The sequence below is a fragment of the Salinibius halmophilus genome, assembly GCF_003577475.1.
Classification (GTDB): Bacteria; Pseudomonadota; Gammaproteobacteria; order Pseudomonadales; family Natronospirillaceae; genus Salinibius; species Salinibius halmophilus.
This window is the reverse complement of record NZ_QPEP01000001.1, coordinates 230,686-286,895: the sequence shown is the minus strand read 5'-3', so window position 1 is coordinate 286,895 and position 56,210 is coordinate 230,686. Positions and strand designations below refer to the sequence as shown.

The 56,210-nt window shown below is 49.2% G+C and carries 58 protein-coding genes (2 of these 58 only partly in view); 34 read left to right on the top strand and 24 right to left on the bottom strand.

The window, feature by feature from the left end; translation table 11 throughout:
• The 14 genes from murJ to DUW71_RS01200 form a co-directional block, all read left to right on the top strand.
• A protein-coding gene (gene murJ, locus DUW71_RS01265; RefSeq protein WP_233545995.1) for a murein biosynthesis integral membrane protein MurJ crosses the window boundary here: on the top strand, positions 1-84 show its 3' portion. Its footprint begins 1,455 nt before the window's first position; 84 of the gene's 1,539 nt are visible here — the last part of the coding sequence; its start codon lies beyond the left edge, outside the window; it ends in the stop codon at positions 82-84.
• 131 nt (positions 85-215) lie between these two features.
• Positions 216-1,151 (top strand): bifunctional riboflavin kinase/FAD synthetase, encoded by a 936-nt coding sequence (gene ribF / locus DUW71_RS01260; RefSeq protein WP_119393419.1) that lies wholly within the window; start codon positions 216-218, stop codon positions 1,149-1,151.
• Positions 1,148-3,943, top strand: a complete 2,796-nt coding sequence (ileS, locus tag DUW71_RS01255; RefSeq protein WP_119393418.1) for an isoleucine--tRNA ligase — start codon at positions 1,148-1,150, stop codon at positions 3,941-3,943. The genes ribF and ileS overlap by 4 nt, the downstream gene beginning before the upstream one ends.
• Positions 3,936-4,454 carry a signal peptidase II gene (gene lspA, locus DUW71_RS01250; RefSeq protein WP_119393417.1) on the top strand — a complete coding sequence of 173 codons (519 nt, stop codon included), beginning with the start codon at positions 3,936-3,938 and terminating at the stop codon, positions 4,452-4,454. The genes ileS and lspA overlap by 8 nt, the downstream gene beginning before the upstream one ends.
• Position 4,455: 1 nt before the next feature.
• On the top strand, positions 4,456-4,875 hold the full coding sequence (gene fkpB / locus DUW71_RS01245) for an FKBP-type peptidyl-prolyl cis-trans isomerase (protein WP_119393416.1): 420 nt from the start codon (positions 4,456-4,458) through the stop codon (positions 4,873-4,875).
• 134 nt (positions 4,876-5,009) lie between these two features.
• On the top strand, positions 5,010-5,570 hold the full coding sequence (locus tag DUW71_RS17755; RefSeq protein WP_119393415.1) for a GspH/FimT family pseudopilin: 561 nt from the start codon (positions 5,010-5,012) through the stop codon (positions 5,568-5,570).
• A 22-nt stretch (positions 5,571-5,592) separates the two neighbouring features.
• Positions 5,593-6,114 (top strand): type IV pilus modification protein PilV, encoded by a 522-nt coding sequence (gene pilV, locus DUW71_RS01235; RefSeq protein WP_119393414.1) that lies wholly within the window; start codon positions 5,593-5,595, stop codon positions 6,112-6,114.
• Complete coding sequence (locus tag DUW71_RS01230; RefSeq protein WP_119393413.1) at positions 6,115-7,167, top strand: prepilin-type N-terminal cleavage/methylation domain-containing protein; 1,053 nt, start codon at positions 6,115-6,117, stop codon at positions 7,165-7,167.
• Positions 7,164-8,876, top strand: a complete 1,713-nt coding sequence (locus DUW71_RS01225) for a pilus assembly PilX family protein (protein ID WP_119393412.1) — start codon at positions 7,164-7,166, stop codon at positions 8,874-8,876. The genes DUW71_RS01230 and DUW71_RS01225 overlap by 4 nt, the downstream gene beginning before the upstream one ends.
• 44 nt (positions 8,877-8,920) lie before the next feature.
• Positions 8,921-9,295 (top strand): type IV pilin protein, encoded by a 375-nt coding sequence (locus tag DUW71_RS01220; RefSeq protein WP_199671121.1) that lies wholly within the window; start codon positions 8,921-8,923, stop codon positions 9,293-9,295.
• 224 nt (positions 9,296-9,519) lie between these two features.
• Entirely contained in the window at positions 9,520-10,080 is a 561-nt protein-coding gene (pilV, locus tag DUW71_RS01215) for a type IV pilus modification protein PilV (protein WP_158583819.1), read from the top strand.
• 2 nt (positions 10,081-10,082) lie between these two features.
• Positions 10,083-11,177 carry a PilW family protein gene (locus tag DUW71_RS01210; RefSeq protein ID WP_119393409.1) on the top strand — a complete coding sequence of 365 codons (1,095 nt, stop codon included), beginning with the start codon at positions 10,083-10,085 and terminating at the stop codon, positions 11,175-11,177.
• Positions 11,178-11,340: 163 nt separating this feature from the next.
• Positions 11,341-12,999 carry a pilus assembly PilX family protein gene (locus DUW71_RS01205; RefSeq protein WP_119393408.1) on the top strand — a complete coding sequence of 553 codons (1,659 nt, stop codon included), beginning with the start codon at positions 11,341-11,343 and terminating at the stop codon, positions 12,997-12,999.
• 72 nt (positions 13,000-13,071) lie between these two features.
• Positions 13,072-13,611 (top strand): GspH/FimT family pseudopilin, encoded by a 540-nt coding sequence (locus tag DUW71_RS01200; RefSeq protein ID WP_119393407.1) that lies wholly within the window; start codon positions 13,072-13,074, stop codon positions 13,609-13,611.
• Here the strand turns inward: DUW71_RS01200 and DUW71_RS01195 are convergent.
• Together DUW71_RS01195 and DUW71_RS01190 are read right to left on the bottom strand one after the other, a co-directional pair.
• Positions 13,597-14,937, bottom strand: coding sequence for a sigma-54-dependent transcriptional regulator (locus tag DUW71_RS01195; RefSeq protein WP_119393406.1), 1,341 nt, complete (start codon positions 14,935-14,937; stop codon positions 13,597-13,599). The two genes, DUW71_RS01200 and DUW71_RS01195, sit on opposite strands and share 15 nt — an antisense overlap.
• A gap of 10 nt (positions 14,938-14,947) precedes the next feature.
• Positions 14,948-16,480 carry an ATP-binding protein gene (locus DUW71_RS01190; protein ID WP_119393405.1) on the bottom strand — a complete coding sequence of 511 codons (1,533 nt, stop codon included), beginning with the start codon at positions 16,478-16,480 and terminating at the stop codon, positions 14,948-14,950.
• A gap of 124 nt (positions 16,481-16,604) precedes the next feature.
• Here DUW71_RS01190 and DUW71_RS01185 point away from each other — a divergent pair, with 124 nt between their 5' ends.
• Entirely contained in the window at positions 16,605-18,197 is a 1,593-nt protein-coding gene (locus tag DUW71_RS01185; RefSeq protein WP_119393404.1) for an NAD+ synthase, read from the top strand.
• A 26-nt stretch (positions 18,198-18,223) separates the two neighbouring features.
• Here the strand turns inward: DUW71_RS01185 and DUW71_RS01180 are convergent, their stop codons facing one another.
• From DUW71_RS01180 to DUW71_RS01170, 3 genes are all read right to left on the bottom strand, one after another.
• Positions 18,224-18,523 carry a ComEA family DNA-binding protein gene (locus DUW71_RS01180; RefSeq protein ID WP_199671116.1) on the bottom strand — a complete coding sequence of 100 codons (300 nt, stop codon included), beginning with the start codon at positions 18,521-18,523 and terminating at the stop codon, positions 18,224-18,226.
• Between the two features lie 290 nt (positions 18,524-18,813).
• Positions 18,814-19,146 carry a hypothetical protein gene (locus DUW71_RS01175; RefSeq protein ID WP_119393402.1) on the bottom strand — a complete coding sequence of 111 codons (333 nt, stop codon included), beginning with the start codon at positions 19,144-19,146 and terminating at the stop codon, positions 18,814-18,816.
• Positions 19,146-19,727 (bottom strand): hypothetical protein, encoded by a 582-nt coding sequence (locus DUW71_RS01170; RefSeq protein ID WP_119393498.1) that lies wholly within the window; start codon positions 19,725-19,727, stop codon positions 19,146-19,148. The genes DUW71_RS01175 and DUW71_RS01170 overlap by 1 nt, the downstream gene beginning before the upstream one ends.
• A gap of 139 nt (positions 19,728-19,866) precedes the next feature.
• On the opposite strand from DUW71_RS01170, the gene DUW71_RS01165 reads away from it, so the two are divergent.
• On the top strand, positions 19,867-20,475 hold the full coding sequence (locus DUW71_RS01165) for a flavin prenyltransferase UbiX (protein ID WP_119393401.1): 609 nt from the start codon (positions 19,867-19,869) through the stop codon (positions 20,473-20,475).
• Here DUW71_RS01165 and DUW71_RS01160 read toward each other — a convergent pair.
• Both DUW71_RS01160 and DUW71_RS01155 read right to left on the bottom strand, forming a co-directional pair.
• The gene (locus DUW71_RS01160) at positions 20,447-21,670 is read right to left on the bottom strand and encodes a multifunctional CCA addition/repair protein (protein WP_119393400.1); all 1,224 of its coding nucleotides are present in this window, start codon (positions 21,668-21,670) and stop codon (positions 20,447-20,449) included. The genes DUW71_RS01165 and DUW71_RS01160 overlap by 29 nt on opposite strands.
• Positions 21,671-21,726: 56 nt before the next feature.
• Entirely contained in the window at positions 21,727-23,625 is a 1,899-nt protein-coding gene (locus DUW71_RS01155; RefSeq protein ID WP_119393399.1) for a hypothetical protein, read from the bottom strand.
• A 177-nt stretch (positions 23,626-23,802) separates the two neighbouring features.
• Between DUW71_RS01155 and DUW71_RS01150 the strand changes: the two genes are divergently transcribed.
• Together DUW71_RS01150 and DUW71_RS01145 are read left to right on the top strand one after the other, a co-directional pair.
• Positions 23,803-24,405 (top strand): LPP20 family lipoprotein, encoded by a 603-nt coding sequence (locus DUW71_RS01150; RefSeq protein ID WP_119393398.1) that lies wholly within the window; start codon positions 23,803-23,805, stop codon positions 24,403-24,405.
• Between the two features lie 29 nt (positions 24,406-24,434).
• Positions 24,435-25,625 (top strand): flagellar assembly protein T N-terminal domain-containing protein, encoded by a 1,191-nt coding sequence (locus DUW71_RS01145; RefSeq protein WP_158583818.1) that lies wholly within the window; start codon positions 24,435-24,437, stop codon positions 25,623-25,625.
• A 14-nt stretch (positions 25,626-25,639) separates the two neighbouring features.
• Here DUW71_RS01145 and DUW71_RS01140 read toward each other — a convergent pair whose 3' ends face one another.
• From DUW71_RS01140 to DUW71_RS01115, 6 genes are read right to left on the bottom strand one after another with little or no spacing between them, the layout of a single operon-like run.
• Entirely contained in the window at positions 25,640-26,446 is an 807-nt protein-coding gene (locus DUW71_RS01140; RefSeq protein ID WP_119393396.1) for a symmetrical bis(5'-nucleosyl)-tetraphosphatase, read from the bottom strand.
• Positions 26,447-26,458: 12 nt separating this feature from the next.
• On the bottom strand, positions 26,459-26,830 hold the full coding sequence (gene apaG / locus DUW71_RS01135) for a Co2+/Mg2+ efflux protein ApaG (protein ID WP_119393395.1): 372 nt from the start codon (positions 26,828-26,830) through the stop codon (positions 26,459-26,461).
• Positions 26,827-27,591 (bottom strand): 16S rRNA (adenine(1518)-N(6)/adenine(1519)-N(6))-dimethyltransferase RsmA, encoded by a 765-nt coding sequence (rsmA, locus tag DUW71_RS01130; RefSeq protein WP_119393394.1) that lies wholly within the window; start codon positions 27,589-27,591, stop codon positions 26,827-26,829. Before rsmA ends, apaG begins: the two co-directional genes overlap by 4 nt.
• Complete coding sequence (gene pdxA, locus DUW71_RS01125) at positions 27,584-28,558, bottom strand: 4-hydroxythreonine-4-phosphate dehydrogenase PdxA (RefSeq protein WP_119393393.1); 975 nt, start codon at positions 28,556-28,558, stop codon at positions 27,584-27,586. Before pdxA ends, rsmA begins: the two co-directional genes overlap by 8 nt.
• Complete coding sequence (locus DUW71_RS01120; protein ID WP_119393392.1) at positions 28,558-29,721, bottom strand: peptidylprolyl isomerase; 1,164 nt, start codon at positions 29,719-29,721, stop codon at positions 28,558-28,560. Before DUW71_RS01120 ends, pdxA begins: the two co-directional genes overlap by 1 nt.
• An 8-nt stretch (positions 29,722-29,729) precedes the next feature.
• Complete coding sequence (locus DUW71_RS01115; protein WP_119393391.1) at positions 29,730-32,120, bottom strand: LPS-assembly protein LptD; 2,391 nt, start codon at positions 32,118-32,120, stop codon at positions 29,730-29,732.
• 81 nt (positions 32,121-32,201) lie between these two features.
• Here DUW71_RS01115 and DUW71_RS01110 point away from each other — a divergent pair, with 81 nt between their 5' ends.
• Positions 32,202-32,918, top strand: a complete 717-nt coding sequence (locus tag DUW71_RS01110; protein WP_119393390.1) for a DnaJ domain-containing protein — start codon at positions 32,202-32,204, stop codon at positions 32,916-32,918.
• Positions 32,919-32,931: 13 nt separating this feature from the next.
• Here DUW71_RS01110 and DUW71_RS01105 read toward each other — a convergent pair whose 3' ends face one another.
• Positions 32,932-33,732 (bottom strand): DUF3530 family protein, encoded by an 801-nt coding sequence (locus DUW71_RS01105; RefSeq protein ID WP_158583817.1) that lies wholly within the window; start codon positions 33,730-33,732, stop codon positions 32,932-32,934.
• Between DUW71_RS01105 and rpe the strand changes: the two genes are divergently transcribed.
• The 9 genes from rpe (at position 33,731) to DUW71_RS01060 (ending at position 41,501) form a co-directional block, all read left to right on the top strand.
• Positions 33,731-34,402: a ribulose-phosphate 3-epimerase gene (gene rpe, locus DUW71_RS01100; RefSeq protein ID WP_119393388.1), complete on the top strand. Its 672-nt coding sequence runs from the start codon at positions 33,731-33,733 to the stop codon at positions 34,400-34,402. The genes DUW71_RS01105 and rpe overlap by 2 nt on opposite strands.
• Positions 34,399-35,064: an HAD family hydrolase gene (locus DUW71_RS01095; RefSeq protein ID WP_119393387.1), complete on the top strand. Its 666-nt coding sequence runs from the start codon at positions 34,399-34,401 to the stop codon at positions 35,062-35,064. The genes rpe and DUW71_RS01095 overlap by 4 nt, the downstream gene beginning before the upstream one ends.
• A 227-nt stretch (positions 35,065-35,291) precedes the next feature.
• Complete coding sequence (locus tag DUW71_RS01090) at positions 35,292-35,930, top strand: NAD(P)H-binding protein (protein WP_119393386.1); 639 nt, start codon at positions 35,292-35,294, stop codon at positions 35,928-35,930.
• Positions 35,931-35,970: 40 nt separating this feature from the next.
• Positions 35,971-37,848: a hybrid sensor histidine kinase/response regulator gene (locus DUW71_RS01085; RefSeq protein ID WP_119393385.1), complete on the top strand. Its 1,878-nt coding sequence runs from the start codon at positions 35,971-35,973 to the stop codon at positions 37,846-37,848.
• On the top strand, positions 37,848-38,807 hold the full coding sequence (locus DUW71_RS01080; protein WP_119393384.1) for an ABC transporter substrate-binding protein: 960 nt from the start codon (positions 37,848-37,850) through the stop codon (positions 38,805-38,807). The genes DUW71_RS01085 and DUW71_RS01080 overlap by 1 nt, the downstream gene beginning before the upstream one ends.
• 65 nt (positions 38,808-38,872) lie before the next feature.
• On the top strand, positions 38,873-39,445 hold the full coding sequence (locus DUW71_RS01075; RefSeq protein WP_119393383.1) for an anthranilate synthase component II: 573 nt from the start codon (positions 38,873-38,875) through the stop codon (positions 39,443-39,445).
• Positions 39,446-39,487: 42 nt separating this feature from the next.
• Positions 39,488-40,525, top strand: a complete 1,038-nt coding sequence (trpD, locus tag DUW71_RS01070; protein WP_119393382.1) for an anthranilate phosphoribosyltransferase — start codon at positions 39,488-39,490, stop codon at positions 40,523-40,525.
• A complete protein-coding gene (trpC, locus tag DUW71_RS01065; RefSeq protein ID WP_119393381.1) occupies positions 40,522-41,316 on the top strand; it encodes an indole-3-glycerol phosphate synthase TrpC in 795 nt (264 codons plus the stop codon). Before trpD ends, trpC begins: the two co-directional genes overlap by 4 nt.
• Positions 41,316-41,501, top strand: a complete 186-nt coding sequence (locus DUW71_RS01060; RefSeq protein ID WP_119393380.1) for a hypothetical protein — start codon at positions 41,316-41,318, stop codon at positions 41,499-41,501. The genes trpC and DUW71_RS01060 overlap by 1 nt, the downstream gene beginning before the upstream one ends.
• A 53-nt stretch (positions 41,502-41,554) precedes the next feature.
• Here the strand turns inward: DUW71_RS01060 and crp are convergent, their stop codons facing one another.
• Positions 41,555-42,235 (bottom strand): cAMP-activated global transcriptional regulator CRP, encoded by a 681-nt coding sequence (crp, locus tag DUW71_RS01055; RefSeq protein ID WP_456114883.1) that lies wholly within the window; start codon positions 42,233-42,235, stop codon positions 41,555-41,557.
• A gap of 136 nt (positions 42,236-42,371) precedes the next feature.
• On the opposite strand from crp, the gene DUW71_RS01050 reads away from it, so the two are divergent.
• Both DUW71_RS01050 and speD read left to right on the top strand, forming a co-directional pair.
• A complete protein-coding gene (locus tag DUW71_RS01050) occupies positions 42,372-42,794 on the top strand; it encodes an OsmC family protein (protein ID WP_119393378.1) in 423 nt (140 codons plus the stop codon).
• Between the two features lie 95 nt (positions 42,795-42,889).
• Positions 42,890-43,693, top strand: coding sequence for an adenosylmethionine decarboxylase (gene speD / locus DUW71_RS01045; RefSeq protein ID WP_119393377.1), 804 nt, complete (start codon positions 42,890-42,892; stop codon positions 43,691-43,693).
• Here speD and gluQRS read toward each other — a convergent pair.
• Genes gluQRS through DUW71_RS01020 form a run of 5 tightly spaced genes read right to left on the bottom strand, consistent with a single transcriptional unit; the run spans position 43,690 to position 47,839 of the window.
• Positions 43,690-44,526, bottom strand: a complete 837-nt coding sequence (gene gluQRS / locus DUW71_RS01040) for a tRNA glutamyl-Q(34) synthetase GluQRS (RefSeq protein WP_119393376.1) — start codon at positions 44,524-44,526, stop codon at positions 43,690-43,692. The two genes, speD and gluQRS, sit on opposite strands and share 4 nt — an antisense overlap.
• A gap of 1 nt (position 44,527) precedes the next feature.
• A complete protein-coding gene (locus tag DUW71_RS01035) occupies positions 44,528-44,833 on the bottom strand; it encodes a Rieske (2Fe-2S) protein (protein ID WP_119393375.1) in 306 nt (101 codons plus the stop codon).
• Positions 44,830-45,606, bottom strand: coding sequence for a heme ABC transporter ATP-binding protein (locus tag DUW71_RS01030; RefSeq protein WP_119393374.1), 777 nt, complete (start codon positions 45,604-45,606; stop codon positions 44,830-44,832). The genes DUW71_RS01035 and DUW71_RS01030 overlap by 4 nt, the downstream gene beginning before the upstream one ends.
• Positions 45,603-46,601, bottom strand: coding sequence for a FecCD family ABC transporter permease (locus DUW71_RS01025; RefSeq protein WP_119393373.1), 999 nt, complete (start codon positions 46,599-46,601; stop codon positions 45,603-45,605). The genes DUW71_RS01030 and DUW71_RS01025 overlap by 4 nt, the downstream gene beginning before the upstream one ends.
• On the bottom strand, positions 46,601-47,839 hold the full coding sequence (locus DUW71_RS01020; RefSeq protein WP_119393372.1) for a hypothetical protein: 1,239 nt from the start codon (positions 47,837-47,839) through the stop codon (positions 46,601-46,603). The genes DUW71_RS01025 and DUW71_RS01020 overlap by 1 nt, the downstream gene beginning before the upstream one ends.
• An 80-nt stretch (positions 47,840-47,919) precedes the next feature.
• Between DUW71_RS01020 and DUW71_RS17635 the strand changes: the two genes are divergently transcribed.
• Both DUW71_RS17635 and serB read left to right on the top strand, forming a co-directional pair.
• Positions 47,920-48,090 (top strand): hypothetical protein, encoded by a 171-nt coding sequence (locus tag DUW71_RS17635; RefSeq protein WP_199671115.1) that lies wholly within the window; start codon positions 47,920-47,922, stop codon positions 48,088-48,090.
• A gap of 5 nt (positions 48,091-48,095) precedes the next feature.
• On the top strand, positions 48,096-49,301 hold the full coding sequence (gene serB, locus DUW71_RS01015; protein WP_119393371.1) for a phosphoserine phosphatase SerB: 1,206 nt from the start codon (positions 48,096-48,098) through the stop codon (positions 49,299-49,301).
• Between the two features lie 68 nt (positions 49,302-49,369).
• Here the strand turns inward: serB and DUW71_RS01010 are convergent, their stop codons facing one another.
• The 3 genes from DUW71_RS01010 to epmB form a co-directional block, all read right to left on the bottom strand.
• Entirely contained in the window at positions 49,370-51,424 is a 2,055-nt protein-coding gene (locus DUW71_RS01010; protein WP_119393370.1) for an EAL domain-containing protein, read from the bottom strand.
• Between the two features lie 140 nt (positions 51,425-51,564).
• Entirely contained in the window at positions 51,565-53,175 is a 1,611-nt protein-coding gene (locus tag DUW71_RS01005) for a hypothetical protein (RefSeq protein WP_119393369.1), read from the bottom strand.
• A gap of 44 nt (positions 53,176-53,219) precedes the next feature.
• Positions 53,220-54,239, bottom strand: coding sequence for an EF-P beta-lysylation protein EpmB (gene epmB, locus DUW71_RS01000; protein ID WP_119393368.1), 1,020 nt, complete (start codon positions 54,237-54,239; stop codon positions 53,220-53,222).
• 39 nt (positions 54,240-54,278) lie between these two features.
• Here epmB and efp point away from each other — a divergent pair, with 39 nt between their 5' ends.
• Together efp and epmA are read left to right on the top strand one after the other, a co-directional pair.
• On the top strand, positions 54,279-54,851 hold the full coding sequence (gene efp / locus DUW71_RS00995) for an elongation factor P (RefSeq protein ID WP_119393367.1): 573 nt from the start codon (positions 54,279-54,281) through the stop codon (positions 54,849-54,851).
• Entirely contained in the window at positions 54,851-55,780 is a 930-nt protein-coding gene (epmA, locus tag DUW71_RS00990; protein WP_119393366.1) for an EF-P lysine aminoacylase EpmA, read from the top strand. The genes efp and epmA overlap by 1 nt, the downstream gene beginning before the upstream one ends.
• Positions 55,781-55,832: 52 nt before the next feature.
• On the opposite strand, the gene DUW71_RS00985 is transcribed toward epmA, so the two are convergent.
• Positions 55,833-56,210 carry the 3' portion of a ProQ/FINO family protein gene (locus tag DUW71_RS00985; RefSeq protein WP_119393365.1) on the bottom strand. Its footprint extends 225 nt past the window's final position, so the window shows 378 of its 603 coding nt (coding positions 226-603); the start codon falls outside the window, past its right edge; the stop codon is at positions 55,833-55,835.

Here is a 56,210-nt window from a genome sequence, read left to right as displayed (position 1 = left end):
ATTATGGTAGTGGGGGGCATGGTGAGCTTTACTATTGTGGCACTAGCACTTGGCATCCGCCCAAGAATGCTAAAAAGCCATTAACCCTGTTGCCCGGCGCAAAAACACGCGCCGTGCAACTTACGGTTGGGTTTTACAAACCATAGCCTGATATCCAATTTGTTGAATTAATCAGCAGTCGCTATAATCGCGTTCCATTTTGCAAAGGCGCAACCATGCAGTTAGTCAGAGGTCTACACAATTTACCCAAATTAAACGGTAGTGTTGTGACTATCGGCAACTTTGATGGCGTGCATTTAGGTCATCGGGTAATCCTAGATCGGGTTGTAGCATCAGCCAAGGCCAGTCAGCTGCCATCTGTGGTGGTATGCTTTGAACCTCAACCGCGTGAATTTTTTAATGTAGATGCCGCGCCGGCGCGCATTTTTGGCCTGCGTGACAAGTGTCGAGTGCTAAAACAAGCTGGAATCGACTATCTAGTCGTTCTTAACTTTACTGAAAAGTTTCGCTCACTGACGGCACAGCAGTTTGTTGAGCAGGTGCTGGTACAAGGGCTTGGCGTGTCGCACTTGTTTATTGGTGACGATTTTCGCTTTGGCTGTGACCGTTCGGGTGATTTGGGTGTGTTAAAGGCACTCGGAGAGCAGTTTGATTACCAAGTGACGGCAAGCTCAACGATCCAGCAAGATGACGTACGAGTGAGCTCTACACGCATCCGCCAAACACTGGCACAGTCTGACTTGGCCACCAGTGAGCAATTATTAGGGCATCAATATGCCCTAAGCGGGCGCGTGGTATATGGCAAGCAGCTAGGGCGTACCATCGGCACGCCAACGATTAACGTAAAATATGGCAAGCATGCATCGCCTTTGGCTGGTGTGTTTGCCGTAGCAGTAAAACTGCCTGATGGCCGGGTGCAGCCGGGGGTTGCCAATATTGGCCACCGGCCTACCGTGCAAGAAGGCAGTGCGCTTGAAGTTCATTTGTTGAATTTTTCACAAGACTTATACGGCGCGCACATCGAATGTGTGTTTCTTCAGCACATCCGTGATATAAAACAATTCCCAAATATTGCTGCCTTGCAAGCGCAAATCGCGCAAGACGTGCAAGCAGCCAAACAATTCTTTCAAATAGGTGAATCAGAGGCATGACCGACTATAAAGCCACACTGAATCTGCCAAATACTGCGTTCCCAATGCGCGGTAATTTGCCATCTCGTGAACCAGAAATGCTAAAAAACTGGCAAGAGAAGAACATTTACCAAAAGATTCGTGAAATTAGCGCTGGTCGTCCTAAGTTCATTCTGCACGACGGCCCTCCCTACGCCAACGGCGAGATTCACCTAGGCCATGCGCTCAACAAAATTTTGAAAGACATCATTGTGAAGTCAAAAACCATGGCTGGCTTTGATGCGCCCTATGTGCCGGGTTGGGACTGCCACGGTTTGCCGATTGAAAACAAGGTAGAAACCAAAATTGGCAAAGCCGGTGTGAAAGTTGACCACGCAACGTTCCGCAAAAAGTGCCGTGAATATGCACAAAAGCAGGTTGAGTTGCAAATGGCAGACTTCAAGCGCCTAGGTGTGTTTGGCGATTGGGATAACCCATACCTCACCATGTCTTATGATGTGGAAGCCAACATCATTCGTTCATTGGGTAAAATTGCCAAAAATGGCCACCTAGTACGTGGTTTTAAACCAGTTTATTGGAGTGTTGTGGGTGGTTCTGCTTTGGCCGAAGCCGAGGTTGAATACCACGATAAAACCTCACAAGCGATCGATGTTAAATATGCTCAGGTCGACGAACTTGTTCCAAACGCTGAAGGTGAAGGTGAGGTTAACCTAGTCATCTGGACCACAACGCCATGGACGCTGCCTGCGTCATTGGCGATCTCTGCTGGTGCAGACATCGACTACGTGCTGCTACAAGGGAACGGCGAGCGTATCTTTGTTGCTGAAGCACTTGCAGAAGCTGTTGCTAAACGCTTTGAATTAGACGAGCCTAAAGTATTGGCGACGGTTAAAGGTTCAACGCTAGAAGGCAAAAAAGTTAAGCACCCATTCTATGATCGTGAATTGCCAATCCTATTGGGTGAGCACGTGACAACGGATGCTGGTACAGGTTTTGTACACACAGCACCCGACCATGGTATGGAAGATTTCCAGGTTTGTCAGAAGTACGGTATCGAAACAATCGACCCGCTAACTGACGGCGGCGTTTACCGTGACCGCGTTGAAAAGTTTGCCGGCACCCACGTTTATAAAGCTGACAAGCCAATCATTGAGCACCTAGAAGCGCTAGGTCGTTTGGGTTCGCACGAAACCATTCGCCACAGCTACGCCCATTGCTGGCGTACTAAAACGCCACTCATCTATCGCGCTACGCCACAGTGGTTCATCAGCATGAACGCTAACGGCCTAAAAGATGCGTCGATGGAAGCCATTAAAGGTGTGCAGTGGATTCCTGCTTGGGGTCAAAACCGCATTGAAGCCATGGTTGGTCAATCGCCAGACTGGTGTGTATCACGTCAGCGTACTTGGGGTGTGCCAATCACCTTGTTCGTGCACCTAGATACTAACGAGCTACACCCTCGCACACCTGAGCTAGTGGAAGAAGTGGCTAAGCGTGTTGAAAAAGACGGTATGGAAGCTTGGTGGGAGCTAGACCCAGCTGAGCTACTCGGCGATGAAGCTGAGCAGTACAAAAAAGTGACTGACACGCTAGACGTTTGGTTCGACTCAGGTGTAACGCACGCCTCGGTTGTACAAGCGCGCGAAGAGCTGGGTCAATACCCAGCTGACCTATACCTAGAAGGTTCAGACCAGCACCGTGGTTGGTTCCAAAGCTCACTAAAAACCGGTATCGCAATCAATGGTGTGGCGCCGTACAAACAAGTGCTAACGCATGGTTTCACCGTTGATGAAAAAGGCTTCAAAATGTCGAAGTCAAAGGGCAACGGTGTTGCACCTCAGGAAGTATTTAACGACCTTGGTGCCGACATCCTGCGTTTGTGGGTTGCTTCGACTGACTACGCCAACGACATGACCTTGTCGAAAGGCATCTTGAAGCAAACTGCTGATGCGTATCGTCGTATCCGTAACACTGCACGCTTCTTGCTGTCGAACCTTGAAGGGTTTGACCCAGCCAAAGACATGCTAGCCAACAACGAACTGATCGCTCTGGATCAGTGGATGGTTGCTCGCACACTGGAGTTGCAAGAAGAAATTAAACAAGCCTACGACGAATACCAGCTACACGTGGTTTACCAAAAGGTTCACCACTTCTGCTCAATCGACTTAGGTGGCTTCTACCTAGACATCATTAAAGATCGTCAGTACACCACTAAAGCCGATTCGGTCGCGCGTCGCTCTTGTCAAACTGCTTTGTTCCATGTTGCCGAAGCGTTAGTGCGTTGGATTGCGCCTATGGCAAGCTTTACCGCCGAAGAAATCTGGCAGCACATGCCAGGCGAGCGTGGCGATTCAGTCTACCTAGAAACTTGGTACGACAAGCTAGCACCGCTAGCCAATGACGCTAAGTTCAACTCTGACTTCTGGCAGCAAGTGCTAAAAGTAAAAGAGCAAGCCAACCGTGTGTTGGAAGGCAAGCGCCGTGACAAAATCATTGGTAGTGGCTTAGAAGCAGAAATCACCCTTTATGCGGATGATTCACTAGCAGCTTTGCTAAATGAGCTTGGCGAAGAGCTACGGTTTATCACACTAACCAGCGGTGCAGTGGTTAAGCCGTTGAGCGAAGCAGATGAAACCGCTGAAGCAACTGAGCTGGAAGGCCTAAAGGTAATGATTGAGAAGTCGTCACATGAAAAGTGCGAGCGCTGCTGGCATCATCGTGAAGACGTCGGTCAGTATGCTGACCATCCAACATTATGCGGCCGCTGTGTGACGAACGTAGCGGGCGAGGGCGAGGAACGCCATTATGCTTAAGCGTTTGCCAGGCTATAGTGCCTGGCTCATTTTGAGCCTGGTCATTATTGGCTTGGACCAGTGGACGAAAGTCATTGCCGACAGCAGTCTTATCTACAACTCACCGGTGGAAGTATTGCCAATATTAAACTGGACGTTGCACTACAACCCTGGTGCTGCGTTTAGCTTTTTGGGCGACGCTGGTGGTTGGCAAGTGTACTTCTTTAAAACCATTGCCTTTGTGGTGTCGGCAGTGATGGCGGTTTGGTTAAGCCGCCTAAAAGACAAGTCAGAGCTCATATTGGCCATTGGTCTAGCATTGATTATCGGTGGTGCACTGGGCAATGCCATCGATCGTATTCTGTACGATCATGTCGTCGACTTTATTAGCTTTCATTGGCAAAACCGTTACTTCCCAACGTTTAACATCGCCGATATCGCCATCACTTGCGGCGCCGGTTTATTTATTGTGGATGCGCTGTTTTTAGAGCCAAAGCGTACTAAGCAAAACAAAACCGATTCAGAGAAGTAATATGATTAATCAAGACAGCACAGTAACCCTGCATTTTGAGCTAACGCTCGAAGATGGCAGTGTGGTGGACTCAAACTTTGACGGCAAACCTGCCACGTTCAAAATGGGCGACGGTAACTTGTTACCTGGTTTTGAAGAGGTGTTAGTGGGCTTGCAAGCTGGCGATGAGCAGTCTTTCTCGATGCCGCCGGAAAAAGCCTTTGGGCAGTCTAACCCTGCGAACATGCAAACTTTTAAGCGTCATGAGTTTGGCCCAGATTTAGTATTGGAGCCAGGCTTGGTCATTGGTTTTCAAGACCCGTCAGGTGAAATTCCAGGCACCATCAGTAAGTTGGAAGGCGACTTCGTCCACGTCGACTTTAACCACCCGCTAGCGGGTAAAACGATTCAGTTTCGCGTCAACATTGTTGATGTCGCGTAGAGGCGCTAAGCGCCTCACAATTCTCACTTTATCCTAACCGTTTATCCGCTTATCATCACCGTTTGTCTGTGCAAACCTTGCGCAGTTCTGTCATATTCTTATCCTCGACCTTAGCCTTGTAAGAGAGTCGCTCCATGAAGCAACGTGGTATTACGTTAATTGAATTGATGATCACTGTGGCCGTACTAGCCATTTTGGCAACCATAGCCGTGCCAAGCTTCAGTGAATATATTCGTAACGATCGCATTACCAAACAATCTAACGAAGTGTATGCCGCCATCATGCTCATGCGTTCAGAAGCCGTGCGCACAGGTAGTAATGTCACTATGTGTGCCGCACAAACTGGGCCAAATGATTCTGCTGGCTCTGCTTGTTATGCCACGGCATCAGCGACTGACTACAGCAACGGAGCCTTGTTTTTTATCGACCGTGGCACGCTAGGTAGCTTCGATACAGGTGATGAGCTAATTAACTACATTCCTGCGTTGTCCAAGATGACGATTAAAGGTACGAAGCGATTCTTTAGCTTGTCGCCACGCGGCACGCTAAACGAAACCACTGCGGTATCACTGGTACTGTGTGACGATGACGCCGATACACGGGGCGGTAAAGAAATAAAAATTAGCCCACTAGGGCGCGGCGAAGTCATCGACTTAAGCAGCAGCACCTTAAACTGCAACGCCGCCACTAACTGAAGATAAGCTTGGGTTGTAAACAATGAAACGAATGAAAGGATTTGGCTTAATCGAAGTAATGGTTGCGCTACTGGTAATCGCCATTGGGGTAATGGGGTTAATGTCATTGCAAACTTACACCCTGAAAGAGGCAAAAGAGGCGGAGTACTTTGCCCGAGCAAACTTTCTAGCTAAGGATATGTTCGAGAGAATTCGTGCCAACACTCAGGGCGCAACAGGCTATACGGTTGCGCTTAACGCCAGTGTAACGACCACTGCCGACTGTAATGGCAATGCTTGCACAGCAGCTGAAATGGCGAGCTGGGACTTATTTAACTGGTGCTTTGAGCTAGCTAAGGGGTTTCAAACAACCACCGACGATCGCGCAAGCTTTACCTGTAACAGCCTACCAGCAAGTATTGACGTAACCTTAGATGCTGCTGCCGCAGCCGCTGCAGTGCCGTTCACTCGATACCAAGCAAATATTACTATTGAGGTGCCCATTTACGATGATATGGCAGGCTCAACAGACAACATGACGTTTAGCTTTGTTTCGGAGATTTAAATGAAGCAGCAGGGATTAACACTCGTTGAACTGATGATTTCCATGGTGCTTGGCTTAATACTCACCGCCGGCGTCATTTCATTATTTATTCAAAGCCAGCGTTCATACAGTGCCACGCGAGACATCGCAATATTAGACCAAAATGCGCAAGTGATCTTTGACATGATCGAACGGGATTTACAGCGTATCGGTTTCACGCCTGGGTGTCGTACTTATGACGGCCCGCTAACCGCCAACTTGCTTGCGGCTGGAACGAAACCGTTGCCATTTGTGGGCGATCGGTTTGGCACCAATCCACAGCTTAAAGGTTACAACACGGCTGCCGGCAGCCCACTTGTTGATGCCTACTTAACTGAGATGGCGGCTAGTGTGCAAGGCAACATAAAACCTGACACTGATTTTTTTATGGTTTGGGCAGGGACCCCCGACAAGGTTGGCGCCATAACAGCTCAGTCGGGCGGACAGTACTCGGCGAGGTTTGATGACTCAGTTGATGATCTCAATGGCGAGGTCGTTATGATTTCATCACCAGATTGCACTCAGGTTGCCCAGTTCTTACAGTCGACCGATACGGCTGCTGGTGGCACTTCGGTCACTCATACCGGTATTCAGCCAGTATCTGGTGCTTCTTTAGACGGTTTGTCGAACTGTGAAGACAAAGAATCAGGTAGTTTCGATTGTTCTGCAACGGGCAGTGCCGTTGATGACACCATCACGCCAGCTGGGGCCATCATGGTGCTGGAGTACTTTGGCTATGCAGTGGATAAGAACGACCAGTTAATAAGAATTTCAGCAATCGGCTCACCCGACTATCAAGTACTCACAGGTGGTGTCACTGACTTCACTGTTGAGTATGGCTCTCATAGTGGGGTAACTTCCAACGGTGTTTATTCTGTGGCTCGCTATGACAGTGCCACAAATGTGCCGAACTGGAGTTCAGTTATAGCTCTTAGAGTTAGCTTCACACTAGAAGGCGATACTTTTGTTACCACCGATAAGTTTTCCAAGCGTTATAGCCGCCTAATTACCTTACGAAACTTGGTGATCGAATGATGAAAACAACACAACTAAGCCAATCACGCCAACAGGGCTCAGTGCTTATCGTCGCTTTAGTCTTTCTTGTGTTATTGACGATTGCAGGGGTTTCGGCAATGCGACTTGTACAGGTGGATACGCAGTCTGTTGGCGCAAGTATTGAACGCACATATGCCCAGCAAGCTGGAGAGGCCGCACTTATTCGTGCGGAAGAAATTGTTCACCAACGTATGGCAAACTTTGATTCAGTGTTATTTTTTGCCGAAGGCGAAGACACTATGGATCCGACTGACTATCTCAGTCGCTACGGAATGAGCTATGCCGACCGAACTGCCCTGTGTACCGGGTCTACTGTGTGTTTTTATGAAGGCCAGTGTGTAGGCGGCTTCTGTTCAGTTGGTTACTTTGATACCAAGGCGAGGCAACGCATTACAGCTGCTGATACGGGTGTCCGCCCTTATCACATGTTTCCACTCGGGCTAAAACCGAGTGAGATTGGTGGCTCAGAAACTGTGCCAACTGACTCGCCAAGGGTGGCGCTTTATACTCGTGACAGCTCCGGCTCCCCAGTTGCTACAACCGATAAATCAGCTTGGCAAGCTCGGAAGTTAAGTGACTTGACGGCTCAGAAACCTTGGGAGCCAGGTGGCTGGTATGGTGGAAATGCTTGGTCGAATAGCATGGCAATCGACGTGAATGTAACCACTACTTCGACAAGTGGTCTTGTTACGACAGAAACGTACCAAGCGAATGCTTTGGTAGAGTTTCTGGGTTTTAACCTTGCTGAAGGGGCGGACGTAGCAGATGCACTAAAACCCGAAAATATGCCCCCTTCACAATATTGGATGATGACCTATCGCGCCACGGTTAAAGTTGCTCCTCAGGAGGCACGGGATGGTACAGCGACAACGGCTTTTGATGGCGCAAGAACCATGGTGCAGGGGGTTTATACGAGGCAAATTCCGCAATCAATTGATGCGATTATGTCAATTAATGGCGAGTTTGCCCGGGTTGATGGTACAGCAGTCACTATTGACTATGGTGAAAACTGTCTGGAAAACGAAATGTTGAATGGCAGTGACTATTGCCATTTTAAGTCGGATATTCCGCCACTGGTTGCTGATGGGGTCAGCAATACTGGCTGGGCGCCCAGCTTTGATAATGTTGGTGGGTGCTTCAAGGCTACTTGTGCAAATGGCAACTGGAGCGTTCAAGATAACCCAGATAAACCGGCTATGGACACCGACCAATATTTTGCAAGATACTTCAAAGGCGCTAGCAAAACGGCAGTATACGATGCAGCGGTTAATGACGGAGCTGTGTTTTCGCCTGCTGAGTTTTTATCTGGTGCTGATATGACAGGGAAGAAGGTCGTTGTCATTGATGGTGATGTGGATTTGGGTAGTACGGCATTTACAGCATCTGACTGGAACATTGACCCAGATGCCCGGCTTTGGATAAATGGGCGACTTCATACCGACGTAACGCCTGGCGCGTCGCTTGTAATGCCAAAAGTAGGTCTTTTTTATGTCTCGGGGTCGTCAGGCGGAGATAATTACATGAGTGGGTCTACTGTTTTTCGGTCTGTCATAGCATTTGAGAATGGTTTTACAGCGAAGAACTCCATAAAGGTTACTCCGTACAATAATATTTTTGAAGGCGATGTCGCAGGTGCATTAGCCAACCGTTCGCGCTATTCTTGGCGAGAGTTAGACTTTACTAATTGAAGGGTTGAGTTGTGAAAAATAAAGGTTTTACCCTAATTGAATTAATGATTGTGGTGGCGATTATCGCCATCATTGCTGCCATTGGCATCCCGTCGTATCAGAGCTATGTTATTAAAGCCAACCGCTCTGAGGCTCAGCAAGAGGTGCTCAAGTTAATCAATGAGCAAGTGCGCTTGGCATCGCTTAATCAAACGGTATCGCCATCAGCGGTTAATGGTTTTACGTTTGAGCACTACACCGTCGAATATCCAGAAGCAGCTACGTCTGCCTCAGACTTTGCTGCTGCTAACTTCAAAGTGGAAATTAAAGCGAAGTCTACTTCGGTGCAAGACAAAGACACCAACTGCAAAACGCTTATCCACAATAAGTTTGGCCCAGTTGGTACCGCCGCCCATATTAGTGAATGTTGGGGTGGCTAATTAGCCCAATTAATGCAGAAGCCAGCCAGAGTGCTGGCTTTTTTTATGCCAATAAATTGTCTTGATGTGACTTAAAGTAACCGAATGTTGCATCGCGTTAGCTTAAAACACAATCTACCCATGCAGTGTGCTGAACAGAAGGAAGTAAGTAAACGGCAAAATAACGCTTAGGATGGTGTCGACTACACTTATGTATAAGTCTATTGATGCAATTCGAGGTATGCATGCGTCGCCATTCTGGGTTTGGCCTAATTGAAGTCTTGGTTGCTTTGCTGGTTATTGCCGTTGGGGTCATCGGTTTGATGTCGTTGCAAACCTACACGCTGCAGCAGGCAAAAGAGGCAGAGTATTACAACCGTGCCAATTTTCTTGCTAAAGACATGTTCGAGCGCATGCGTGCCAACTTTAATGCTGTGAATCCTGCTTCGGGCTCGCCGGGCTATCAAATCACTTTAAACTCGGAAGTAAGCTCACCTGGTAGAGATTGCAGTAACCCGAGCAATCGTTGCACGGCGTCACAAATGGCTAACTGGGATTTATTCCACTGGTGCGACGCGCTGCGCAAAAACCTAGGGATTGAAATTGACTATAACGCCACACCTGCGTGCCCTGAAATTCCTGCCAGCATTGTACTTACTCGCAATACCACAACACGTAACTCGGTAACCTTTGCCCGTTATGGTGCGGTGATTAGCGTTGTCGTACCGCGTGATGACTATAACGTTGCCAACCCCTCGGCCTCGCGCGCTTCAACGTTCACCTTCCAGTTTTCATCGGAGATTTAATTATGCGCCAACAAACGGGATTAACCCTAGTTGAGTTAATGATTTCTATGGTGCTTGGGCTCGTGCTAACTGCTGGGGTAATGACGCTTTTTGTGCAGAGTCAGCAGTCTTATGCGGCAACCCGGGAAATTGCAATTATGGATCAGAATGCGCAAATTTTGATGGATTTGGTCGAAGCCGATTTGCAACGTGTGGGGTATGCCTTTGGCTGTCGCCCAGACAAGGCGGCAAATATGGTCAATATCACGCAAGTCAACGAATCTGGCGGTGTCGCCTTGCCAAGCATTGTGGATGACACCAAGTTAGAAGGCTTTAGTAAAACTGCGACCAATGCAGTCGACTCTGCAGCGTTAATAGGCATTTCGCTGGATACCTACAACTCAATCAAAATAGGCTCGGATTATTTCATCCTGTTGGTAGGCGACCCAGAAAAGCAGGGGCGCGTGCAAACCCGTACAACAGGCAGTGGCGGAGGCGCCAACTTTAAAGCCATGTTTGAGCAAGAGATGCCAAATTTACGTGGCCAAGTAATTTATATGGCCACGCCAGATTGTGATCAAGTTTCGCAGTTTACCCAAGTAAATGATACGCCAGTTGGCGCTAGAGAAATCACAAATATTACCCATTCGCAGGGGGCGGGAACAGGCACGCTTGTTAAAAACTGCGAAAACCAAATTGTTGGCGATTACCCAAGTTGTGATAACCCAGGTACGCTAGGTAGTGAGGACTTTCCAGCGGGTGGCACCATTATGGTCGTGGAGTTTTTAGGCTATGCCTTGAATAACAACGATCAGCTGATACGCATTAATGCTCTAGCGACAGATGGCTCACATGCAAGCGCTTTATTAGATGGTGTAACTGAATTTAAACTCGAATATGGCTTAGCAACTAGCAGTTCACCCATGCAAAATGGCGTGCGCTCGGTCAATGTGTACGCCACAGCGCAAGAAATTAATGCCGATGCAAGTTTGGAGTGGGCAGACTTGGTCTCACTTCGCCTCGACTTTACCTTGCAATCAGACTTGGTTGTGAATGGCCAACCATTTGAAAAACGCTATAGCCGCTTGATGACACTTCGCAATGAAGTGATCAATTAATGCTGCTTCGAGCGTCAAAAAATTGTTGCTCACTACTATCCTTCAAGGTAGTCAATTGTCACTGAATGACCTAGTTGTGTAAATTTGTGCAAGTAGAAGAAGTGCCTACCTTTATTGGCAATAATCAAACATAGAACAGTGTATGTATTCTATGTGAGAGTTTATGCCGCACTATCAAAAAGGCTCCATTCTAATTACTGCCATGGTATTTATGCTGCTGCTAACCATTGCAGGTGTGACGGCTATGCGCCTAGTGCAAATTGAAACACAGGCGGTAGGGTCCAACTTAGAGCGCAACTACGCTTATCAAGCAGCCGAGTCAGGCCTCATTCGTGCCGAAGAAATTGTGCACCAGCGTATGGCTAACTTTGGCCAAATAATATTCTTGCGCCAGTCACAAGCTGTGCCAGCTAGCTGCGATGCCGGTACGACCATTTGTTTTATTGAAAACACCTGCCGTAATGGTCTGTGCATGCGTGGCTTTTTTGATGCAGGTGTGCGTGACCGGATGACCAACTCTGAGCCGTTTAGTTTTGGCGCTCATAGCGTATTCCCTATCGCGATGACACCAAGTGAGATTGTCGCCGGCGTTGAGGATGGTGCACTTGTGCCGGATGACTTCACAACAGGCAACAATAAAGAAGAAGAAAACGCCATACGTTGGTTGGAGGAAAGTTTAGAAGACTTCCAAGACGCACGCCCTTGGAGTGACAAAGGCACTGAAACGAATCAGTGGACTAATGCCAGTTCACTATCAGTATCGATTCCGGTACCAGACCCGGATGATATCAATGCTTACAAGACCGAAAACTATGACGTTGAATACCTGATTGAGTTTCGTGGGTTTAACCTTGCAGAAGGTGCTGATCCGGTTGCCGCGATGTTGCCAAACAACTTACCACCGTCGAACTTCTGGATGATGACGTATCGAGTGACTGTGAAGGTTGATGCCAATGGTGGTAATGACCTAGACGGTACAAGAGTGATGCTGCAAGGCTTGTATACCCGCCAGCTTCCGCGTGCGGTTGACGCGGCGTTTAGTGTTAACCGCCAGTTAGATAACCCGTCCTCAGACATCGCCGTGTACTACGGAGATTACTGTACGCTCGCAGATTTTAATGCCAACAATGTGCCTGATCCGTGCGTATTACCAAGCTCTATGGGGTCAATAGACTATGGTTCTACCACGTTTTCTAGCGCTAATCCTTTGGTTAGTCAGGGTGGTAAAACCAGTGAGCCAACCAATGTAAACCCTGCTCGCCAACGCCCTCCGGTTAGTGATGACCAGTACTTTGGCCAATATTTTGATGGTAATACCCGAGCTGAAGTTTTAAATAATGCCGCATATCCTCGGGTGGCCGTCGCCGATATTCCGGCATCGGGTTGTGATTATAGTGATGAGGATGTTGTGATTATTGAAGGTGACCTTGAGGTTAGGTCGCACCCGTATTCTGGTGCTGGTGCTGCACAAAATTTCCTAGGCTGTACCTTTGGCGAAACCACCAAGGTAATTGTAACCGGCAGAGCCGAGCTATACGGCACCTTTGGTTATCCAGGCACAGAATCAATACCACCGATGGGCTTGTTATATGTCATGGGAGAGGATGTCTCCAACCCGGATGATTCGGCTAATGAGCTTGAAGACCCAAGTTGGATTTATGGGTCAACAATTCTTTCGTCGTTGGTTGCTTTTCAAAATGATCTAAGAGTTGACTCGTCTGTCAGGGTAGCGCCACGGACGAATCCCTTTGCAGCGTCATCATTTAGTTCACTAGACGGCCGTTCACGCTATGCTTGGCGGGAGCTTGCCTTTGACAATTAGAAACATTTATTTACCTATAAACCCGCGACGCTGAGCTAACTTGCAATAACACACCAAGGAAGGGAGTTTGTTATGAAAGGATTAACGTTAATTGAGTTGATGCTGGTGGTTGCCATCATGGCAATCCTGTTGTCGGTGGGTGTTCCATCTTTTTACCAGTTGATCGCGCAGGAAAAACTAACCAAACAAAGCAACGAGCTTGTCGCGCAACTTTCGTTAATGCGCAGCGAGGCGATACAGCGTCAAAGCGTTGTGTTTTTGTGTCCACTATACGCTGGGCAATGCGATGCTGACATCAGCTCGGGTATTGCTGGAAGGCGATTATATGTATGGGGCAGTGGGTTTGTTTCCGCTGCGCGTGGGCAGGGTGCGAGCGCCATTGAGCACAATCAATCTGGCGATCAAGTGGTGCAGTTTGTTGACTTACCGCCGAGTGTGTTAATCGTCAGTAATCGCAAAAAATTCAGTTTCGACCCGCGAGGACATGCTGTTTCGGGGTCGATCTTTCTCTGTGCTGAAGGGCAGCCAGGCAGGCGAATTGTCATATCTGCGCTTGGGCGGGTTCGTGTAGAACGCCAAGCCCAAGATACCTGTGAGTTATTCAATCTCTAGTTTCTTAAGCTTGTAGCGTAATTGACGAAAGGTTAAACCAAGTACTTTTGCGGCCTCGGTTCTGTTCCATTTACAGTGCTCTAGTGCGTTGGAGATTTCCTCGCGCTCAATATCCGCCAGCCATTCTTCTAGTGGCACACCATTTCGGCTCGACACCTGGCTGTTACCTTCGGGAATGTCTGTGGCAGCAAAGTTATTAGGTAAGTCCACCTGGGCAATGACAGGGCCATCACTTAGTGCAACAGCACGCTCAAGCAAGTTTTCTAGCTCACGCACATTACCGGGAAAGTCATAAGTGCGCAGTGCCTGTTTGGCTGGTTCGCTAAGCTGCTTAGTGGGCATTTCATAGGTATTGGCAATGCGAGTGAGCACATGCTCGGCAAGCTCAATAACATCATTACCACGCTGGCGCAAAGGAGGCACCTTAAGGTCGATCACGTGCAAGCGGTAGAATAAGTCTTGGCGGAACTTGTTCTGCGCCACATCATCGGCAAGGTCTCGGTGGGTTGCAGAGAGAATGCGCACGTTCACGCTTTGCTCTTTGGTGCTACCTACCGGGCGAACGCTTTTTTCTTGAATGGAGCGCAACAGTTTTACCTGCATCGAAAGCGGTAATTCGGCGACCTCATCAAGAAACAAGGTGCCGCCGTCAGCGGCTTGAAAAAAGCCTAGGTGCTCTTGAGTGGCACCGGTAAAGGCGCCTTTTTTGTGACCAAAGAACTCACTTTCCATCAACTCTTCAGGAATCGCACCACAGTTTACCGCGATAAATGGGCCATCTCGGCGTGTACCCGACTGGTGAATCATGCGAGCAACCAGCTCTTTACCTGTGCCGGATTCGCCATTGATAAAAATTGGCGCCTGCGAGGTTGCTACCTTGGTAATTTGCTGACGCAGAGCCTCCATTTCATTTGAACTGCCGATGAGGCGTTGGGTGATGGCAGATTGATCGACAACATCGTCACCTTGGCGCAATGCTTGGTCGATCAAAGCATTGAGCTGTTTGGTATCAACTGGCTTGGGAATAAAGTCAAAAGCACCTGCTTTCATCGCTTCCACGGCCGTTTCGGCATTACCATAAGCGGTAATCACAGCAACGGGCAATTGAGGTTGATTAACCTTAATGCTGTGAACAATATCAATGCCGTTACCATCCGGCAGGTTCATATCGGTAAGCACCAGCCGGTATTGTTGTGTGTCTAGTTTCGCTAGTGCATCGGCCACACAAGCGGCTCGCTCAGTGGTTAACGATAGCCTAGCGAGTGATATTGACATGAGTTCGAGAATATCTGGTTCATCGTCAATAAGTAGAACATCTGCTGACATACGTTATCTCCTAGCGCCGGTCTGGGTGGCTGAATAAAACACGAAAGTGACCTTGTCCATCTGCAATGCAGCTTAATTCGGCTTGGTTACTAATGGCAAGCTCTCGGCAAATATAAAGCCCAAGGCCAGTTCCTTTACTTTCAGTGGTAAAAAAAGGTTCAAACAACTGTTTGCGTACTTCATCGTTGGGCCCTTCACCCGAGTCAATGATATCGAGATAGGGCTGCTGAGTCGCCTCCACCACACCTGCCTGTAGCTGCACAGTTTTAGGCTCGCTGGCGTGGCGAACGGCATTATCCAATAGGTTGTTTAATAGTTGCAGTAGTTGTGATTGGTCAAAGCGAATGTCTAGCTGCTCGGGCTTGATTACTTCAAAGCTTACCTGAGCAAATCGGCTACGGTAGTCCTCAATCACGCTTTGCATTACTGGCCCTAAATCAAATCGTTCCGAGTTGACCGACTGGCGGCGCCCTAGCTGCAGCACATTATTGATAATACCGTCTACGCGCTGGCAATTGCGCTCAATCATGTTCAGCAATTGTCGGTCCGGATCCGATAAATACTCTGCTTCAGCAAGCAGTTGTTCGGCGTGTCGAATGGCCGAAAGGGGGTTGCGAATCTCATGAGCGATTGAAGCTGTGAGCCTGCCTAGTGAGGCGAGTTTAAGTTGTTGTGCCTGTTGGGCTACTGAGCGAGCATCCTCCATAAAAATCATAATATCCGAAGCACTATCGTCCGTAAGGGCTCTAAAGCTTACCGTTACACTTGGGAATTCATCGTTTACAGCTAACTCTGCTTCGGGCTGTTTACCACTCACCAACCATTTATCGAGCGCCGAGAGCAGTGCACCGGCTAGGCGCTGGTTGGTAGAGAGCAAACAGATTGCTTGTGCAGATTGGTTTTGTAGTTTAATCAGGCCTTTGCGAGTCACAACAATAATGGGTGTGCGCAAGCGGTCGATGACTTGCTGATTGAGAATTTGCAACTCACGAATATCTAGCTCTTGAGCTTTGGCAAGCTGCTCACTGCGGGTCAAACGCACTCTTAGGTAGCTTACCAATGCAACGGTCGCAAACTCGATGACCCCAAGTACAGCCACCTGCGGTGCGTTGGCGATATCGATTAAAAATGTGCTGTAAACCAGTACCGAAGTTGACACTGCAGCAATAAAAAAAGCCGATTTGGTTGGCAGTAAAATACCTGCCAGTGCAATAGGGACTAACACTAACGTATGCAAGCCGGTGGTTGGCCCGCCTGCAACATAAGCTAAGCCATTGAGTAGCAGTACGTCCAGCAGTAAAACAGCGGTACTTGAATACTGCTCCTGTTTTATCCCCCACATTGCCGCCCAGCTTAAAAAAATCACAATGACGTAAACGCCAAGCAAAACGTAAAACTGTAGCGGGTCGAATGACGAAGGTAGTAAAAATGTGTCGCGCATGAACCAGTAAGCCAAAAACAGAATAGCGGCCAGGCATAGCCTATAGGTCATAAAGATGGCGATGACTCGGGGGCGAAATGTTTGTGCGTCGAATAATTGCATAAAATGAATACCTCTATCGGCATCTTAGCAATGAAAGTTGTCTTGCGACAAAAACCTTGCTTGCAAAGCTTGCACCGCCAGCTGGAAACCGGACAATAGCGGCCGATTATGTTAAGGGGTAGCTATGACAACTTTGCCAGCCCTTGCCCTTGTGCAAGATGCTTTTCCTGTTGGTGCCATTGAGCAAAATGCCGAGCGCATTATTGCCAAAGCGCAGCAAGCCGAACCCAATACTCTGGTATTGTTCCCAGAACTCACGCTTACAGGCTACCCTCCTGAAGACTTATTATTGCGCAGCAGTTTACAAGCCCGCGTAGAGCAGGCGCTGGCTAGTATTTGCGCTGCCAAACTACCACAAACCCTAGTATTTGGTTTGCCGTGGCGCGAAGAGGGCAACTTATATAACTGCCTCGTTGTGGTAAAAGATGGCGATATATTACATTGGTATCGCAAGCGCCACCTGCCGAATTATCAAGTGTTTGATGAGCAGCGTTATTTTACTGCTGGTGATGCGCCATTGGTCATTGACCATAATGGCCAAAAACTCGGTTTGCTAATTTGTGAGGACTGCTGGGTAGAAGAGCGCGTCAGCGAGCTTACCGAGCTAGGTGCCGAGCATATTCTGGTAGCCAATGCCTCGCCTTGGCACCTTGAACGCCATGAACAGCGCTTAGCCTGGGTTAAGCAACTCGCAAGTCAGTTTAACGTTGCCATCGCCTACGTTAACCTGTTTGGCGGGCAAGATGAGTTGGTGTTTGATGGCAGCTCAATCTGGGTAGATGCCCAAGGTGAAGTCATCGCTCTGGGTAGCTATTGTGATGCAGATGTGGTTATTCCCGGCAAAGTGGCTGCTTGGCCAAGTGAACGCCCAGCCACCGTTTGGCCAGTACTAGTGACTGGTTTGCGCGATTATGTAAACCGCAATGGTTTTCCTGGCGTGGTACTAGGGTTGTCTGGTGGTATCGACTCAGGCCTATCACTTGCTATCGCTGTCGATGCACTTGGCGCCGAGCGTGTTGAAGCGGTAATGATGCCATTTCGCTACACCTCTGAAATGAGTATTGCAGATGCCGCTGAGCAAGCCAATATTCTAGGGGTAGGCTACCGGGTGTTATCCGTAGAGCCAGGCTTTGACGCTGTGATGGAAACTCTGGCACCAGAGTTTGTCGGCCAGCCGGTAGATGTGACCGAGCAGAATGTTCAGTCGCGGTTGCGTGGCCTGCTACTGATGAGCTTATCGAATAAATTGGGCCATATGGTGCTCACTACCGGTAATAAGTCGGAAATGGCAGTAGGGTACGCGACGCTGTATGGTGACATGTGTGGTGGTTACAACGCGCTAAAAGACTGTAGTAAAACTCTGGTTTGGGAACTATCTCGTTGGCGCAACGAGCAGGGTGATGGCGTGCGTATTCCTTGGCGAGTGATCGAGCGGCCACCGTCAGCTGAACTAGCACCTGGGCAAAAAGATGAAGACAGCTTACCACCTTACGACATATTAGATGCCATTATTCATCATTATGTTGAATGTGATGTGAGCGCTGAGGACATTATTAAGCTTGGTTTTGAGCGTGAAGACGTGCTACATGTAGTGAAGTTAATCGATCGCAATGAGTACAAGCGCCGCCAAGCACCAGAAGGTGTAAGAATTACACCACGAGGCTTTGGTAAAGACCGCCGCTACCCTATTACACAAGGCTGGCAGCCAGGTATTTGAGCGGCAATGCCGCTCAAATTACTAGGCTAGATTTCTATGATGGTACGGTTCTTGTCTACCGTTGCTTGACCTATACCGCGCACGTTTGTTAACTCATCAGCGTTTGCAAACGGCCCAAACTCAGTGCGATAAGCCACAATGGCTTCTGCTTTCGCAGGCCCAACACCCACTAATAAGTCGGCCAGCATCTCTGCGTCGGCTTCATTAATATTAACGGTTACCAGTTGCGCAACCGTCTCTTCCATCACATCTTCCGCTGCCATGGCTGGCAAGCTTAGACCAACAAGTGAAAGTGTCATCAAGATTAGTGTTAGCATTTTTTTCATCATCATTTTCCTTATATAAAGCCACAGTCAAGCGTGCAACTGCTGCCAATCCGTGGCATTGATTGAGGTATGCTCTAGTGAGCACTTTCAGCCTAGGTGGTGTATGGGATTTGGATGTATTGACCGGTACTATATGAGTTGCTTATAGGTTGCAGAAATATGACAGTCAAGGCAGTTTTTCTTGGTTGCCTGCCTGATTGTGTAGCTTGAATACTAGGGAATGCCAGCAGCACTTCTTGGGCAGGCGCATGTGATGTTGATAAGCGACCGCTAAGACTTTTTGCTGTTGGCTATAGAGTTTTTAACTGGGCTTTTAAAGTTTCGAAGCGCGCGCGTTTTTCTTGTTCAGAGCTTGGTGCATCTGCAATATCTACCTGCCCATCACCTAGCTCAGTTAAATCTAGTGCTGCAGTGGTAGTGGGTGCTTCCTCTGGTGCTTGCTGTTGCGCCAGTGCTTGCTCTAGCACTTCTATCGCACCTTCCGAACCAGATAAGTCAACGTCTGGCTGGTCGGCAAACTTCTCAAGGCGTTGATAAAGTTTGCTAAGTACCTGTTCAATTTCTTCGTTGCTGCGCGGCTGGCTGCGTAACCAGTCCTGCGCACTTTCTGCTGATGTAGACATTATTGGAAGTTATGAATGATCTTGTTGAGTTTATCGAGCTTGCGAAATACGGTGGATTGTACATCACGACGCTCAAACTCGGAAAGCAAATGTAGGTTCGACAGCTTAATGCGGTGCAAATGAATGCAGGGATGTTCGGCGCGAAATTCTCTTAGGTCACCTTTAATCATAACCGGCACGAAAGGGTCATTCGAGCTTGCTGATGCCAGCATTTTATTGATTGCTGCCACGGCTGGAATGGGTCTAGGCGGCTGGCCATTCTTGTTGTTGATCATCATGTGCAAGCCACGCTTGCCTACTAGCTCGCCGGGAATAATGTAAAGCCCAGTGTCGCGAATTGCCGTTCTTTCAATACTAATAAACGTATCATGAAAGGCATAGGGGTTAGGCAACACTACCAGCTTAGCGTTCTCTTTCGAGGGAAAGTTGAGGGTGTAGTTTGAATACACCTGCTCAACTGATGGGGAATAAACGCAAAGCTGGCCTTCAAACTGCATAATGAATTGGCGTGCACGCTCACGCTTGCGAAACTTTTCCAGACTCCATTCCAGATCTTTGTTTTGTTCCTGTGGTTCTGGCATTGCCACTTCGACTCCTTAACTAGATTCAGTATGATGGCACTGGACAGTTCGAACTAAGTTACCGTACTAGACAGTATAGTCTTACAATAATTGATAATGCTCGCCTAACTAGGCAGTAATTTTACCCTTTGGAGTGTTCATGGAAGTTTCCCTTGCGATTACTGGTGCCTCGGGCGCGCAATATGGTATTCGTTTACTTGACGTTTTAATGGCGCAAGGCCATAGCGTGCATTTGGCTGTGTCGAAAGCCGCGGCAATGGTGATCAATATAGAAACGCCTGAGCAATGGCCTGGTAGTTTGCGTGCTCAACAGCAATGGTTAGATGAGCGCTATCAGGGGCAAAAGGGATCGGTAAAAATCTATGGTGAAAATGATTGGATGAGCCCAATGGCATCTGGCTCCTCTAGTGCGGATACCATGGTGGTATGCCCATGCTCAACCAGCACCTTATCGGCCATTGCCACAGGGGCCAGTAACAACCTAATTGAGCGGGCAGCGGATGTGGTGCTCAAAGAGCGCGGCAACCTGATTGTGGTGCCACGCGAAACCCCGATGAATACTATTCACCTGCGCCATATGGTGACCCTTTCAGAGTTGGGTGTAACGGTGCTGCCAGCTGCCCCTGGTTTTTACCAGTTACCTAAAACCATTGACGATATGATCGATTTTGTTGTCGCACGTATCTTGCAAGCTATGAAACTTGAGCAAGATTTATTGCCTAAGTGGGGCTACAAAGGTTCTGAATAACCCCTAATCGCCGCCGTGCTACTTCCTCACTGATGGCTTTGCCAGCAAAGCCATCAGCAATGACCGCCTGCACGTCTACTTGTTGAGTTGCGTTAATCAGTTGGCGCAACAGGTCTATATGCTGGTAAGCCTTGTTGGTAAAACCTGAGCGGCCACGGTAATCACACTGGCAGGCTTGCATAAACTGCTCGCCAAGCTCTGGCTTGCGCCAAACATCGAGCGCTGTAAGCAACTCCATGATGGTTTCTGGGCTTAAGTCGTGTATGCGATGAACATGGCTGTGCCACTCGGCGACGACTAGCGCTAGTTTTTGCCACGCTTTTGGAACGCGCAAACGTTCACTTAATGCATTAATCGGGGCTAGTCCCAAACGCTCATGGCCACGATGATGCGGCCAGTCATTCGGATCGGTAAGCCCTTTACCCAAATCATGGCAAAGCACCGCGAAGCGCACAGCTTCGGGCAATTGCTCGGTGCAAGCAATCGCTAATGCCATGGAAACATGAACGGCTGTATCAACTTCTGGGTGATAGTACTGTGGTTGTGGTACGCCAAATAGTGCGTCTAACTCCGGGAACCATTGTTTTAAAGCACCGCATTGACGTAAGGCCAAAAAAAACGGCCAAGGGGTAGGGCAGTTTAAAGCTTTTTGCAGCTCGGCTAATACGCGCTCACCCGACAGTGAGCGCAAGTCACCTGACTCGGTCATTTTACCCATTAGGTTGAGCGTTTCAGGTGCGATGGTAAACCCTAGATCGCTAAAGCGAGCATAAAACTGTGCCACTCGAAATACTCTAAGTGGGTCTTCACTAAACGCTTCAGATACATGTCGCAGAACTCTGTTTTGTAGATCCTGTTGGCCACCATAAGGGTCCACGAGGGTGCCGTCTTCGGCAAGGGCAATGGCATTGATGGTGAGGTCACGGCGGCAAAGATCTTGTTCAACGGTCACATCCGGTGCAAAGTCGCAGATAAAGCCGGTATGGCCGCTGCCCGAACGCTTTTCGGTGCGCGCTAGGGCAAACTCTTCATTGGTTTTGGGGTGTAAAAAAACAGGGAAGTCTTTGCCAACTTGTCGAAAACCAGCCTTCAGCATTTGCTCAGGGGTCGCCCCGACCACTAGCCAGTCTTTATCTTTCACTGCTATGCCCAACAATTGGTCACGCACAGCCCCGCCTACTAGATACTTTTGCATCACCTACCTCCGCGGCGCAAGGTTAGCGCCACTGCCGGTAAACTACAACCAAGCTCCTAGAATTTTAGGCTTAATTGACCACTTACGCCAAAGGTTGCAATGGCCTCGGTTAAGCTCGCCGATGGAATAAAGTACCCCGCCACCGACACCCCTAAACCAAATGGCGTCACCCCCATGCCTGCACTAATGGCGCCAGGTAGATCATCGACTAGATTGTCGCGATAACCAACGCGCAAGGCTGCTGCGTTGAATAGGTCCAATTCGCCACCTATGCCAAAGTAGCGAGAGGGTTTGCCTATGCCAACTGAGCTGTTGCGGGTAACGTCGATATCGGCACTTACCGATGCAAAACCAGCCCAGTCGTAGGCCGCACCAAGGCGTAGCTGTGGGCGCAGCTCAATTGAAGCGCCTTCACGGTTATCGTCACTGGGTAAAATTTCAATGGTTATGGGCATGATATCGGCTACCATTAGGCCACCCGTTACTTGCCCCTCTGGGCTGACTTGCCAAGTTTTGGCTAAGCCAATGTCGGCATTAACACCAAAATAGCTGCGTTGGTTCTCCAGCAAGACCCAAGGGTTATCAATTAGTAGCTGGGCTTCTTGTGGTTTGATATCTCGCGCAACCACGCCAAAATGTTGCAGTTTAGGCGAAACACCCACCGCAAAACCACCAAAATAAGGTAGCTCTGCTGAATAGGTAATAGCAGCTTCGGTTAGCACAACACCCGCTGCTCGAATGGCAGTGGCGATATTTTGGGTATTGGTCAATTGCTGGGAGAACCAGTTAAAGTTAAACATGCCATTGCGTACCGGGCACTCTGATTCTGGTTTCGGGTTCGCCGCGCCTACTTCGCAGCCTGGTGTGGTATAGCTCGTTACGCCACTAATTTTTTCATTTACCGAAACGCTATCGTCAGAAATCTGGTTAGAGAGCGCGCTGATGTTTTCTGCCTGAGTACGCAGTGCAGTTAAGGCAGTGGCGCAGGTATTGAAATCTGTGCATGCATTGTATTGTGCCCGCGCTAGGTTAAAGCTTTCTAGGGCAGTGGTGAGACCGTCTATCGAATTAGACCAATCGGTAACCGCTTTGGAGGCGTCGCTGGCGGCGCCAGAAATGTTATCAATTTCTTCTGCCGCGAGTTCTATTGGGTCTAGGTCACTGGTTTCTACTAAGGCATTGAGCTCCAGTGCACTCTTGCTGTGAAAGGTAAAGCCAGTATTGAACGTACTGAACCCTAGGTTAGCCCCGGCAGTCACTTGCGTTCCAACATTTAACGAGCGGTTATCTAGCCCAACAATACCTCGTCTTGTGGCGACTAGCGCTTCTTGAACGCGCTGTGATTCTGCTTGCAAACTCAGCAGCTTCGACTCAAACGCACGGTTGTTGCCTCGCAAGTTGTCGTTTGCGAGATAAACATCTTGTGCCGCGGCGGCAATGGCAGGGTCGGCCTGGTCACTGCTGTTAGAGTTGGTAATAAGATTAATTAACTCACCGACTTCGGCCAGAACTGTCCCTGTGCCTGTCGTGAGCTGAGACAAGTTTTCACTAAAGCTAAGCTTATCCTGCTCGCTTGCTGTCGGGTCATCTGGATCGGCACCATTGAGCGCGGTGAGCAAGGCGTTTAGCTGCAGGCCTTCTAAGTCTTGAATGGCTTGCAAGTCGGTATTGGCAAATTCTTGCACATAGCTAAACAGACCTTCTTGGTCATCAAGGTAAGCGCTGGTGGCAGGCAGTAGCAGCGAGAAGCGGTACGACTGGCGTTGGTTGGCAAGCAAGGCTGGGTTAAACAACTGCGCTACATAAGGGTCGGCCGATGCTGTCCCCGTGCCACCCATTGCCATGGAGCGCGCATCACCACCATCGAAGCCATCGGCATGAGCCAGCGTAGAAAGCCACAAAGCAGGTAGCAAAATGTAAAAATACAGCGCTAATCGCTTACTAATCCGCTCCATAAACTGCCTATTAATTAATCGGGTAGGCCTATGTTTTACCGGATTTGTTAACTCTTTCATGCTGTTAAATTGTGTAACTGTGGACTGGTTCATGGATTGATTGTGGAGAAAAACTGTCAAGCAAACAGAGCAGCCGCCGATAAGGCAAACAATGATGACAAAAGAATGGAGTAGCAAATGATGTTACTGCAACGAATCAGCCTGTTGCTGTTTAGTGCCGTGTTGCTGTCGGGGTGTGCACTATGGCCGTTTGGCGAAAGTGAAGAAGAGCGTCAACGCGCCGAAATCGTCGAGGATATTGCCGAACTCAACCGAAAGGTACCTGAACTAGCGCCTAGTACATTTAGGGCTGTAGGCTATGGCACGATGGCGATGCAAAACAGCGCAATCACGTCTGGGCAACGCAAAATTCTGGCCATGCGCGCATCTCAGGTTGATGCCTATCGCTCGCTGGCTGAAAGGGTTTATGGCACTAACCTAAGTGGTAATACTACCATTCAAAACTTAGCGGTAACGAACGATCAGCTAAAAGCCTTTATTGATACCACCATCATGGGCGCTCGCGTCATTGCCCAAACAGAAATTGAACCCGGCATTTATGAAACCGTAGTGGAAATGGTTGTCCATGAAGGCTTCCGTAATTGCTTGCGCACCCATATGAATGACCGAACTAATGTGGGGTGCAACTACGAATCGCTTTATGGCGTGGTAAATGATCACTCACGCCAAGAAGGCCCTGCTATAGGCCTAAATAACGACGGCATGTACTTTATCGACTAATCGAACATAAGATACCCGTGGATATGACGATGCGTTTGCTACTCTTGCTGACAATGATGATTGCCCTTCCGGTTGCTGCTCTAACGGTTGAAGCGACCGGGGAAGCAGAAATTCATTATGGTGATGTCTCTGCTGCGCGCTACGCAGCGGTACGCCAAGCCATGGCCATGGCGGCGGAGATGGGCAGTGTGCGTGTGCAAAGCCAATCGCAGTGGCAGTCGGGTGAAATTGTGCAGTTTCAAATTCAAACACAAACCCGAGCTGGCGTTACCACGGTGGCCATTGTAGAAGAGCAAGTTCGTGCTAACAGTGTCTGGGTAAAAATTGAAGCCGAGGTAACCCCCGAAGCGGTTTGCCGTTATCCTTCCAACGGCCTTCGCCGCTCGGTCGTTGTTGCAGGCTTTGATCTAATCGATAACGCAGGTGCGCGACTAGGCAAGCTAGAGCAAGTTCCCACTCGCACCGCCCAATATATTGCTCAGCAGTTACAGCAAAGTAGCCAGCACCTAGTATTGGATGCTAGCTACATGAGCGCCCAGCCAATGCCGCAGTCGGCACCCACCTATATTAACGAGCGTGATCAACTGACCAATGCGGTGGCGCAATCCACGCGCGAGCTAGGTGGCCAATATATCCTCAGTGGTGTGGTAGTGAGCCTAAGCTCAGGTGGCGAAGTCGGGCCTGTCACTCGGGTTAACCAGTTACAGCAACAGCTTGGTATGGGGTCAACCAACCGAGGTCGGCAATTTGCCATGAAGGTATTTCTCCACGATGCGCAATCCGGTGCTTTGGTCAATCAATGGTTGATTGATATCGAAGCCGACTGGCGCGTGCCTCGCACGCAAAGTACTGGCTACTTAACGCCCGCTTTTGCTCGCACCGACTATGGGCAAGCGGTAAATAATGTGCTGGCTGACGTAGCAGAAAGTGTTGCCGAGCAACTCAGTTGCCAGCCATTTATGGCAAACATCAGCCATGTTGATGGCAATAAAATAATGTTTGAAGTGAGTTCAACCAGTGGTGTGCGCCCTGGGGATATGTTGGCAGTGCTGCGCAAAACAGAAGCTTTTAACAGGCAAGGACAAGCCACTTGGCAGCTTACCGATACCAAGATTATGGCAACAGTCACTAAGGTTCAGCCCTATCTAGTGGTGGCAGAGCTGCCAGTACAAGGGCACCAGCTCAATTTGCAAGTTGACGACGTGCTAGTGGCTTGGTAAGCAATACCAATCACTTAACTAGGTTTTTGAACTTGCCAGCGCTGTTTGCTGTCTAGGTCAATTAGAGTGAGCTGGTTACCCCATACATATCCCGTATCCAAGCCAATGATCTCACTGTGCCCAGTTGCGCCCATAAGAGCCGCCCAGTGGCCAAAAACAATTTGGCGCTGGCGTTTTGGATTTGGCCAGCTAAACCAGGGTGCAAACCCCTCTGGTGCGCAGTCTGGGCTGCCGGAATGGGCAAACTCAAGCTTGCCTTGAGCATCGCAAAAGCGCATGCGTGTACAATAATTGGTAATTAAGCGTAAGCGCTCCCAGCCCGATAATTGCTCGTGCCAAGTATCTGGTGTATTGCCATACATGTTGTCGAAGTACTGGGCGCGTTGTTTCTTTGATTGCAACACGCTGCTTACTTCTACGCTGTAGTCAATCAGTTGCTGGTCACTCCACACGGGCGGCAGGCCAGCGTGCACCATTAAATAGGTGTCGCTAGCATGGGCTAGAGGCTGCTGATAAAGAAAATCAAACAGCTTGTTGCGTTTAGGGGCGTTGAGTATCTCGTCAATGGTGTCTTTTTTGCTTGGTTTGCCATGGCCATGCGCTTTCGCTAGCAGGCTTAAATCATGGTTGCCCAATACCATTTGCATGCAATGATCGTGTTGCATCACAAACTCAAGGCTAGCCAAGGATTCTGGGCCGCGGTTAACAATATCGCCAACTAACCAGAGTTCGTCTTTGCCAAACTGAAAGTCAACGATAGCCAGCAACTGTTTCAATGGTGTGAGATTACCTTGCAGGTCTCCCACGGCATAGCGTGCCATAACTTCCTCGTGTTAGTGCAAAGCTAAAGGTTGGGCGAGTACAAACGCCTCGATCGGCGCCTGAAAACTGCGACCATTCGTTGGCTGCATTAAATAATGGCCAGACATGGTTGCTGTGGGCGAAGGCAACACAGCAAAGCTGTTGTACTCATAACTTTGGCCAGCAGCAATAATAGGTTGCTCGCCAACTACACCTTCCCCTTCCACTTCTTGGCGCTGGCCATTGCCATCATCGATGATCCAGTAGCGGCGTAACAGCTGTACGGCCTCATCACCTAGGTTGTCGATTTGCACTCGATACTTAAAAATGTATTGCAATTGGTTGGCCGCCATTCGTTGACGGTCAAACTCGCTGCTCACGGATATTTTAATGCGATCACTCATAGCAGGTTACTTAATGCAACAAACTGTTCAACGGATACTTTTTCAGGGCGAATGCTGGCGCTAATATCGAGCGATTCAATTTGCTCGGCGGTCAACAATCCCTTCAAATTATTCTTCAGCGTTTTACGCCGCTGGCTAAAAGCTTGGCGCACCAAGTTAGCAAATACTTGCTCATCTTTTGCTTGCAGTGTTGCTGGTCGCGGCATCAATCGAACAATGGCTGAGTCAACTTTAGGTGGTGGGTTAAACGCACCAGGGCCGACATTAAACAAATGGGTGCTGTCACAATAATACTGCACCATTACCCCTAGGCGGCCATAAGCAGAGCTGCCAGGTTCGGCACACAGGCGCTCTACCACTTCTTTTTGCAGCATAAAATGCATATCACTAATGCTGTCTTTGTGACTGAGCAAATGGAAGATCAACGGCGTGGAGATATTATACGGTAGGTTACCGACCACACGGATTTTGGCTTGCGCCAAGGCCGAAAAATCGAACTTCATTGCATCGGCTTCATGAATGGTCAATGCTGCGGCTTGAAAAAATTTCGCCCGCAGAATTGGTACCAAATCGCGGTCGAGCTCAACCACATCAAGATGCCCTTGTGTGCCAGCCAATAAGCCTTCTGTCATTGCGCCCTGGCCTGGGCCAATTTCAACAATGCGTTGCCCAGGTTTAGGGTTGATCGCACTAATAATGCGATCGATGACACGTTGGTCGTGCAAAAAGTTTTGACCAAAGCGTTTGCGTGCCTTATGCATTCAATTTCCTAACAGTTGCCATCTCTTGTGCTTGTTGCACCGCTGCAACAAAGCTTCCGCTGTCGATGTTACCACAGCCTGCTAAATCTAGGGCGGTACCATGATCAACCGAGGTTCTAATGATTGGTAAGCCTAGCGTGATGTTCACCGCTTGCCCAAAGCCTTTGTGCTTGAGTACTGGTAAGCCTTGATCGTGGTACATCGCCAATACTGCGTCACAATTATCTAGGTATTTAGGGGTGAACAGGGTATCGGCTGGTAACGACTGAGAAAAATCCATCCCTTGTTCACAGAGCTTGCGCAGGGTTGGATCGATCACCTCTATTTCTTCCCGCCCCAAATAGCCCCCTTCGCCAGCATGTGGATTTAACCCACACACCAAAATTTTGGGTGCTGAGATGCCAAACGATTGCTGCAAGTCTTGGTGTAGAATGGTGGCAACCTGAGTTAAGCGCTGTTCGGTAATGGCATCGGCAATGTCTCGCAGCGGTAGATGCGTTGTGACCAGCGCTACACGCAGCCCAGGGCAGGCTAGCATCATGACCACGCGTTCAACACCACAGCGTTCTTGGAAAAACTCCGTGTGGCCACTAAACGTATAACCAGCGTCGTTAATAACGCCCTTATGAGCCGGGGCGGTAACCAGCGCTTGGCATTCATCATCTAAACAAGCATCACAGGCTTGGCTGAGCTGGTTGATTACCGACTTTGCATTCGCTGGGTTGAGCTGACCGGCCACCACAGGCTCGCTGACTGGGCAGTCGATCACGTACAAGCTGCCCGCCGGCGCTGGTTGGTCGGCTGGTGGCAGTAACTCCAACGGTAGATTAAGTTGTTTTGCCCTGGCGGTGAGTGTTGCAGTACACCCATATACCACCAGTACTTGCTGCCAAGCCTGCTGTGCAGCCATTACGCACAGGTCGGGGCCGATACCCGAAGGTTCGCCCATAGTCACAGCGATTCGCATTATTTCACCTCAATAAATGCTTGGCTGCGCAAGTCGAGTAGCCACTGCTCAAGTGCTCGCTGAGTTTTGGCCTCACCTAGTTGCTGGCGGACTTGCGCTCGTTTGACTTCTTCACCATTGGTGCTGACGCGAGTGTCTTCTAGTTGTGCAATATGCCAGCCAAAGCGACTTTCAAATGGCTGCGAACGCTCACCCACTTCCAACTCGCTAATGACTTCTCCAAACTCGGGCACCCAGCCTTCTGCTGCCGACCAAGGTAGTAAACCACCGTTTTGCGCGCTGCCGCCATCTTCCGAGAACTGAGCTAATGACGCCATGCTTTCACCATTCTGCATACGTTGGGCTAGATCATTAATGATCGCGCGAGCCGCTTCGGTATTGCGGCCTTGAGTACCAACCAGCAGGTGGCGAACTTGGTATTCGATCACTGTGCTGCCATCATCAATGTCGCTAACGACTGCTAGGTGCCACGCATCACCCGATTCAATAACAGGTGTGGCTTGGCCTTGGCGCAATCCTGGCACGTTGTCACGGAAGATAGATGGTAGGTCTTCAACAGCACGCCAGCCTAAATCTCTAGGCTCAGGCACTAAGTCGGCCAATGTTGCACCTTGCGCAAGTTGTTCAGCCACCGCGTTCGCTTCGCTTTGCTCGGTAAAACGTGCATAGAGAAGGCGATACTGCACATTGGTGGCCGATAACCCTGCTTGACTGGCTAAAAATTCATCAATTTCACGCTCACCTACGGTTACCTCGCGGCTGATGATTTGCCGTTGCAGCTGTTGAATGGTGAGCTCGTTTACCACCTGCTCGCGCAACAAAGCGAAGTCATCACCCATGCGTTCAATCAGAGCAGTCAGTGATAGCCCTTGTTGCTGGGCAAAGTTAGTTAGGGCGCGCTCAAGCGTGCGCTGATCAACGCTTATGCCTTGCCGAGCAGCTTGCTCAAGTTGCAACTTTTCTAGCACAATTTGATCAATAATCTGTTGCTCAACTTGTGGGGTGATGGCCTGGCCAGTTTGTTGGCGCACTTGCGTAGCGCGCTGTTCTATTTCCGACTGCAAAATGACGGACTCGTTCACCACTACGGCCACCCGGTCGAGCAGCTGAGCTTGACTGAGTGTGGCCAATGCCATGGCGAAAACTGCTATTAACTTGCGCATATATACTCCTAACGGAACTGGAACAGGCGTCCAGCATACCCTTTAAACTGGCTTAATAATTCATCGATACCATCATTGTGGGCGGCAACGCCTTTCAGGCGAACTTCAATAAATAACCCATCGTCAATGCTAGCAAACGGAGAGGGGGCATCGTCTACTGGCGCGCCCGCTTCTGTTTTGGGTGCAATATCTTGTTGATATGCCACGCGAATATGGCTGCAGCAGCTATCCCATTCAGCACCATAAACTACCTTGCGCAGAGATACGTTATTGTACTTGCCTTCTTCATTGTGCCAAGTCGCACCTGCCAACACGCCAAGCGTGTCACTTAAACGTATTTGACCCGATGCTTTTAGTTCGTCATCAAACTGTGCTTCGTCCTCTAATCCCTCTCGTTGCCAAGCAAGGTTAAGGAACTGGCGCTGGCCGCCATAATGCAGGGCAAAGTTGCGTTTTGCTAATCCGTAGCTATCCGCTTCGAGCCACCGACTGCTGGTGCTCTCTATGTAGTCGAACTCCAATACACCAGAAAACTCTAGGTCACTACGAGGTGTCCACGCGGCTTTAAGTTGAATGCCTGTTGGCACTTGCTGCCAATCCGGGTCTACGTCTGCGATGATAAACTGATCGCCTTTTATGGTTAAGCGCTCCTGTGCTAACTTGAGCCCTTGGGTAGCCTGCGCACTAAACTTAGTTTGCCCATCCACTAATATGCGGTGAGTGAGCGAGAACTGTACTCTCTCTAGGTCCGCCAACGCATCACCACCACTAAACCGACTCGGGTTGCTGTATTGGTCGCTGGCAACTTTGGTGTCGACCACAGGATTGAACTGTTGCTCGTTGACTAAGGGTACATACAAATAACGTACGTTTGGTTCAAAACTAAATTTGACGCCGAGCCTGTTCGGCTCACTGGTTAATCGCATGCCTTGGCTAACATTTAGGCTCGGCACAATGGCTGCTTGTGGTGTGGTTTTCTCTTGTGGCCACTCGTCTTCGTAGTCTAACCAATGTTGAATGCTAGTTGCCTGCGCAGATATTTGGCCTGGTAAAGCGGTGCTACCCCAGCTGCGGCTCAGGGTTATTTGGTTGCGCCAGCGGTTCACGGTTAGGTCATTGCTCACTTGCTCAGCCAATGCTGCAATATCTGGTTTGCTAAACTGTGTCAGTTCACTATTGGCTTGCCCACGTATTTGGCTTGGCAAGCTTGTTTGGTAGCCGAGTGTTATCTGCGGCCACAAACGGAACTTTCGATCCGCCAGCACCAGTTGTTCATCCGGTTTGGCTGGCTCGGTTCTGTCTATCAACAGACCCGCTTGCCAATTTCCTTGGCGCCATTTTAGCTTGGCGTATTGGTCGTAGCTTGTTACTGGGTCATCAGCAAAAGCAAAGTCTTGTTGCCATTGTGGGTCGCTGGCGTCGGCGGCTTTAATCTGCAAGCTTAAATTTTCGGTTGGCTGGCCTTGGTGACTAAACTGCCAATACCAGCGACTAGAGAGCTCTGGGTTGGCGTTAGCGAAATTACGCGTGGCAATAAATCGGGAAGCATCTAGTTGGCCTTGGTGACGCTGGGTTAGATAGCGTATTTCTACATCTGGTCGGCTACCAACCTCTTTGTACCAATGCCAAGTGAGTGTGCTGTCATAGTTCGGTGCCAAATTTAAATACAAAGGCTGGCTGATGGCTGTAGGTAGTAGTCCATCGCCACCGAATTTTACCGTTGGGGTCAATAAACCAGTCGCCCTCTGGTCGGTCAGCGGAATCGACAAGTAGGGTACCCACAGCACAGGGACGCCATACACGTTTACCCAAGCGCTGATGGCTTGCGCGCGACCGGCTTGGCGGTCAATCGTGAGGCGGTGGCTGCCAACCCGCCAAGTGTTGCTGTCTGGCGCACAGCGACTGAAGCTTACATTGCGCAGCCTTACCTTGCCCGAGGGTAATTGTTCGTATTGCTCGGCAAACCCATTGAGCTGGCTGTCGTGTAACACAAAACGGCCATCGCTGGCGCGAAAAGCACCTGTTTCATCGCGTAGCACTCGACTGCCTTGCCCGTAAAAACCGGGTTCGCGAACTTCATATTGGCCGCTAACGTTTGCAACACCTGTTTCACGATTGAACGTTATACTATCTCCGGCAATAAATTGATTGCCCTGCAAAACACTGGCATTACCGCTTAATAAGTACTCATTATTGCTTAAGCTGTACTCGCTGAAATCACCTTGATATTGAATTTGGTTAGCATCACCCGCGACAAAAGGATCAATAAACGCACCTGTGCAGGCCGGCGAAATTTGCTGGCGCAAACCTGCTGGCACCTGATCGATGGGTTGCCAGTCAGCCAGTGACCACGCCGGTAGCATGGCAAATAATAAGTATGGGCTAAGTGGCTTTGGCATGCGTTGGGCAGTTTCCTTGGGCAATAGACCGCACAATCATATAAAATCATTAGAGTTAGCACTAGCATCGTTGGAGTTTCGATGAATCGCTCATTCATCCGCGCCTCAGCCAAGTTTTTGGGCGGCGCCATAGGGAAGAAAAAACGTCAGGTAAAACAAGCAGCGCAAACAGTGGCGGTTGCTGCGCAGTTTCGCTCGCCGTTGTTTGTTGAAACCTTGTTCGCCACGATGGGGCACCTTGCGGTGGCAGATGGGCGCGTGAACGAATACGAAATCGCGTTTGCTCGCGACCTGATGAAACGCTTGCAGCTAACCGACCCACAAACTGAAAAAGCCATGCTGGCGTTTAATCAAGGGAAAGTAGCCGATTGGCCGATGCTAAATAAGTTGACCGAGTTGCATCAGCGCTATCAAGACAAACAGTGGATCGCGCATTGCTTTGTGGAGTGGCAAATTCGCTTTTGCTTAACCGATGGCAGCTTGCAGTCACTAGAGCGCGTTCAGTTAGCACGTATCGCGCAAGTGCTAAACATTAATCAAGTGCAGTTTGCTTCGCTGCTGAGTAAAGCGCAGCCTAAACGCCGCGTACCTCAGGCGACGACCAGCATTAAAGATGACCTAGCAGTATTTAAACTAACGACACAAGCCAAATGGCAGGATGTCAAAGGCGCCTACCGCAGGTTAATCTCTCAATATCATCCCGACAAACACCCGAGTGATGAGCAAAAAGCGAAGCACATTAATGCAGCATATACCCGCTTAGACAAACATTGGCGCCAGTATCGCACCTTTCAATAGCTGGTTGCCAAGGTTAATAACGGGGTGTCGCTCGAACATTCGCTTCCTGACCAGCGGCATTGTTGCGCACCCAACCCCATACTCGCCGCGCCATGTGATCCATATTGTCATCATATTTGGTCATTGGCCAAGCCGACTGAATTTGCGTGATATTGTCAGAACCACTGCGTCGCAAAGCAGCCATTCGATGGGTTGCAAGCCACTCGGCATCACTGGTATCCGCCACCCACAAGTCTAATACTGGCATCGTGAGGCTTTGTAACTGCTGGCGAAAGCTCGCCACATCGCGGTCGCGATGGTTCACCATCACCAAGTACCAGCCGAAGTCACCTTGGCCGCCTAGTTGTGCTGAGACAAACTGCAAGGCTTGATTACTACCAGTGCCAATGCCGAGTATCACCACATTAAACTGGCCTTTGCTTGCTAATAATTCGCGCACTTGCTGCATTAGTTCACTGCTGTAGCGCTCTGGCACTGACACACTAAGCGTGTTCCAACCAATATCAGGCAGTTTTAAGCGCAGTTTTTGCAGCAAGTCTGGCCATAGAGCATGCTGGCTGGCATCGTGGAGCATGACCACAGTGCCCTGCGGCGCCTCGGTGCGAAACGGTTGCCATAAGGCTGGGTAGACCTGCTCGTTGTCAATAAACTCAATAACCTCGTCAAAATAAGGCAATTGATCGGCGCGCTGGCGCAGTTCATCCGCGGTGACTGCGCCATTTGCAGCAGTTACAACGCTAAACAAGCAAATCCATGCAAAGCAGGGTAGAATGCGTGCGCATATCGACAGAGCAGACCGGAGTGTTGCGAACATGACTGATTTCCTCATTGCCCCTTCCATCCTATCAGCCGACCTAGCGCGTTTAGGAGAGGACGTTGAAAAAGTGCTCGAAGCGGGCGCCGACTGGGTTCATTACGATGTTATGGACAATCACTATGTGCCAAATTTAACCTTTGGTCCAGCAACACTAAAAGCCCTACGTGATTATGGCATTACCGCCCCAATCGATGTGCATCTTATGGTTAAACCAGTAGATCGGCTGATTGGTGATTTTATTGAGGCGGGTGCCAGCATGATCACCTTCCACCCAGAGGCTTCGGAGCACATCGACCGCTCGTTAGCGATGATTAAAGACGCTGGCGTACAAGCTGGCTTGGTGTTTAACCCTGCCACACCTCTGCATTACCTAGATTATGTTTGGGATAAAATTGATATGGTATTGCTAATGAGCGTGAACCCAGGTTTTGGTGGCCAAAAGTTTATTCCAGGTACACTGGATAAACTGCGTGAAGCGCGCGCCAAAATTGATGCGACGGGTCGCAATATTCGCCTTGAAATCGATGGTGGGGTGAAAGCCGATAATATTGCTGAGATTGCAGCGGCCGGTGCCGACACCTTTGTTGCGGGCTCTGCAATTTTCAACGCACCAGACTACAAAGCCGTGATAGACCAAATGCGCAGCGAATTAGCGGGGGTAAAATGAGTACCGCACTGCTATTCGATTTAGATGGCACCTTAGTAGATAGCGTTGCTGATTTAGCCGAGAGCCTAAATGCCGCGTTGTCACAAAATCAGCTGCTTAATGTAACGGTTGAGCAAGTTGCAACCTGGGTTGGCAATGGTACCCGCGTTTTGGTACAGCGTGCTCTAGGCTCGATGGATGCCGAAGACCACCTTGAGCAAGTGCTTGCCGATTTTACCTCGCATTATGCTAAAAGCAGTCATAAAGCCTCGATTCCATTGCGCGGTGCAATTGAAGCACTGGAGTGGGCATATGGTGAAGGCATTCCTATGGCGGTAGTGACCAATAAGCCAGAAGCTTTTGCCTTCGATGTATTAAAAGCGCAAGACCTAGAGGGTTTTTTCCCTGTGGTTATCGGTGGTGACACCTGCTCAACCAATAAGCCTGACCCTGAACCCCTGCAAGAGGCGATGAAGCGACTTGGTGTAACCGAGGCGATTATGGTGGGTGATTCAAAAACCGACGTTGCGTCAGGTAAAAATGCTGGCTTGCCAGTATTTGCTGTGGAAGGCGGTTACAACCATGGGTTGCCTATTAGTGATTCGAACCCAGATGTGGTTCTGCTTTCGTTAAAGCAATTACCACAAGCTTGGCAGCAATGGCAACAGGTTGAAGCTATATAATTAGCGAAAAATTGTGTATAAAAAAAGTCAGCGCTGACCCAAGAGGTGAGTCGTTGGCTTTTTTTTTGCCTTGTTAAGTTGTTGTTTTTATTACAAAAAAGTGAACTGTATATTACTGCGCCAATTTAACTCAAGCCGCGTAATCTCTTGGCTAGCGGTGGTTATTTTGCAGTAATTAACAAAGTTATCCACAGTATCTGTGAGTTATCCATACAATAGGAGTTGTGATGAAATTATTGCTTTTTGGTGCCACGGGTGCTGTCGGTAAAGCCGTGCTTGAGCGAGCTCTCGCTGATGACTCCATTACCGAGGTTGTTGCACCGACTAGGCGCTTGTTAGCGATTGAGCATGCTAAGCTGGTGAACCCAGTTATTGATTTTAACAAGTTAGCACAATTGCCGTGGTGGCAAGTGGATGCTTGTATTTGTGCACTCGGCACAACACGTAAGCAGGCCGGCAGTGCAGAGGCGTTTAAAGCGGTGGATTTAGGGTTGGTAGAAGCCATTGCTAAGCGTTGTAAAGCCGAAGGCGTTAAGCATTTTGTGCTCAACTCATCGGTAGGCGCGCATACTGGCACCGGCTTGTATTTAAGTACCAAAAAAGCAGCCGAGGCAGCTGTGCTTGCTTGTGATTTTCCGGCCACTACCTTTGTGAGACCCGGTTTAATTGATGCCAGCGGTCGCCCAGACTTTCGCTTTGGCGAGGCGCTAGCGCTAGCTGTTTTGCGGCCATTTTCACACTTGCTACCCACCAGTTACCGGCCAATTGAACCGTTACAAATAGCCCAACATATGCTGGCATCAATCACTCGGACAGAAGGACATCTCACCCTAGAAAATCCTCATTTGCATAAAGCGGTAAAATAAGCAAAGTTGCACTACGCTTTAGTGGAATCACTGGAGCTCAATGATGCAGCAGTTTCAAGACAGAATTCGACAGATATCCCCACAGATTGAAATCGTTTGGGCGAATCAGCCTGGCTGGCCTGTATTGTATTGTTCGCCGAATATCGAACGCATACTGGGCTACTCCAATGCTGCCCTCGTTGATGGCGCTGTCGCTTACGAAAGCCTTATTCACCCTCAAGACCTAGAGCGTGTGATGAAGGAAGTACAAGCGGGCTTGCAAGGGCAGCAAACTTGCTTCTCCCACCAGCCATATCGTCTTAAAGCGGCCAACGGGCAATATCATTGGGTAGAGGACCGAACCTTCGTTGAGCGCGATGATCGGGGCAGTGCAACCCATATGATAGGCTGCCTATTTGAAATTGATGCGCAAGTTGCCAATGAGCATGAACTGCGCGAGAGCCGTGATCGCCTTGAGTTGGTGCTGCAAGGTACGCGCTTAGGTATGTGGGACTGGTATCCACAAACCAATGATGTGGTGTTTGATGACCGCTGGGCTGAAATGCTGGGGTTAACCCTAGCAGATCTGGATATGGTGTTGGACGACTGGTCTAGTAGAGTGCACCCCGACGATATTGATGGCTGTATGGCAGATATACAAGCGCACATGGAAGGCAAAACTGACTTCTATGAAAACCTTCATCGCATGCGCCATAGCAGTGGTGAGTGGTTATATATTCTCGACCGCGGCAAAATTGTTGAGCGCAACGCCGCCGGTGAGCCGCTTCGATTCACTGGCACCCATACCGATGTGACGCCACTTAAAAAAGCTGAACTTGCTGCGCAGCAGGCGTTGGCCGCCAGAGATCGGTTTTTCTCAGCTATGTCGCACGAGCTAAGAACACCCATGCATGCTGTGCTTGGGCTAGTTGAGCTAATGTTGCAGCGACCAGAGAGTCAACCCTTGCAGAAGGATTTGACCATAGTTGCGCGTAACAGCGCGCATCTTTTGAATGTGCTGCGCGATATACTTGATGTAGCCAAGCTAGATTCCGGTGAAATGTCGTTTAGTAACGAGCCGATTGAGTTAGAAGTTCAGTTAGAATCGCTCATTGCGCTATTTCGAGCGCGCGCTGAATCAGTCGGCATTACCCTCAGCCTGCAGTTACAGTCATATGGCACCTGGATCTTGGTTGATCGCCAGCGGCTCATGCAAGTCATCAGTAATTTGGTGTCAAACGCCATTAAGTACACACCAAAAGGCGGTAAGGTGGTGGTTGGTACGCAAAATGGCAAGTTATTCATAGAAGACACTGGCGTGGGAATTGCCGACATTAGTCGGGCGTTTCAGCCGTTTGTACAAGAGGGGCAGGATCATGAAGCGAACTCTACCGGGTTGGGACTTAGTATTGTTAAGCAATTAACTGAAAAGATGGGTTTGGGCATGTTGTTTGAGTCCGAGGTGGGTGTTGGCACAAGAGTGGAGCTCGACTATCAAGCGCTAATAACCAGTGAACGCCGTGAAGGCGAGGTACAGCAAGCAGAAGTGGAACGCCCAAGTTGGCAGGCGAAACTGTTAATCGTTGATGATAACCCAACCAACCTTATGGTCGCGCAGGCAATGCTTGGTGGCACTTACATTGAAATTCAAACAGCCGAAGACGGTGAGCAGGCTGTTCAAGCATGCAGAGATTGGCAGCCTGATATTGTGTTAATGGATTTACATATGCCAATCCTGGATGGCTTGCACGCAACGAAAGCTATCCGTTTATTTAACAAGTCAGTACAAATAATTGGGCTCTCAGCTGATGCCTTCGAAACGGCTAAACAGCAAGGCATCGAAGCAGGCATGGATGATTATTTGGTTAAGCCTTTTGGCCAAGAGCAAATCTATCAGGTACTCAATCAAGCAGCACTTCGTATTGGGATTGCAGGCTAATGATGTCTCGCAGTGCACTTGCTTTGCTGCTAGTGCTGCTGGCGAGTACAGGGCAATCTTTCGCACTGGCGAAAATAGTGTTTGTGCATAGCTATCATGCTGAATTTCCTTGGGTCGAAGACTACCGCCGCGGGTTAGAGAACCAGTTACCTGAGCACCAAACAATCCATGTGTTTCTTGATGCCAAGCAGGCATCCGACGAAACAATAACGATTAATGTTGAGAAGGCTTGGCAGCTTGTTATTGATGAGTTGCCACAGGTAGTTGTACTAGCCGATGATGCTGCGCTCAAGTTGTTAGCGCCGCGCTTAATTGAGCGACAAGTGGCAACGGTTTATCTGGGTATCAATGCTAATCCCCGTGATTATGGCGCCACGGGGATTCGTATGACCGGGGTGCTAGAGCGCCCGCAGCTAAAGCGATCCATTGCTATGATTCGCCAACTTCTGCCTGAGGTTGATCGCATCGATGTTTTGTTAGATAGCCGGCTAACTGCCGATACCATAGTAGATGAAACGCTTGGCAATAATGGCCTAGTGTCGAATATTGAAGTTAACGCCTATCAGTTCGATCAGTTTTCTGCATGGAAAGCGCATGTGGAAAACTTATCAGACAGCGTTGATGCGCTATTTCTAGGCACCTATGCTGGATTGCAGAATGAAGGTTCAGTCCCGATAGCAATTGATGAGGTTTCGCGTTGGACGAGTTCCAATAGTCCGGTGCCTGTGTTCTCCTTTTGGTCATTTTCCATTGCCGACGATATGGCCATTGGTGGCTATGTCATTAATGGCGAGCAACAGGGCGCTGAAGCCGGTCGGTTAGTGAGTCACTATTTACGCACCGGCGAATTACTGCAAGTGCGCAGCCCTGACCAAGGTCATTATCTTTTTAGCCAAAAACAGTTAACGCGTTGGCACCTGCCTTTGCCGCGTGGCGATAATATTTTACTGCGCCCATAATCACTTTTCTTTCACTTGTGAGTCTTTGGTATAATGCCGGCACTCATCACGCCGGAGCCAGTGTTTTGTTGATCGTTATCGACAACTATGATTCGTTTACCTACAACCTTGTTCAGTACCTGCAGATGCTAGATACTGATGTGCGGGTATTCCACAATGATCAAATCACCGTTGCAGAACTAGAAGCTATGGCACCCGATCATTTACTCATTTCACCGGGGCCATGCTCGCCAAACGAAGCCGGCATCTCTATTGCTGCGATTAATACTTTTTTTGGTAAGGTGCCAATATTGGGTGTTTGTTTGGGCCATCAATGTATTGCCCAAGCGTTTGGTGGCATTGTTGGCAGTGCTAAGTCGGTCATGCATGGTAAAACATCCGTGATTGAGCATAATAATACTGGCATATTTTCCGACCTGCCTAGGCAATATAGAGTAAATCGCTATCACTCTTTAGCTATTAACGAAATGCCAGCAAACTTTGATGTGGTAGCGCAGACAGATGATGGCGAAATTATGGCAATTGCGCACAACGCTTTGCCGGTTTTTGGCGTACAGTTTCATCCAGAATCAATTTTAACTGAGCATGGGCTAGAACTGCTGAGCAACTTTTTAACCCAATCAAAGCCAGCGTACTAAGCGTTAGCGCCAGCAGGAATTATAAGAATATTAGGAGTGGCAATGAACATAACTCAGGCACTGGCACAGGTTGTGGCCGGTCAACACTTATCCAAAGACGACATGGCCGCTGTGATGAACGACATCATGACAGGCCAGTGCAGCGACGCGCAAATAGGTGGCTTTCTGGTTGCGTTGCGGATAAAGGGTGAAACCATTGACGAAATTGCTGCAGCGGTGTCCGTGATGCGAAGCCTAATGACGCCGGTTGAGTTGCCTGAGGATGTGGTGGCCGTTGATACCTGTGGCACCGGCGGTGATGGTTCAAACCTGTTTAATGTGTCAACGGCGGCGGCCTTTGTGATTACTGCTGCGGGTGGTTATGTGGCTAAACACGGCAACCGATCGGTGTCGTCAGCCAGTGGCAGCTCAGATCTACTAGAGCAGGCAGGCATCTTCCTAGAATTAACCCCAGAGCAAATTGCTCGGTGTGTTGAAAATGTCGGCGTTGGGTTTATGTTTGCACCTATGCACCATGCCGCTGTTCGCCACGTAATGCCAGCAAGAAAATCACTAGGGATGCGTACATTGTTTAACCTATTAGGGCCAATGACGAACCCTGCAAGGGTTAAACGGCAAGTGATTGGCGTGTTCGACAAAGCACTATGCGCGCCACTGGCCGAAGTGTTGAATCAGCTTGGCAGTGAACATGTCCTTGTGGTGCACAGTGAGGACGGCCTAGACGAATTTAGTTTAGCGGCGCCAACGCATGTGGCGGAGCTGAAAAACGGCAAAGTGACTGAGTACAGTGTTACACCAGAGCAAGTTGGCCTAACCACACAAGCAATCGATGATCTAAGTGTGACGTCGGCCGATGAGTCATTGGCGTTGATTAAAGAGGCACTTGGCAAGCGCACCACACCGGTGGCTGAAAAAGCAGCCGAGGTGATTGCACTGAATGCCGGGGCAGCGCTGTATGTTGCAGGCATTGCCGACACGCTTAAAGAAGGGGTAGCCAGAGCCGAAGACGCGATTTTAACTGGTCTGAGCGGCGAGAAGCTACGCGAATTAGCACAATTTACCCAGGTATACCGCGGATGAGTTTACCCACTGTTCTCGAGCGCATTATTGCGCGCAAGCATGAAGAAAACAAAGAACGTTCGGCAGTTGTGTCATTAGCTGAACTAGAGAAACAAGCGAAAAACCAAGATGCCTGTCGTGGTTTTGTCGCGGCCATGCAAGCGAAAATCGCCGCTGGTCAGTCAGCCGTGATTGCCGAAGCCAAGAAGGCGAGCCCATCAAAGGGGGTGATCCGCGCAGATTTTGCCCCAGGCGCAATCGCTAAATCCTATGAATTAGGCGGTGCGGCGTGCTTGTCGGTGCTAACCGATGTGGACTTCTTCCAGGGAGCCACTGATTATTTAATTGAAGCACGAGCAGCCTGCTCACTGCCTGTTATTCGTAAGGACTTCATTGTTGACCCTTACCAAGTTGCTGAAGCACGGGCAATGGGCGCCGATTGCATACTGCTTATTGCAGCAGCGCTCGACGATGGGCAAATGGCCGAACTCAACGCGCAAGCGATTGAACTGGGTATGGATGTGCTTATTGAAGTGCATGACCGCACAGAATGCGAGCGCACGCTAAAGCTTGGAAATACCCTGCTGGGTATCAATAACCGTAATTTGCATAACTTTGAGGTATCGCTAGCAACGACTTGGGATTTATTGCCGATGATTCCAGATGAGTGCATAGTAGTGACTGAATCGGGCATCGCAACGAAAGACGATGTGCAAGCCATGCGTGACAAAGCAGTACATGCGTTCCTCGTTGGCGAAGCATTTATGCGCCAGCCTGAACCTGGTACTGCCCTGAAGGAGCTGTTTAGCTAATGCCGGTGATCGTTTATATACTTGCCATTCTATTTGCCGTTGTGGCGGTAGTGTTGCTGGTAACGAGTAAAAACCCCACCACCTTGTCACCTGAACAGTGGCAAAAATACTCTCGCATACTCATGATTATGTTTGGCGTATTTTTGCTGCTCGCTGCGGTGCGCAGTTGTACAGGTGGGTTTTAACACCATAAAAAAAGGCCATCAATGTGATGGCCTTTTTAATAATTATGTCGCGGTTAACTAGCGTCGGTATTGCTGCCCGTTGCGCGTGCAAGTGGTTGGGCAAGCTTAGCGTCGCGCCCGCGCGTGCCGTAGATCACCATGGTTTTGCCTTTCACAGCAATTAGGCCTTGATCTTCTAGTGCCTTTAATACGCGGCCAACCATCTCGCGTGAACAGCCAACAATGCGACCAATCTCTTGGCGAGTGATCTTAATCTGCATGCCGTCAGGGTGGGTCATGGCATCTGGCTGTTCGCACAAATCAAGTAGGGTGCGGGCCACACGGCCTGTCACGTCTAAGAAAGCAAGGTCACCTACTTTGCGGGTAGTATTGCGCAAACGTGAGGCCATTTGTTCGCCGATGAAATAAAGCACCGCTGGGTCGTCGCGGGCTATTTCACGGAAGCGACCATAGCTGATTTCCGCGATTTCACACTCGGTACGGGTTTTTACCCAGGCTGAGCGCGTCTCTACTTCATCAAACAAACCCATCTCACCAAAGAAATCCCCTGGATTGAGATAAGCCATAATCATTTCGCGGCCATCATCATCTTCAATGACCACAGATACCGTCCCTTTAATCACATAGAACAGCGTATCACTGCGATCACCGGCGTAGATCAAAGTAGTTTTACTTGGATACTTGCGGCGGTGGCACTGTGACAAAAAATAATCTAAGTGTTTAGTCGAATTCATATTTTCCATATGTCATGGCTCACTAGTAGCTGGCTGACTTTATTTTTCATTATGTCGGTTTTTATCGCATCTGGCTATTGCTGAGTTGTTCTGGCTTTATTAGTCTTGCGCCCTGTCACTATTTGAGGATAGCGCAATGAAAGCAGAAGTGTCTTGGAAAGAAGGGGTAATGTTCACCGGTTCGGTAGAACGAGGCCATGAAGTTATTATGGAAGGGCCTGAGTCATACGGTGGTCAGGATCGTGGCTTCCGTCCAATGGAGCTGATTTTAACTGGCTTGGGTGGCTGTGCGAGTTTCGACGTGGTGACAACGCTGGAAAAGATGCGTGAGCAAGTTAGCGACTGCGTGGCCAAGCTTACTGCCGAGCGAGCCGATGCCGTGCCGGCAGTGTTTACAAAAATTCACATAACTTTTGAAGTAACGGGCAGCAATCTAAACGCCAAAAAAGTAGAACGTGCGGTGGCGCTGTCAGCCGAAAAGTATTGCTCTGCATCGATTATGCTGGCTGCCGCTGGCGTAGACATTACCCATGATGTAAAAATTGTTGAAGCGAGCTAAAAAGTCGCAAAAAAAACTAGGTGATTGGGTGATATTGGCCGCATAATACGCGGCCAATTTTGATCCACTCCGCTACTATTGGAGGCTCAGCCGCGATGGAGAATACCATTGAACTCCACGGGTTTAACAACCTGACAAAATCGCTCAGTTTCAATATCTATGATATTTGTTACGCGAAAACCGAAGAGCAAAAGAAAGAGTACATCGATTATATCGACGAACAGTACAGTGCCGACCGGTTAACTGAGATTCTTGAACAAGTGACCGAGATCATCGGTGCCAATGTGTTAAACATCGCTCGTCAAGACTATGAGCCGCATGGCGCTAGTGTTACCATTCTGATTGCTGAGCATCCAGTAGAGCACCTGGGTGCTGATACGACTGAAGAAGCACCTGGTCCACTGCCAGAATCGGTCGTTGCTCACCTTGATAAGTCTCATATTACCGTGCATACCTATCCAGAGAGTCACCCAGATGATGGCATTAGTACATTCCGTGCCGATATCGACGTGTCGACTTGTGGGGTGATTTCACCGTTGCGTGCTTTGAATTTCTTAATCCACGCGTTAGATTCTGATATCGCAACGGTAGACTACCGAGTCCGCGGTTTCACCCGTGATATCGACGGAACCAAGCATTACATCGACCATGATATTAATTCGATCCAGAATTACATGACGGAAGAAACCCGCCAGAAGTATCAGATGGTCGACGTGAATGTATTCCAAGAGAATATTTTCCACACCAAAATGTTACGTCGTGAGTTTGATCTCGATGATTATCTATTTGGTGCGGGTGTTGCGCAGCTATCCGACGCGGAACAGGCTGACATAGAGCGTCGCTTGCAGCACGAAATGCAGGAAATCTTCTACGCCCGCAATATGCCTACGCGCGATTAAAGCGCTTGTGTGGTAGTCGCACGTAACCGCTGCGGCTGCCACAATAACACGGCTTGTTTTAACATCTGTTCTACCGGCCCCTGCGCCACATCGATTGCTAGTCTTGCTAAAACGTTTTGTAGCACCTCTTCTTTATTGTTAACCGAAATAGGCTGCGCCAAGTTTTGTTTCGATAACTTGCTGCCATCAGGATTTACGATTACCGGCAAGTGGGCATAGGTTGGTGTTGGCAGGCCAAGTGCTTGCTGCAGCGCGATTTGCATGGGTGTTGAGTCGATCAAATCAATTCCCCGTACCACATCGGTTACCCCAGAAAAGGCGTCATCAACCACAACGGCTAACTGATAAGCCCATAATTTATCACGGCGGCGCACAACAAATGGCTCACACGGTGGGTAGTCTTGTGGGCCCTGCAAGCGGTCGTTAAATGACAGTGAATTATCCACTCTAAACTTAGCTGCAGCATCAGGGCGGGTAGATTGATAAGCAAAACAGGTGCCTGGGTAGCTAGGTAGGCCTGCTAGTTGCTTGCGCGAGCAGCGACACCAAAATAACTGGCCGGTTGTTTGTAATGTTGAGAGCGCGGTTTCATAGGCTTCATGGCGCTGCGATTGAAAAATGATCGGTTGATCTGATACCAAACCATAGGCCGCTAGCGTGTCGATGATATGTTGACTCGCCCCTAGCTCTTCGCGTGGTGGGTCCAAATCCTCAATTCGTATCAACCATTGCCCACCTGCAGCGCGCGCATCTAGCCATGATGCCACGGCCGCAAACAATGAACCTAGGTGTAATTTACCGGTGGGAGACGGCGCAAAACGACCAATGTACATACTATCTTATCGTGATGGTTGAAGGGTTAAGCCAATCAAACTCTATGGCTTCAAGGTAGTCACCACTACAAGGGCCAAAAATACACTCGCCCGTAGCAATCTCAAACAAGGCACCATGGGTACTGCAAATGATGTGAGCGCCTTGGCTGTCGAGGAACTGGTTTTCTTGAAACTCTAGGTTCACCCCCAAGTGTGGGCATTCGTTTTGGTACACATATAACTGGCCACCACGGCGAACAGCAAATATCTCGCGCGTTAGACTAGCTGCGCAACCTTCTTGGATATGATCAACAATAAACTGTTTCATAGCGGAATAAACTGCGGCACCTGTAATGTTGGATGCATAACCTGAGCAACTTGCAGGCCAAAACACTCGGCCAGCGCTTGCTCAGTTAATACGTCGCGGGGGTGTCCTAGGTTTGCAATAACCCCTTGGTGTACGATGGCCACTTGATCGGCATGGCGGGCAGCAAGGTTGACGTCATGCAAAATAAATAACACGCCGATTCCCTGGCGGGCAAATAGACTCACTTGTTTAAATAACTCTTCTTGATGATGTAAGTCGAGGGCGTTGGTCGGTTCGTCTAATAACAAGTAGCGGTGGCCAAGCTCTACTTGCTCCCAAATTTGCACCAGTACCCGTGCTAGCTGCACGCGTTGTTGCTCACCACCAGATAACTGTGTGTAGTGACGTTGACGGTAGTGGCTTAGTTCCACGTGTTCTAGCGCCTGCTTGATCAGTTTTTGGTTATGCCGGTGACTGGTATTGTGCGGGTAGCGCCCAAAGGCCACCACTTCTTCTACTAAAAAGTCGAAGCCTAAGGTCGACTTCTGTGGCAGAACCGCCATCAATTGCGCGCGCTCTTCATCATCCCAATGCTGAATGGGCTTTTTATTTAGCAGGACCTTGCCGCGCTTGGGTGTGAGCTCGCCGGTCATGCACTTTAGTAGTGTTGATTTACCGGCACCATTTTGACCAATCACGGCAATTCGCTCGCCGGGTTTCACCGTGAGCGTGACGTCTTTCAGCACTTGTTGCTGGCCTTGATAGGCCTCAATGCCAACGACCGACAAGCTCATACCATACTCCTGCGGTACTGTCTGACTAATAGCCAAATGAAAATTGGCCCACCAATCAGAGCGGTTAAAATGCCAAGCGGCAGCTCAAGTGGGCTGAACAAGCTGCGGGCAATCAGGTCTGTGAGCAGTAAAAACGTGGCACCAATCGTAGCGGAAATCGGCAGCACCCAACGATGATCAGGGCCGACCAATAAGCGCACGATATGCGGCACTATCAGGCCAATAAAGCCTATGGTGCCAGTAAACGCAACGGCACCGGCAACCCCTGCCGACATCCAAATAATTAAGCGTTTTTTCTGTTTTTGCACGGCAAAGCCTAGATGTCGCGCTTCCGACTCACCAAGCAAGAGCGCATTGAGCAAGCGCCACTGTTGCCAAATGAGGGGAACCACGGCAATCAATAAGGCGCCACTAATGAGTACTTTGTACCAGCTAGCGCTGGCAAGGCTGCCAAGGTTCCAAAATAAGATCAAACGCAGTTGATTGGCGTCGGCAAAATACGCTGCAATGCCAACGCCGGCGCCTGCAATAATGTTAATGGCTAAACCGGCTAAAATGAGCGTAATGGTTTGATTACCCGCAAGCTTGGCGACCTTTACCGCTAACTGTGTAGCGAGCAGACCACCGACAAATGCCGCTAGGGGTAAAACAAATAACGGGGTGTTGGTCCAGAAAACTATTACGATGACGGCGCCTAACGACCCGCCAGCGGTCACACCAATCAGGCCGGGCTCTGCTAGTGGGTTGCGAAAAATGCCTTGTGCCGTAGCGCCACAGATGCCTAACAAGGCACCACTGATAATGCCAAGTAACACCCTGGGTACGCGCAACTGCCAAATAATATTGTTGATTGGCGTGTCGCCTTGAAATGGATGTCCAAGTTGGTAGATCACCTGCGATAGCGCCAACGGGGCGCCACCAATTGCTAACGCGGTCAGCACCATGGCGGCTAGGGCAATTAATGTGGCAATAAAAAGTAGCTTTCCAGCGGGCACTAGGTTAACTCCAGTTGCTGCGCTTGTCGGTTAAGAACAGAGCCATAGGGGTTGGCCAAATCGTCGAGCAACCACAGCGATAGCAGCTCACCATCTGGCAATGGCATGTCGCGGTGCATTGTGGTTTGCAAACGGTCGCTGTCAAGCAAATCTAACGTGGGTTCACTAATCAGTATGGCGCTAGCAGGGCAAAACTGAGTCATGCGCTGACCATTTTCAATCATGGTACCGCTAGCTCTGGCTAGTTTCAGGCCACAGTAATCATCAACCTGCATGCGCAGTTCGCCGCTATGTAGAGCGATGGCAAGATCATCGTCGGCAATGGTAGCACGGATGACCCAAGCACAGCACACAGCTTGCCAAGCGGCTTCACTGAGCTCTTGTTCTATGGCAAATACAATGGCGTTGTTTACTGGGCTATAGCGCCCTTGGTACATCGGCGCTATACGGTACATCAGCTGCTGAATGCGTTGGCGTTGGTCATCGTTTTGTGAAGGACTGTCGGCCCACAAAACGATGTGCTGGCCTGACTTTTGCACCAATTCTTGCGTCATGTTACGCCGTAGTCGATTAATTTGCTGACTCGTTAACTGTTGGTTCGCAGTAATGGCTAAGCGTAGTTCAGGCAGCCATTCGCTAATTAGTTCAGTCATGTCACCTACCGACTGCACGGATTCGAGACGCTTGCTTAAATGTGTTGGTGCATAATTCGCTAGCGGTTGGGTAACAAGTTTGCGCTGAAGTTGAAATTGTTGGCGCATGCGCACGGCGGCTAACACTGAAACACCTATTGCAATGGCGAGCAAAACAATCGCACCATTAATCAGCGTGGCGATTTGTTGGTACATCAGGGTGGTTGAGTTTTGCAAACGAATGAGCGCAACTTGACTGCCGTTGTATGACACGGGAAAGGTTTGCCAATTGTCTTGGCTTGATAGTTCCCCGAGTTGGATCTCGACCCGATCAGCGTATTCCAGTTCAAGAGCGCCCACCGCTGGTAGTTTGATGATGTCGGCTAACACGATTTGAGCGGCCAACCAGTCTTGCTGCAATACGTCGGCGGCAATTTGTTTACTGGTCATATCGGCAATGGCGCTAAGGTTTTGTTGCTGCCAGCTTTGTTGGTTCAGCAGCATCGGCCGAATCAATAACAAAAACAGGGCAATGATGGTAAATAAACATACCAAAACCAACGGCAGGCTAACTTTTAAGTATTCTTTTGTCGCTTTACTGAACATGCGTGCTGTAATCCGTCAATGAAGTAGCTAAAATACCTATCTTAGAAAGTTTTCGCTATGGGCAATTTGGAGAGTTAGAGATGAACAAACAAGAAGAGCTGCAGCAGCGCCTTGAGGCCATCCGTTTTGGGCTGTTCCGCATGGGCAAAAACCGCAAACGTGCAATGTCGACTCATGAAACAGAAGACTTGATCGAAGCACTAGAAGCTGAAGTGGCGCGTGTTATCGAGTTGACTCAGCAGCAGGACTAATAAACGTGTCAGATATTGTTCTTGTAACGGTTACCGGGCCTGATAGACCCGGCATCACAGCACAGTTCTCTCATATTATGGCGCAAGCCAACTTGCGTATCCTCGATATGGGGCAGTCTGTCATCCACAATAACGTCAGCTTGGGCATGCTGGTGTCATTGCCGGACGACCAGTCGCAGGTAGTACGTGATTTACTCTTTAAGGCGCACGAGCTGGGGTTAACCCTAAAGCTAAGCCCAGTAAAAAGCGCTGAGTACGAGAGCTGGGTAGCCAGTCAAGGGCAACAAAAGCACGTTGTCACCTTGCTTGCACGTCAAATCACCGCTGAGCATATTGCCAAGATGTCGGCGGTTGTGACTGAGCATGGGTTGAACATAGAAAGCATTACGCGCTTAACGGGTCGCGAGTCGTTACAAAGCGACACCAATAGCTCTAAGGCCTGCATTGAGATGAGTCTGTATGGTCAGCCGACTAACTCAGATTCGATGCGAGCCGCTTTCTTAAATATTTCTGCTGAGCACAATGTGGATATCGCTTTCCAAGAGGACAGCATTTGGCGCCGCAACCGCCGCTTGGTTGTCTTCGATATGGACTCAACGCTGATTGAAGCAGAGGTGATCGACGAACTCGCCATTGAAGCAGGGGTTGGTGAGCAAGTTGCGGACATTACTGAAGCGGCAATGCGTGGTGAAATTGACTTCCAAGAAAGCTTTCGCCAGCGCTTAGCCTTGTTAGAGGGTCTAAGCGAAGATGTGCTGCAAGGGGTTGCCGAGCGTTTGGTCATTACCGAAGGTGCTGAGCACCTAATTTCTACGCTTAATACGCTAGGCTACAAAACTGCCATTATTTCAGGTGGTTTTACCTACTTTGCTCAATATCTGCAGAAACGTTTAGGCATTGATTATATTCATGCAAACGAGCTAGAAATAGTCGATGGTAAAGTGACTGGGCAAGTAAAAGGGATCATTGTTGATGGCGCTCGCAAAGCAGAGCTGCTGCAAGAAATCGCCGCCAGCTTGGGTATTCGCCTACAGCAAGTGATTGCCGTAGGGGATGGGGCGAATGACTTGCCAATGCTGAGTGTTGCTGGGTTGGGTATTGCTTTCCGTGCCAAACCCATTGTTAAAGAATCGGCGAAACAGTCAATTTCGACGCTTGGTTTAGACAGTATTTTATACTTATTAGGCTATCGTGATCGCGATGCCATGTAGTGCCGTTTAAAAAGTAATGGCTCTCGCCAGGCCAGCAAAATAAAAAAAGCACCCAGAGGGTGCTTTTTTTATTCAGGCGAAAAGTTGAAAGACATATCCGAGCTTGGCTCTTGGAGATAATAACCTTGGATATAGTCTGCGCCACAGCTCCATAGCGTGGTAAGTGTAGAAGCGTCTTCAATTTGCGGCACAATGGCTGAAGCGCCGTGTTGTTTGGCGAGTTCAATTAATTGTTTCAGCCTATTGGTACCTTCGTCGGTATCCAGTTGCTTCACGTACTCACCACTGACTTTGACGTAATCTACTTGCAAGTGCTTCAGTAGGCTCAGACCGTCATCCATATAGCCAAATCCACCAATGGCTAAGCGACATTTAAGCACGCCTAGTGCTTTGCTAAAGGCTTTTGCTGCTTTCAAGTAGGTTAGGGCGTTCTCTTCTGAAATTTGGAATACCACGGAATCGCCCGGAAGGCGGTTCTTACGCAAAGTGCCGTTTACCCAAGGTAAGAAAGCAGAGTCTCGCACAGTAGAGGGTGTCAGGTGGATGAGTAGTTTGGTATCAGCACCTTGGCGGCGATGCTCTGCCAGCTCAGTAATGGCTGTTTCCACTACCCAGCGGTCTACCTCCATTGCTAAGCCAGCGGCCTCAGCCGTGGCAAGAATTTCGTGCGGGAAGTGCTCCGTCTCGCCTACCTTCATCCTTAACAAGGCTTCGTAGGTTTCTTGTGGATCATCGCGCAAGCTAACAATTGGCTGGAATCGTAAGCTGAAGTGATCATACTTAAGCGCATGCTCAATTTGCTTGGCTAGGCCTTCATCGGCAACATTAGAAGCATCGGAGCGGTCAAACATTTGTACCGGTTGGTTGTTTACCTTGGCATTGTTTGCTGCCTGGTGTGCTTCAGTAAAGGCTTGTCGGGCGTCGTCACACATTTCATCTATGAGTGATACGCCAATTACCACCTTCACTGGAATGGTTTTACCCTCTACCTCATATAGGTGCTGAGATAAAATTTGCTGTAGTTTGCGCGCGCCACCCTCAGGAGAGGCTAGATTACTTGGTGCTAGCCAAGCAAATACATCATCGGCTAAACGTCCTAGTTCACCAACTTTTGCGGTATTACGCAGTTGCTCGGCCGCATCAGCTAATACCACATCGGCCGCTGCAATGCCCAAATCACTCTTAATCTGCATCATGTTCGTAAGCTGAATATAATGTAGAGAGCGGTGCGCTTTAGATGAGCGCAGTGCTGCTCCATGGGCTGCAGAAACCGCTTCATTGAAAGCTTGTTGGTTCAATAAACCAGTGAGCAGGTCTTGTTGCTTGATTTGGTCTAACTTGGCTTGTAGCTCCGCATTGTTGGCATCGTTGCGACGAATGACTAACTGAATGCAGCGCTCTTCTTCATAAAATGCACCTGAGAAGGTAATGCGCGCTGCAAACTGCTCGCCATTGCTGTGCACAGCTTGGCATGGCATGACAGCACTGGCGTTGTCGTCGTACTGCTTTAGGTGTTTTTTTAGCTCTGGCAGGTCACCGGCATCCACCATGTCCATAATTGGCACACAGGACAGCTCCTCCATGTCATCGTAACCAAACAACTCCATATAAGCTTGGTTGGCAAAAATATGCATGCCTTCATGCACATAGGCAATGGCATCCATTGACGAGTCTAACAAGAGTTTGTTGCGTTGCTCGGCTTCTTGTAAGGCTAGTTTTAATTGTTTCACTTCACGCTTGGCAGCGATGAACTCCAGCAGCTGTTTGGCCTCTTGCTGTAGCAGATCGAGTTGCGATTCTGAGCAAATGGCATGACTACCCAGTGCTAGCGCTTGGCTAACTGCTTGGTCCTTCCACTCGTCGATCATGACTAAGCGGGGGACTGCTGCTTGCTGTTGGCGCAAAGATTTTATGCAGGTAAGTGCATTGACCGTTTGTGTTGCTAGTTTAATTACTGCTAGATCAAACTGGCGCTGTGATAACTGCTGCTCAAGTTCACCTTCCGAGGCAATAAAATAGCTATGGACAGGTCGCCCAAGTTGGCGAAGCTTGGCAACTATAGGCTCAGCTTCCGACTGTGAATCGTGAATCAGAATTAACTGAATGGGTTGGTCTTTAGGCATGCCTATGCTCAATTATTATTCCTAACACTAGTCAATCGGGTAAGGACTGACACTACATTGCAAGCTATAGCGGAATGCCTGCGCTGTCAAAGGCAAAAACGTTGGTAGTTAGAAATACACCTGTGCCAAGTTACTGTGCCTTATTTTATTTCAAATAAACTATCGAACCCGTCATCAGGTTGCTTGTTTGGCCGAATCGGCTTTTGCTCTTCCACTGGTTTCACCTGATAAACCGAGATTCGAGCCGAGGCATTCACTTTCCTGACCAAGGTCATCAGATAGGTCTTTCGACTTATATCTACTTTCACTTGATTGCCGGGTTTAAAGGCGACACTTGGCAAGATTAAACTCGGTTGGTTGCCACCTTTGACTGACTTCTCTAGCCAAAGCCCTCTTTGTGGAGCTTCATCGCGACCTGAACTGTGGGTAATACGCACGAGGCAAGCCTCTGCATTAGGTGATACCAGTTCAACACCAGCTTTAATGCTACTGCCTTCTTGTTTGAGCCAGCGCACTAAGCCAATATGCAGCTGGTTGTTGCGCTGCTCGATCCCGATTAGCTCACCTGTTTGAAAGATTGAGGGCGGCTCATTACACCGAATGCCATAACCACCTGGCGACAAATCCGTTACAGTAATAGCGGTCAGCATGGGTGGTCGATACTTTTGCTCCGGTAGATCAATGGCCTCAACAAACGATCCTCGATAGGCTTCATTCCATACATCCCGCTCATCTGGTCGATCAAGTGCAATCTTATAATCACTGGTAAACAAAGCTTGCTGTTCACCGGAAGCATCGAGCGATTGATGTATAGCGGCCAATCCCAGTAGGCATCTAGTGTTATGGTTGATCACTGAGCGTTGCATGTGCCGAGCTAGGGAGCCCGACCAGGCTTTCATCACGTGGGTCAGTAGGGTGAGCCCTCCCGAATTGGGGATGGCAAGATTGATATCTTGACCGGCTACTGCATCGCCCAGTTGCGAGGCGAGCTTGCGCGTGTCTAGGCTTAAGCCGGCTTTTTCCTTTTGGGCAATCTGAGGGTTTGAGACCGGTTTTAAATTGGTCTTAGGGAAGCACAGGATGCCATGGTTATTTGGTTGTAAATGGGTTTCGCCGGCCCAGTCGGTTAGCACCTCAGACAGTGCAAAAATATCGCGCGCTAGAAGTTGATTAGTTTGCGCGGTGGACAATAAAATAATGCTTTTAAGTATGTCGGCGACACGTCCGTGGCGAGTTTCTAAACCCAGCCATTTGTTGTCTATGCATTCAGCAACCAAATCATTAAAAGTTGCCCAGTAATCACTCGATACATCCATGTAAGACATTTGATATGCGAGTAAGTCGAGACGCAAAATGGATAGCTCAGTGGCCAACAATGTTTGATTATGCGCCTTCATTTTGCCAACACGGTGATTATTGGCACAGCGATAGGTTAACCGGCAAAAATGGTGAATAAGATTGATGGCTTTTTGCGCTTGTTGAGCGTCGCGCCGACCGCCAAGCAGAAACTTTTGCATTAATAGCTGAGCCGTGTGCTCTAGGTGAGGCAAAGTTTCTTGTAGTATGGCGGCGGCAAGTGCTGGTTTGGTAGCCAGGACAGATAGTTGCTGAAGTGCCATATAGAGTTGGCGTGATAATTCTCCCACGTTTGCTCTTGGCAATGCTTCTAGCCATTCACGAACGCCGCTTGCACTCATTGGCGCAAAGCTGATCGTCGAGATGCTTTCCTGCGGCTTAAAGGTATATTGCATATGACTTCCATCTTCTGTTAGTTGCAGTCCGTGCTTGCGAGCGTTTATCCCGAAGAAGCCACGATCGTTTTCGATGGCTCGCCAGCAATTTCTCGTGCTAGTTGCGGCACTAAATAACCAGAAGTTGAAGCGCGCAGATCTTGATGTATCTGTATTGCTTCACTTTCTGGCACCTCAAAGTGCGCTGCACCTTTTACTCTATCCATCAAATGAAGATAGTAAGGCTGAATACCAATAGCAAATAGTTCTTCACTTAGTCGGCGTAATGATCGAGCGCTATCGTTAACGCCCCTCATAAGTACTGCCTGATTGTAAAGTCTAACGCCGTTAGTTATTAGCAATTTTGCTGCATGGCCCACATATTTGCAAATTTCATTGGCATGGTTTGAGTGTACCACAAAGATTATACTTTGCACTTTGCTGGCAAGTATCTGCAACAGCTCATCATCTATGCGGCTTGGCGTCACTATGGGCATGCGGCTATGAAAGCGGATCCGCTTTACATTTGGGTATTGGTCAATTTCGGTGAGTAGGCTTGCTAGGGCTGAGTTAGTAAGCATTAATGGATCGCCGCCTGAAAGTACTACCTCGTCTATCTCCGGGTGGTCTGCTAAATAGGCCAAGCTTTGCTGCCACTGGGCGCGACTTTGGCTGTTATCTTGATATGGGAAGTGGCGGCGAAAGCAATATCGACAATGAATTGCACAGGCACTCGTTGTAACAGTCAGTATTCTATTGTGGTACTTGTGTAAGATTCCTCTTTCCACATTGTAAGCTTCTTCGTTGAGCGGGTCGTCAATGAAGTCTGCTGGTGAGGAAAGCTCTTCGGCAAGCGGCATTACTTGCCTAAGCAAGGGGTCGTTTGGGTCGCCTTGGCGCATTTTAGCAACAAAGCTCGGGGTAACTCGAACAGGAAACAGTTTACTCGCCGCTTGTGCAGCGGGTAGCCATTCTTCTCCCAGGCCAACAGCAGCCAATAATGCCTCGGGGGTGCGAATCATCTGGCGAATTTCACTTTGCCAGTCATTTGTGGCATGCACATTTACATCAGTTAGGGGTATCATTGCGGCTAAATTAAATCCAATAACGAGTGAGAACCAAAAATGGCTAGTTATTCTACCAACGAAATCAAGAATGGCGCGAAACTTCTAATTGATGGTGAACCTTGCACTGTGGTCAACAATGAGTTTGTTAAGCCAGGTAAGGGTCAAGCATTCAACCGCATCAAAGTGAAATTCTACCGCAGTGGCCGCATTTTAGAAAAAACCTACAAGTCTGGCGATAGCATCGAAGTAGCGGATGTGATGGAGCTAGATATGGAATACTCATACACCGATGGTGAGTTCTGGCACTTCATGAAAACAGACGGTAGCTTTGAGCAACTAGGTGCTGACGCGAATGCCATTGCCGAAGCAAAAGATTGGTTAAAAGAGCAAGAAGTTTACACAATTGTATTGTTCAACGGCGCTATTCTAAGTGTGACGCCGCCAAACTTCATTGAGTTGCAAGTAACGCAAACAGACCCAGGCGTAAAAGGTGACACCGCGCAAGGTGGCTCTAAGCCAGCGACGCTAGCAACGGGTGCGGTTGTGAATGTGCCGCTGTTCATTGAAGAAGGTGAGTTCTTGCGCATTGATACGCGCTCGCGTGAGTACGTCAGCCGCGCTAAGCAATAATGAACTGGCAGCCGACAGCAACACGTTCGGCTCTGCAGCATCGACAAACGGTGCTGCGCCGAGTTCGTGAGTACTTTTATCATCAGCACGTTCTGGAAGTCGAAACGCCCTTGCTGATGGATCAGCCAGTCAGTGACCCTTTTATCTCCTCTTTAAAAACTAATAGTGGCTTTCTTCATACTTCACCTGAGTACGCGATGAAGCGCCTGCTAGCGGCTGGGTATGGTGATTGCTGGCAATACTGCAAAGTGTTTCGTGGCGATGAGCGTGGCCAAAAGCACCTACCAGAGTTCAGTATGCTCGAGTGGTATCGAGTTGGTTTTGACTTGCCGATGCTCATTGCTGAGGTGATAGATTTGATTCGCACTGCCGCACAATGCCATGTGGCCGCAGTGCAGCGAACCTATGAGCAATGGTTTGCGCTGGCTACCAATGGGCTAAATCCACATTCGGCAACCTTGGCTGAGCTACAATCGTTGGCAAGCGAGTGGATTGATGTATCGGATTTGGACCGCAATGCCTGCTTGGATATCTTGATGACGCATGTTGTTGAGCCAAGTTTTGATCCGGCGGTTATTTCTGTGGTAACCGATTATCCCGCTTCGCAGGCTGCTTTGGCTGTACGCAGCAAAGATTGGCAAGGCCATGAGGTCGCCCAGCGTTTTGAGGTTTATTGGCAGGGGCTAGAACTGGCTAATGGTTACTTGGAGCTGACTGATGCTGATGAGCAGCGAGCGCGCTTTGAGCACGATAATGAGGTTCGCCAGCAGTATCAATTGCCGACGGTGGCGCTGGATGAAAAGCTATTGGCTGCCATGGCGCATGGGTTGCCACGCAGTGCTGGTGTAGCGCTTGGGTTTGACCGTTTGCTGATGGCGATGTTGCAAGCCAGCGATATTGATCAGGTAGTCGCTTTCGCTAACCGCTAATAAAAAAAAGCTGCTCAACCTAGGTGAAGCAGCTTTTTTTAGCTCAATACTTTTACTTTTTGCCCATTGTCGCCAGTAACTGCTCAAGCTTCTTCTGCATGCGCTCTTCTGGTGTGCCAGTTACTTCTTCTACGGCAGATTTTTTCTGCTCAGGCTTATGCTTGCGCGGCGCTTGCTGATGCTTTGCTTTACCGCCTGCATTACTGTTGCGGCGAGGGCCTTTATTCATTGGCTTGCGGCGGTTTTGCTGTGGTTTGCGGCGAGCTTGGCGCTTAGCGAGCTCTTCTTGTGCGTGCGATGCTTCATCGGCAGAGACTGCACCACCAGCTTGGCCTTGCAGGTCCACACGTTCGGCGCCTTCTACCAATGCTTTAAGGTAAGCAGTTTGGCGCACATAGGTTGCCAGCGCGCGGCGAATCTTGGTTTTTGA

What these genes read in the sequence shown, in the direction of transcription:
- ribF (WP_119393419.1), top strand. Translation starts at nt 216, where the DNA reads ATGCAGTTAGTCAGAGGTCTACACAATTTACCCAAATTAAACGGTAGT.
- ileS (WP_119393418.1), top strand. Translation starts at nt 1,148, where the DNA reads ATGACCGACTATAAAGCCACACTGAATCTGCCAAATACTGCGTTCCCA.
- lspA (WP_119393417.1), top strand. Translation starts at nt 3,936, where the DNA reads ATGCTTAAGCGTTTGCCAGGCTATAGTGCCTGGCTCATTTTGAGCCTG.
- fkpB (WP_119393416.1), top strand. Translation starts at nt 4,456, where the DNA reads ATGATTAATCAAGACAGCACAGTAACCCTGCATTTTGAGCTAACGCTC.
- DUW71_RS17755 (WP_119393415.1), top strand. Translation starts at nt 5,010, where the DNA reads ATGAAGCAACGTGGTATTACGTTAATTGAATTGATGATCACTGTGGCC.
- pilV (WP_119393414.1), top strand. Translation starts at nt 5,593, where the DNA reads ATGAAACGAATGAAAGGATTTGGCTTAATCGAAGTAATGGTTGCGCTA.
- DUW71_RS01230 (WP_119393413.1), top strand. Translation starts at nt 6,115, where the DNA reads ATGAAGCAGCAGGGATTAACACTCGTTGAACTGATGATTTCCATGGTG.
- DUW71_RS01225 (WP_119393412.1), top strand. Translation starts at nt 7,164, where the DNA reads ATGATGAAAACAACACAACTAAGCCAATCACGCCAACAGGGCTCAGTG.
- DUW71_RS01220 (WP_199671121.1), top strand. Translation starts at nt 8,921, where the DNA reads ATGATTGTGGTGGCGATTATCGCCATCATTGCTGCCATTGGCATCCCG.
- pilV (WP_158583819.1), top strand. Translation starts at nt 9,520, where the DNA reads ATGCGTCGCCATTCTGGGTTTGGCCTAATTGAAGTCTTGGTTGCTTTG.
- DUW71_RS01210 (WP_119393409.1), top strand. Translation starts at nt 10,083, where the DNA reads ATGCGCCAACAAACGGGATTAACCCTAGTTGAGTTAATGATTTCTATG.
- DUW71_RS01205 (WP_119393408.1), top strand. Translation starts at nt 11,341, where the DNA reads ATGCCGCACTATCAAAAAGGCTCCATTCTAATTACTGCCATGGTATTT.
- DUW71_RS01200 (WP_119393407.1), top strand. Translation starts at nt 13,072, where the DNA reads ATGAAAGGATTAACGTTAATTGAGTTGATGCTGGTGGTTGCCATCATG.
- DUW71_RS01195 (WP_119393406.1), bottom strand. Translation starts at nt 14,937, where the DNA reads ATGTCAGCAGATGTTCTACTTATTGACGATGAACCAGATATTCTCGAA.
- DUW71_RS01190 (WP_119393405.1), bottom strand. Translation starts at nt 16,480, where the DNA reads ATGCAATTATTCGACGCACAAACATTTCGCCCCCGAGTCATCGCCATC.
- DUW71_RS01185 (WP_119393404.1), top strand. Translation starts at nt 16,605, where the DNA reads ATGACAACTTTGCCAGCCCTTGCCCTTGTGCAAGATGCTTTTCCTGTT.
- DUW71_RS01180 (WP_199671116.1), bottom strand. Translation starts at nt 18,523, where the DNA reads ATGAAAAAAATGCTAACACTAATCTTGATGACACTTTCACTTGTTGGT.
- DUW71_RS01175 (WP_119393402.1), bottom strand. Translation starts at nt 19,146, where the DNA reads ATGTCTACATCAGCAGAAAGTGCGCAGGACTGGTTACGCAGCCAGCCG.
- DUW71_RS01170 (WP_119393498.1), bottom strand. Translation starts at nt 19,727, where the DNA reads ATGCCAGAACCACAGGAACAAAACAAAGATCTGGAATGGAGTCTGGAA.
- DUW71_RS01165 (WP_119393401.1), top strand. Translation starts at nt 19,867, where the DNA reads ATGGAAGTTTCCCTTGCGATTACTGGTGCCTCGGGCGCGCAATATGGT.
- DUW71_RS01160 (WP_119393400.1), bottom strand. Translation starts at nt 21,670, where the DNA reads ATGCAAAAGTATCTAGTAGGCGGGGCTGTGCGTGACCAATTGTTGGGC.
- DUW71_RS01155 (WP_119393399.1), bottom strand. Translation starts at nt 23,625, where the DNA reads ATGGAGCGGATTAGTAAGCGATTAGCGCTGTATTTTTACATTTTGCTA.
- DUW71_RS01150 (WP_119393398.1), top strand. Translation starts at nt 23,803, where the DNA reads ATGATGTTACTGCAACGAATCAGCCTGTTGCTGTTTAGTGCCGTGTTG.
- DUW71_RS01145 (WP_158583818.1), top strand. Translation starts at nt 24,435, where the DNA reads ATGCGTTTGCTACTCTTGCTGACAATGATGATTGCCCTTCCGGTTGCT.
- DUW71_RS01140 (WP_119393396.1), bottom strand. Translation starts at nt 26,446, where the DNA reads ATGGCACGCTATGCCGTGGGAGACCTGCAAGGTAATCTCACACCATTG.
- apaG (WP_119393395.1), bottom strand. Translation starts at nt 26,830, where the DNA reads ATGAGTGATCGCATTAAAATATCCGTGAGCAGCGAGTTTGACCGTCAA.
- rsmA (WP_119393394.1), bottom strand. Translation starts at nt 27,591, where the DNA reads ATGCATAAGGCACGCAAACGCTTTGGTCAAAACTTTTTGCACGACCAA.
- pdxA (WP_119393393.1), bottom strand. Translation starts at nt 28,558, where the DNA reads ATGCGAATCGCTGTGACTATGGGCGAACCTTCGGGTATCGGCCCCGAC.
- DUW71_RS01120 (WP_119393392.1), bottom strand. Translation starts at nt 29,721, where the DNA reads ATGCGCAAGTTAATAGCAGTTTTCGCCATGGCATTGGCCACACTCAGT.
- DUW71_RS01115 (WP_119393391.1), bottom strand. Translation starts at nt 32,120, where the DNA reads ATGCCAAAGCCACTTAGCCCATACTTATTATTTGCCATGCTACCGGCG.
- DUW71_RS01110 (WP_119393390.1), top strand. Translation starts at nt 32,202, where the DNA reads ATGAATCGCTCATTCATCCGCGCCTCAGCCAAGTTTTTGGGCGGCGCC.
- rpe (WP_119393388.1), top strand. Translation starts at nt 33,731, where the DNA reads ATGACTGATTTCCTCATTGCCCCTTCCATCCTATCAGCCGACCTAGCG.
- DUW71_RS01105 (WP_158583817.1), bottom strand. Translation starts at nt 33,732, where the DNA reads ATGTTCGCAACACTCCGGTCTGCTCTGTCGATATGCGCACGCATTCTA.
- DUW71_RS01095 (WP_119393387.1), top strand. Translation starts at nt 34,399, where the DNA reads ATGAGTACCGCACTGCTATTCGATTTAGATGGCACCTTAGTAGATAGC.
- DUW71_RS01090 (WP_119393386.1), top strand. Translation starts at nt 35,292, where the DNA reads ATGAAATTATTGCTTTTTGGTGCCACGGGTGCTGTCGGTAAAGCCGTG.
- DUW71_RS01085 (WP_119393385.1), top strand. Translation starts at nt 35,971, where the DNA reads ATGATGCAGCAGTTTCAAGACAGAATTCGACAGATATCCCCACAGATT.
- DUW71_RS01080 (WP_119393384.1), top strand. Translation starts at nt 37,848, where the DNA reads ATGATGTCTCGCAGTGCACTTGCTTTGCTGCTAGTGCTGCTGGCGAGT.
- trpD (WP_119393382.1), top strand. Translation starts at nt 39,488, where the DNA reads ATGAACATAACTCAGGCACTGGCACAGGTTGTGGCCGGTCAACACTTA.
- trpC (WP_119393381.1), top strand. Translation starts at nt 40,522, where the DNA reads ATGAGTTTACCCACTGTTCTCGAGCGCATTATTGCGCGCAAGCATGAA.
- DUW71_RS01060 (WP_119393380.1), top strand. Translation starts at nt 41,316, where the DNA reads ATGCCGGTGATCGTTTATATACTTGCCATTCTATTTGCCGTTGTGGCG.
- crp (WP_456114883.1), bottom strand. Translation starts at nt 42,235, where the DNA reads ATGAATTCGACTAAACACTTAGATTATTTTTTGTCACAGTGCCACCGC.
- DUW71_RS01050 (WP_119393378.1), top strand. Translation starts at nt 42,372, where the DNA reads ATGAAAGCAGAAGTGTCTTGGAAAGAAGGGGTAATGTTCACCGGTTCG.
- speD (WP_119393377.1), top strand. Translation starts at nt 42,890, where the DNA reads ATGGAGAATACCATTGAACTCCACGGGTTTAACAACCTGACAAAATCG.
- gluQRS (WP_119393376.1), bottom strand. Translation starts at nt 44,526, where the DNA reads ATGTACATTGGTCGTTTTGCGCCGTCTCCCACCGGTAAATTACACCTA.
- DUW71_RS01035 (WP_119393375.1), bottom strand. Translation starts at nt 44,833, where the DNA reads ATGAAACAGTTTATTGTTGATCATATCCAAGAAGGTTGCGCAGCTAGT.
- DUW71_RS01030 (WP_119393374.1), bottom strand. Translation starts at nt 45,606, where the DNA reads ATGAGCTTGTCGGTCGTTGGCATTGAGGCCTATCAAGGCCAGCAACAA.
- DUW71_RS01020 (WP_119393372.1), bottom strand. Translation starts at nt 47,839, where the DNA reads ATGTTCAGTAAAGCGACAAAAGAATACTTAAAAGTTAGCCTGCCGTTG.
- DUW71_RS17635 (WP_199671115.1), top strand. Translation starts at nt 47,920, where the DNA reads ATGAACAAACAAGAAGAGCTGCAGCAGCGCCTTGAGGCCATCCGTTTT.
- DUW71_RS01010 (WP_119393370.1), bottom strand. Translation starts at nt 51,424, where the DNA reads ATGCCTAAAGACCAACCCATTCAGTTAATTCTGATTCACGATTCACAG.
- DUW71_RS01005 (WP_119393369.1), bottom strand. Translation starts at nt 53,175, where the DNA reads ATGCAATATACCTTTAAGCCGCAGGAAAGCATCTCGACGATCAGCTTT.
- epmB (WP_119393368.1), bottom strand. Translation starts at nt 54,239, where the DNA reads ATGATACCCCTAACTGATGTAAATGTGCATGCCACAAATGACTGGCAA.
- efp (WP_119393367.1), top strand. Translation starts at nt 54,279, where the DNA reads ATGGCTAGTTATTCTACCAACGAAATCAAGAATGGCGCGAAACTTCTA.
- epmA (WP_119393366.1), top strand. Translation starts at nt 54,851, where the DNA reads ATGAACTGGCAGCCGACAGCAACACGTTCGGCTCTGCAGCATCGACAA.